Origin of the sequence: Streptomyces kurssanovii, from assembly GCF_040677245.1 — a bacterium.
In the GTDB taxonomy this organism is placed as follows: domain Bacteria; phylum Actinomycetota; class Actinomycetes; order Streptomycetales; family Streptomycetaceae; genus Streptomyces; species Streptomyces kurssanovii.
Genome location: NZ_JBFAQK010000048.1, coordinates 1 through 53,238 on the forward strand (window position 1 = coordinate 1; position 53,238 = coordinate 53,238).

The following is a 53,238-nucleotide window of genomic DNA, read 5'->3' on the forward strand; positions in this document are numbered from 1 at the left end:
CATCGCCTACGCGGAGAACCCGCCGAAGAAGTACCAGGACATCTACCCCATCGCGTTCGACGCGGACATGAAGGGCCTGGTCCGCGAGACGGTCCGGGTGCTGCGCTTCTGGATGGACCACGGGGTGCGGATCTTCCGTGTCGACAACCCGCACACCAAGCCGGTCGTCTTCTGGGAGAAGGTGATCGGGGAGATCAACGGCAAGGACCCGGACGTCATCTTCCTGGCGGAGGCGTTCACCAGGCCCGCGATGATGCGCACCCTGGGCGCGATCGGCTTCCAGCAGTCGTACACGTACTTCACCTGGCGCAACACCAAGCATGAGCTCACCGAGTACGTCACCGAGCTGGCCGGCGACTCGGCCGCCTTCATGCGGCCGAACTTCTTCGTGAACACCCCCGACATCCTGCACGCCTACCTTCAGGAGGGCGGCCGGCCCGCCTACGAGGTGCGTGCGGTGCTGGCCGCGACGATGTCCCCCTCCTGGGGTCTCTACGCGGGCTACGAGCTCTGCGAGAACGTCCCGCTCAAGGTCGGCAGCGAGGAGTACCGGCATTCGGAGAAGTACCAACTGCGCCCGCGGGACTGGGAGACGGCCGAGCGGGAGGGCCGCACGATCTCACCGCTGATCACCACGCTCAACCGGATCAGGCGCCGCCATCCGGCGCTCCAGCAGCTGCGTGACGTCCACTTCCACCACGTCGACAACGACCGGATGATCGCCTACTCCAAACGGTCCGGTTCCGATGTCGTCCTGGTCGTGGCGAACCTCGACCCCCACCACACCCAGGAGGCCACGGTCTCGTTGGACATGCCGCAACTCGGTCTCGAAGGGGACGAGACCGTACCGGTGCGCGACGAGCTCACCGGCGAGACCTATCACTGGGGCAGGGCCAACTATGTGCGCCTCGAGCCGGGTACCGCGCCCGCGCACATCCTCACCCTGCGACCGTCCCAGCAGACCGGAGGGTCACCCACATCATGATCGTGAATGAGCCCGTCCACGACACGTTCGAGGACACCCCCGCACGCGACCGCGACCCCGACTGGTTCAAGCGGGCCGTCTTCTACGAGGTCCTGGTCCGCTCCTTCCAGGACAGCAACGGCGACGGTGTCGGCGACCTCAAGGGCATCACCGCCAAACTGGACTATCTGCAGTGGCTGGGCGTGGACTGCCTGTGGCTGCCGCCGTTCTTCAAGTCCCCCTTGCGGGACGGCGGTTACGACGTCGCCGACTACACCTCGGTGCTCCCCGAGTTCGGTGACCTGGCCGACTTCGTGGAGTTCGTCGACGCCGCCCACCAGCGCGGAATGCGCGTCATCATCGACTTCGTCATGAACCACACCAGCGACCAGCACCCGTGGTTCCTCCAGTCGCGCAGCGACCCGGACGGCCCGTACGGCGACTACTACGTCTGGGCCGACGACGACAAGCAGTACCAGGACGCGCGGATCATCTTCGTCGACACCGAGTCGTCGAACTGGACCTTCGACCCGGTGCGCAAGCAGTACTACTGGCACCGGTTCTTCTCCCACCAGCCGGACCTCAACTACGAGAACCCGGCCGTGCAGGAGGAGATCATCTCCGCGCTGCGGTTCTGGCTCGACCTCGGCATCGACGGGTTCCGGCTGGACGCGGTGCCGTACCTCTACCAGGAGGAGGGCACCAACTGCGAGAACCTGCCGCGCACCCACTCCTTCCTCAAGCGGGTGCGCAAGGAGATCGACGCGCACTACCCGGACACGGTGCTGCTGGCGGAGGCCAACCAGTGGCCGGAGGACGTCGTCGACTACTTCGGCGACTACACGGCCGGCGGCGACGAGTGCCACATGGCGTTCCACTTCCCCGTGATGCCGCGGATCTTCATGGCGGTGCGGCGCGAGTCCCGCTACCCGGTCTCGGAAATCCTCGCCAAGACGCCGGCCATCCCGAAGAACTGCCAGTGGGGCATCTTCCTGCGCAACCACGACGAGCTCACGCTCGAGATGGTCACGGACGAAGAACGCGACTACATGTACGCCGAGTACGCCAAGGACCCGCGGATGCGGGCCAACATCGGCATCCGCCGGCGGCTCGCGCCCCTGCTCGACAACGACCGCAACCAGATCGAGCTGTTCACCGCGCTGCTGCTGTCGCTGCCCGGCTCACCGATCCTCTACTACGGGGACGAGATCGGGATGGGCGACAACATCTGGCTCGGCGACCGGGACGCCGTGCGCACCCCGATGCAGTGGACCCCGGACCGCAACGCGGGCTTCTCGTCCTGCGACCCGGGACGGCTCTACCTGCCGACCATCATGGACCCGGTCTACGGCTACCAGGTCACCAACGTCGAGGCGTCGATGTCGTCGCCCTCCTCGCTGCTGCACTGGACCCGGCGGATGATCGAGATCCGTAAGCAGAACCCGGCCTTCGGGCTCGGTTCGTATACGGAACTCCCCTCCTCCAACCCGGCCGTACTCGCCTTCCTGAGGGAGGCGCCCTCCAAGGAAGAAGGGGGAGACGACCTGGTCCTGTGCGTCCACAACTTCTCGCGGTTCGCGCAGCCCACGGAGCTCGATCTGCGGACCTTCAGTGGACGCCATCCGGTGGAACTCATCGGCGGAGTGCGGTTCCCGCCGATCGGCCAGTGGCCGTACCTGCTGACGCTGGCAGGCCACGGCTTCTACTGGTTCCGCCTCCGCAAGGACGCGAAGAGCGCAGCCGTCACAGCCTGACGTGTCCACGAGGGGGACAGAACCGGTCCGAAAGGCGCCCCCTACTCCGGCGGGGCGGTTTCCACCGCCCCGCTTCGGGCACTCCCCCCTCATCCCCGCGCGCCGCCGGACAGCCACCGTTGCAATCCGGGACACTTTGCGCATTCGTGGTGTACCCGGGGAAAGGACGCGATGCCCATGTCGGAGGCTGCATCCACCCGGACTCCGCTCGGTCTGCTTCCCTCGCTCGCCCCACTGCTGCGCCAATGGCTGCCCGAACAGCGCTGGTTCGCGGGCAAGGGGTACGCGGTCGGAGGCTTCTCACTCGTCTCCGCGACGGAGCTGCTGCCCCTGAACGGGCCCGGCCCCGGGCTGCTGCACCTGCTCGTGCGGGTCACGCAGCGGGACGTGCCCGTGCGGTCGTCCGCAGACTGCTACCAACTGCTCATCGGCGTGCGCGAGACGCTGCCGCCGCCGATGGCACCCGCGTTGATCGGCCATCTCTCCGACGGACCGCTCGCCGGACGGACCGTGTACGAGGGGACCCGCGACCCGCGGCTCGCCGCGCTCCTGCTGGAACGGCTGCGCACACCGGGCCTGCTGGGGCCGCTGCGCTTCGAGCGGTTCGACGGCGCGCCCGCTCTGCCGGCCCGGCTGCCCGCACGGCCGCTGGACGCGGAGCAGTCCAACTCGTCGCTCGTCTACGGCGACGCGTACATCCTCAAGCTGTTCCGGCGTATCCACCCGGGGCCCAACCCCGACCTCGAACTGCCGCTCGCCCTCGCCCGGGCCGGGTGCGCACGGGTGCCCGCACCGGTCGCCTGGTACGGGACGAGCGCGCCGGAACCTTTCACCCTCGGCGTTCTCCAGCCGTTCCTGCCGGGCTCCCGCGACGGCTGGGTGCTCGCGCTCGAGGCGCTGGCCGCCGACCGCTCCTTCCAGGGCGAGGCCCGTGAGCTGGGCCGGGTGACCGCCGAGGTGCACACGGTGCTCGCCGACACCCTGCCGACGGTGAAACTCGGCGGGCCGCAGACCGAGCGGCTGGCGGCGGCGATGGTCCGGCGGCTGGAGACGGCCGCTCAGTCCGTGCCCGCGCTGGTTCCGTACGTGCCCCGGCTGCGCGCCGCCTTCGACGCGGTGGCCACCCTCGGCGGACGCGGTCGCACCTGGGCGGCCCAGCGGGTGCACGGGGACCTGCATCTCGGCCAGATACTGCGAGGCCCGAAGGACACCCCCTGGTCCGTCATCGACTTCGAGGGCGAACCGGCCAGGCCGCTCACCGAACGGTGCCGTCCGCAGCCCGCCGTGCGCGATGTGGCGGGCATGCTCCGCTCCTTCGACTACGCGGCCCGTACGCACCGCCCCTGGAACCCGGGGTGGGCGGAGCGGTGCCGTGCGGCGTACTGCGACGGCTACGCCGAGGCCGGCGGCGACGACCCGCGCGAGGAACCCGAACTGCTCCGCGCCTACGAGACCGACAAGGCCGTCTACGAAGTCCTCTACGAGGCCAGACACCGGCCGGACTGGCTGCCCGTGCCGATGGCCGCGATCGAACGCCTCGCCGCACTCGACTGACCTGACCGCTTCCCCCACCGACGCATCCGCCGCCCTAGGAGGCCGAATCCGTGACCGCCCGACCGTCGTCCCGCAAGCCCTCGGGACCGGAAGTCCCGCACCAGCCGACCGAGACGCACAGCGCAGAGACCGGACCCGCCGGGCCGGCCGAGCCGGGCGCGGTGCGCGGCACGGAGAGGACGAGGTCCGGCTCCGGCCGTGCCCCCGGTTCCAAGCCCGCCCCCGGCACGTCGCCCGCCGGTGACGAGCCGTCCGTGACCGGGACCCCGCAGCCGGCCGAGGCCGGCTCCACCGCCCCGGAGGGCTCCGTGCCCGCCGGGGACGAGGCGGCCGGCACGGCCGACGCCGGAGCCGGTCCCGTGCCGCCGCGGCCCGGGGCCCGCCCGGCTCGCTCCGGCGGGAGGAAGGCCGCACGCGCGAACACCGCCGAAGCGGCGGAGCCGGAGGCGGCGGCCGGGTCCGTGACCGTCACCGCCGAGGCGGACGCGGCCGTACCCCAGCCGGCCGGCTCGAGCGACACCGCGGCCCGGCCCGCGCGTGCGGCGCGTGCCCGGGCGGGCGCCACCAAGGCCGCCGGAGCGGGGACCGCGCCGGCCGGGTCCGCCCGCGCCAGGGCGGGCGCCACCCGCACGAAGAGCACCCGGACCGGCGGCACGGGCACGGACGTTCCCGCCGCCGACGCCCCCACGGCGAGCCCGGCGGCCGGGACCGCCGCGGCCAGGTCTGCGGCGACCGGCGGCAGCGCGGCCGGGACGACAGCGGGGGCCACCACCAGGACCGCCGGCACCCGGTCGGCGGCCGCCGGTTCCGGCGACCCGGCCGGTCAGGGCGGGACCGGCACCGCGTCCGCCGGACAGGGCGGGTCCGCGTCCGGCCCCGGCAAGGCGCCCCGTGCCAAGCCGGCCGGCGCTCCCCGGCCGCGCGACGGACGGGGTGTCCGCGCGGCGAAGCCGCTCGGCGACGACGACCGGGGCCGGCTGCTGAGCGGCGGCCACCACGACCCGCACGCCCTGCTCGGTGCCCACTCGGTGCGCGGCGGCGTCGAGCTGCGCGTGCTGCGTCCGCACGCCCTGTCCGTGACCGTCCTCGCCAAGGGCCTGCGCACCGAGCTGAACGACGACGGCGACGGCCTCTTCTCCGGCGTCCTCCCTCTGCGGACGACCCCCGACTACCGTCTCCTCGTCACCTACGAAGGCCACGAGGACGGTTTCGAGGTCGAGGACCCGTACCGCTTCCTTCCCGCCCTCGGTGAGCTGGACCTGCATCTGATCGGCGAGGGCAGGCACGAGGAGCTGTGGCGGGCGCTGGGCGCGCATCCGATGACGCATCAGGGCGTCACCGGCACCCGGTTCACCGTCTGGGCGCCGAACGCGCGCGGCGTCCGTGTGGTCGGCGACTTCAACTTCTGGGACGGTTCCGGCTTCCCCATGCGCTCGCTCGGCGCGACGGGCGTGTGGGAGCTGTTCCTGCCCGGCATCGGCGACGGCGCGCTCTACAAGTTCGAGATCATGCGCCCGGACGGCTCGTACACGCAGCGGGCCGACCCGATGGCCCGGCGCACGGAAGTGCCGCCCGCCAACGCGTCGATCGTGACCGAGTCGCACCACGAGTGGGGCGACCAGGAATGGATGGCGCGCCGCGGCGAGCTGCCCGTCCACGAGGCGCCGCTGTCCGTCTACGAGGTGCACCTCCCCTCCTGGCGCCCGGGACTGACCTACCGCCAGCTCGCGGTGCAGCTCCCGAAGTACGTGAAGGACCTCGGCTTCACCCATGTGGAGTTCATGCCGGTCGCCGAACATCCCTTCGGCGGTTCCTGGGGCTACCAGGTCACCGGCTTCTACGCGCCGACGTCGCGCATGGGCACCCCGGACGACTTCCGGCACCTGGTGGACAGCCTGCACCGGGCGGGCATCGGCGTGCTGGTGGACTGGGTGCCCGCGCACTTCCCCCGGGACGACTGGGCGCTGGCCGAGTTCGACGGACGCCCCTTGTACGAGCACAGCGACCCGGCACGGGCGGCGCACCCCGACTGGGGCACCCTCGAGTTCGACTACGGGCGCAAGGAGGTCCGCAACTTCCTGGTGGCCAACGCGACCTACTGGTGCGAGGAGTTCCACATCGACGGCCTGCGGGTCGACGCGGTCGCCTCGATGCTCTACCTCGACTACTCCCGCGAGGACGGCGAATGGTCGCCGAACGTGCACGGCGGCAGGGAGAACCTGGACGCGGTCGCCTTCCTCCAGGAGATGAACGCGACCGTGTACCGGCGCTGCCCCGGCGTGGTCACCGTCGCGGAGGAGTCCACCGCCTGGAACGGCGTCACCCGGGCCACCCACCACGTGGGCGACGACGGCTTCGGCGGGCTCGGCTTCGGCCTGAAGTGGAACATGGGCTGGATGCACGACTCGCTGGGCTACGTCGAGCACGAACCGGTGCACCGCAAGTTCCACCACAACGAGATGACGTTCTCGATGGTGTACGCCTACAGCGAGAACTACGTCCTGCCGATCTCGCACGACGAGGTCGTGCACGGCAAGCGGGCGCTGGTCAGCAAGATGCCCGGCGACTGGTGGCAGCAGCGGGCCAACCACCGCGCCTATCTCGGCTTCATGTGGGCCCACCCCGGCAAGCAGCTCCTGTTCATGGGGCAGGAGTTCGCCCAGGGCGCCGAGTGGTCCGAGGGTCACGGCCCCGACTGGTGGCTGCTCGACCCCTCGTACGCGGCGGAGCCCGACCACCGCGGTGTGCGTGACCTCGTGCGCGAGCTGAACACCGTGTACGGCAAGGCTCCGGCGCTGTGGCAGCGGGACACCGTGCCGGAGGGCTTCGCATGGGTGGACGGCGGGGCGTGGGAGGACAACGTCTTCGCCTTCCTGCGCTTCGACAAGCACGGTTCGCCGCTGCTGGCGGTGAGCAACTTCTCGCCGGTCGTGCGGCACGGCTACCGGCTGGGCGTCCCGGAGACGGTCACCGCCTGGGCGGAGGTCCTCAACACCGACGAGGAGCGCTTCGGCGGATCCGGCGTCCTCAACCCGGACCCGATGAAGGCGGAGCAGGTGGAGTCCCACGGCCGCCGTACGTCGATCGCCCCGACCCTGCCGCCGCTGGCGACGGTCTGGTTCCGGCCGGCCTGATCCCCGCCGGAGCCGATGCGCGACGGCCGCGGCCACCTCCACGGTGGCCGCGGCCGTCGCGCGTTCCCGGCGAAGCTCCCGCTCGTCCGCGAACGTCGGCGGCGGCTCAGGCTCCGGTTCCGCGCCGGCCGCCGGTGCGCACCACTCCCAGGCGCTGCGTCGCCCTGGTGTACGCCACGTAGAGGTCGTTCACACCCTGCGGGGAAGCGGAACGGATCAGGTCCGGTTCCGCCACGATCACGGTGTCGAACTCCAGTCCCTTGGCGGCCCTCGGGTCGAGCAGGACCACGGGCCGCGTCAGATCGGGCTCGCCCGTGGCGGACACGTCCGGAACCACGTCCGCGATCGCGGCGTGCAGGGCGGTGGGGGCGATCACGGCGATGCGGCCCTCGCGCGGCGCGTCGGCCACCCGGGCGGCGACGGTGGCGGCGAGCTCCGCCGGGTCCACCGTCACCTCCCACGGCTCGACCCCGGTCGCGCGCACCGAACGCGGCGGTTCGAACGCCGGGTCCTTGCCGCGCCGCACCTCGGCGGCCAGGGCCATGATCTCCGCGGGCGTCCGGTAGTTGACGCCCAGCCGGGTGTGCTCGAAGCGGTCGCCGACGTACGGCTCGAGCATCTCCTGCCACGACTCGCAGCCGGCCGCGTCGCCGGTCTGGGCGGGGTCGCCGACCAGCGTCATCGACCGGGTCGGGCAGCGGCGCATCAGCAGCCGCCACGCCATCTGCGAGAGCTCCTGCGCCTCGTCGACGATGATGTGCCCGAACGCCCAGGTCCGGTCGGCGGCGGCCCGTTCCGCGGCGCTGCGGTGGTCCGCCTCCTCCTGGCGTTCGGCCATCCGCTCGGCGTCGATGATGTCGTGCGCTGCGAGGACCTCCGAGTCCTCGTCCTCCTTGTCCTCGAACTCGTACGTCCGTGAGGCGTAGGAGACTTCGAGCACGCCTTGGGCGTAGGCGATCTGCCGCGCGCGCTCGGCCTCGGCACGGGCGAGGGCCGCGGAGTCGTCCTCGCCGAGGAGTTCGGCGGCCTCGTCGAGCAGCGGCACGTCGGCCGGGGTCCACGGGCCCGTGGCACGTCTGAGGAGTGCGGACTCCTCCGCCGGCAGATGGACCGGCTCCGCGAGGAAGTCCGCCAGGAACTCCTGCGGCGTGAGCGGCGGCCACAGCGTGGCGATCGCGGCGTGGACGTCGGAGCTGGCGGCGATGGCCTTGCCGAGCTGCGCGATGTCGTCGGGGCCGAGGAAGTTGGGGCCTCCGTACGGGTCGGCGCCGATGCGGTCCGCGAGCTGGGTCGTCAGGTCGTCGATGATCCGGAACACGAAGTGGGGGCGGGCGAGATTGTGCGGCAGCCCCGTCTCGCGGGCCTTGTGCCGTGCCTCGACGGCCATGCCCCAGTCGATGACGAGGTCTCCGTCGTCGTGCGGCACGACGAGCGGCTCGTCCTTGTCGGGGACCCGCTGCCGGTCGCGTACCGCCTCTGCCAGGACGTCGGCCATGTCCGCCCGGCCCTTGACGGCCGCGGCGGCGGGGCTGTCGGTGCCCGTGGCGTGCACACCGGGGAAGAGCTCGTCGACCGTCGACAGCAGAACACCTGTCTCGCCGAGCGAGGGCAGCACCTCCCCGATGTAGCCGAGGAAGGCCGGATTCGGTCCGACGATCAGCACCGCGCGCTTGGAGAGCTGTTCCCGGTGCGCGTACAGCAGATAGGCGGCCCTGTGGAGGGCGACCGCGGTCTTGCCCGTTCCCGGTCCGCCCTCCACGACGAGGACACCGCGCTGCGGAGCGCGGATGATCCGGTCCTGCTCGGCCTGGATGGTCGACACGATGTCGCCCATCCGCCCGGTGCGGGCGCTGCCCAGCGCGGCGAGCAGCACCTCGTCGGCGTCGTGGGACTCGTAGCCGGTGCGGGTGGTGTCGGCCAGATCCATGATCTCGTCGTGCAGCGCGGTGACCGTCCGCCCCTGCGTGGTGATGTGCCGCCGACGGCGCAGTCCCATCGGCTCGTGACCGGTGGCGAGATAGAACGGGCGCGCGACGGGGGCCCGCCAGTCGATCAGCAGAGGAGTGCGTTCCGCGTCGTCACGGCGGATTCCGGTGCGCCCGATGTGATGGGTGACTCCGTCACGCCGGTCGATGCGGCCGAATACAAGACCGGTGTCGGCGGCATTCAGGGCCGCCAGCGACGCCGAATGCTCCACGACACCGACGTCCCGCTCGACCCGCGCCTGCCTGCCCGTCCCCACCTGCGCGATCGTGGCGTTCAGGGCGGCTTCGGCCTCGTCGCGGAGCTGGTCGAGCCGCTCGTGCACGAGAGAGACGAATTGCTGTTCCCGCCGCAATTCCTCGGTTGACAATTCAGCTCCTGACGCGGTAAGGTACGTTTATTGAACTTCTCCGTCCGGTGATGAATCCCTTGGACGGAAACAATAAATATACCCAGGAAAATGCCCCGGCCGTCAATTCGGTCGGTTTTTTGTTGCTGTCGGCGGAGCGGCCGCGCTCTCCTGCGGGGCGGGCTCGGGACCGTGTGACGGCGCAGGACCCCGGGCCCCGCGCCGTCACAGGGGTCACCTCGGGTCCACCGGTGCCCCAGCCCGATCGCCGCTGTGCGGCAGGCGGCTCAGAGCAAGCCCCAGCGACAACACCGCGTACGCACCCAGGACAGCGATCCCGGCCCACCACGGAAGCGGGAAGTATCCGGCGGAGGGCGCGTAGTGGGCGACGACCTGCGGATATTCGACGAGGGTCTGTTGGACGGCGAAACCTGCGGCCGGAGTGACCCGCAGCAGCCACTGGGACAGGCCGTCGGGCAGCAGCGGGAAGGAGGTCGCGGCGTACGGGACCGCGATCGCCAGGACGGCGACGAGGATCGCGGGCCACGCACGCCTCATCAGGGCGCCGAGCGCGAGCGCGAGCACCGCGGTGAGGGCGAGCGCGGCGGCCGTACCGACGACGTGCTCACCGCGGCCGGAGCGCCCGGCGACCGGGTCAGCGGTCTCACCCTCGGCGCCGACGACTACCTCGCCAAGCCCTTCCACTTCCCCGAGTTGATCCTGCGCATCCGTGCCCTGGCCCGCCGCAGGCCCGCGGCCCGGGCCCGCACGCTGCGCGCCGCCGGTCTCGAACTCGACCCGGTACGCCGGACCGCCCTCCGCGACGGCCGTCCGCTGGAGCTGTCCGTCAAGGAGTTCGCCGTCCTGGAGGCGCTGCTGCGCGCCGCTCCGGGCTTCCTGAGTGCCGAGGACCTCCTGGAACAGGTGTGGGACGAGAACGCCGACCCGTTCACCAACACGGTGACCGTCACCGTCGGACGGTTGCGCCGCAAGCTGGGCGCTCCGCCGGTCGTCCTGACGACGCCCGGGGTGGGCTACCGCATCGCCGACGCTCCGACCGTCCCGTAGGAACCGTCGGGACGTGTCCCGTCACGTGGTCGCGGCGGAGGGGCCGGACGAGCGCAGCGGAGACGAGACGCGTGGGGCGGACGGCGAGCCCGATACGGCTCGCCGTCCGGCCCGGAGGCGGTCTGGCGTTCTCGCGTGGGACTCAGTATCCGATGGCCTCGCGCAGCAGCAGGACGGTGGCGCGCCCGGGCTGCGGTTCGGCGTTGAGGACGAGCAGACGGTTGACCGCGCTCGGGTGCCCGTAGACGGCCAGGGCGCGAGCGGTCTCCAGCGGAAGGGCGTGCTCCTCGACGCGGCGCAGTGCGGTGTTCAGATCGGGCACCACCTTCTGCGCCCCGACGACCCAGATCGCCCTCGCGGCGCCACCGGCGGAGGCGGGCAGCTGACTGCCGCTGCCCGAGGCGATGACGAGCGAGCCGGTCTCGGTAACGGCCGCGGCACTGGCGACGAGGACGTCGGGGGTGGCCGTCAGCCGCCGGATCCGGTCGGACTCGGTGGCGCGGTCCATCGTCAGCACGCGCGGCCGGACGGCCCGGTAGCGGTCGCCCGCCTCGATGTCCTGCGCGATGCCGGAGAGCCGGAGCGTCTCACTGGCCCCGGTGAACACGCCCGCCCCCTCCGGTATCAGGTCCTTGATGCGGGCGCGGGCCGCCGCGGCGTCGTCGAGCAGTTCGGCGGTGAAGCCGTTCGCCCGCAGCGCCGCGATCGCCCGGTCCAGCCGTTCGGCCGACGCCGGCGCACCGAAGTCGTCGGGCGTCCCCATGGCCGACGCCTCCGCCTCACCGGCACCCGATGCCCGGCCGGCGTCCCCGGCCTCACCGGCAGCCGCTGCCCGTCCGACGCCCCCGGCATCATCGGAGCCGTGCGCCTGAGCGTCGGGGCCGGGCGCCGAGCCCTCCAGCGGGGTGGTGTCGACGTACCTCACCTCGTAGACCCGCTCGGCGAACCTCCAGCCTTCCGGCGTACGCCGGTAGGTGTCGTGGTAGACGGCGAAGTTCACGCACGAGCGGCCGTCCAGCAGACGCGCGATCTCCTGCATGTAGGTACGGCCGACGGCGGTGTCGCCGTCGATCCGGATCGTGCCCGGGTGGCTGTTCTGCACGAAGAAGTCCCACTGACTCTGGAGGCGTTCCCCTCCGGCCCGGATCTCCTCGCGGCCGATGAACTCGACCGGGACGTTGGGCATGCGCAGAACGCCATCGGGGGTGAACAGCGCGGCGAGGCGGGCGCGGTCGCGCATCATCGCCGCGTCGGTGAACTCACCGCGCAGCGCCTCGATCTCGACGCGGTCGGCGATCTCCTGGAAGTCGTTCATGCTCGGCGTCCTGTCCCATGGGTGGCGTGCTCCTCTTCACCGGTCCGACAACGCAGCCCCGCCGATTGTGAGGCGAGCCGCCGACGTCACATTCCGCCGCTCCGATCCGTCGTACGGAAGAGGGAACGTGAACGAGGGAGCCGGAGAGCGTATGACCATCCCTGCGGGAAGAGCACAGCGGCGGGCGGACGAACAGCGGGACCCGGGGCTGAGCACGATCGTGAGCGAGCGGCGACAGCTCCTCAATCTCGCCTACCGGCTGCTCGGGTCCCTGGCCGACGCGGAGGACGTCGTCCAGGAGACGTGCGCCCGCTGGTACGCGATGTCCCGGGCGCAGCAGGAGGCCGTCGAGTCCCCGGGCGCCTGGCTGACGAAGGTGGCCGGGCGTATCTGCCTGAACCTGCTCGGCTCCGCGCGCAACCGGCGGGAGATCTACGTCGGGGAATGGGTCCCGGAGCCACTGCCCGACCCGGCCGAGTGGATCGCCGGGGCGGCGGGCGGCCTCGGCGTGGATCCGGCCGACCGGATCACCCTCGACGAGTCGGTGACCATGGCCCTGCTCGTCGTGTGCGAGTCGATGACCCCGGCCGAGCGCGTCGCGTTCGTGCTGCACGACGTCTTCCGGTACCCGTTCGCCGAGGTGGCCGGGATCGTCGGCCGCAGCCCGGCGGCGTGCCGGCAGCTGGCGTCCTCGGCCCGCCGTCGCGTCGCCGCCGCCCGGGCAGGGGCGAGCCCGGACGCGGCCCGGCAGGCGGGCGTCGTCCGGCGGTTCAAGGCGGCCTGGGAGGCGCAGGACATCGAGGCGCTGCTCGGTCTGCTCGACCCGGCCGCCACCGCGATCTCCGACGGCGGTGGCCGCGCCGTCGCCCACCTGCTGCCGATCGAGGGCGCGGAGCCGATCGCCCGCCTCTACCTCAGGATCGCCCGGCTCTCGCCGCCCCGCACGATCCTCGAGCGCACGGTCAACGGGCTGCCGGGCCTGGTGGTCGAGTCCGGGGGCCGGATCGAGACGGTGTTCGCGTTCGAGGTCGCCGACGACGGCCGGATCACGCACATCTGGGCGGTGCGCAACCCGGACAAGCTCCACCCGTGGCAGTTGTCCTGACCGTCCTCACGGGCCGGCGGCGGCCGTGGAGCGCGAAGCGCCCCGGCCGAGTGGGCTCCGGGGCGAAACGGCCCTGTGCTCGGTCGGCGGCCGCCGATCGCGGGGAGGTGCTTCGGGCGGCCGCGCGGCCGGGCATCCACGGGCGCCGCGGTGCGAAGGTCTCTTGCCGCGCGGCCGCCGCCGTCGCGTCCCCCGTCAGCCGAGGACGTCCTCCAGCTCCTGGAGAAGCCGGCGCTTGGGGCGCGCTCCGACCATGGACTTCACGGGCTCACCCCCGTCGAAGACCATGAGCGTCGGCATCGACAGCACGCCGTAGCGGACGACCGTCTCCGGATTGGTGTCGGCGTCGATCTGCAGCACCTTCAGCCGCCCGGCCTCCTCGCGGGCGACCGCGCTCAGCACCGGTGCGAGCTGACGGCACGGACCGCACCAGTCCGCGGTGAACTCCACGAGAACCGGACGGTCCGCGCCGAGCACCTCGGCGTCGAAATCCGTGTCCGTCACCGCGGCCACGCCCTCTGCCTGGATCATTCGTCAGCCTCCGAATTCGCATTGTGGGTCCGGGCCTTCGGGCAACTGCGCCTCTGCCCGCAACAACTGCTCACCGACCTGTGCCCGCACGGACCGCAATTGCTCGATCAGCGTGTCCAGTTCGGCGAGCTTGGCCCGGTAGACGGCGAGCGAGGCGGGGCAGGAGTCACCGGCCGGATGCCCGGCGCGCAGGCACTCGACGAACGGCCTCGTCTCCTCGAGGCCGAACCCGAAGTCCTGAAGGGTCCGGATCTGCCGGACCATCCGCAGGTCGCCCTCGTCGTACGTGCGGTAGCCGTTCACCGCGCGCCGTGCGGGGAGCAGCCCGCGGGACTCGTAGTAGCGCAGGGTCCGGGTGGTGGTGCCGGCCCGCTCCGCAAGCTCGCCGATTCGCATGTCGAAGACCGTAATCCTTGACGCCGACGTCAATGCAACGCCTGTCGTACGACGACTGCCGACGACCCCCGACGACCCCCGACGACTCCCGACGGCTGCCGACGACTCCCGACGGCTGCCGACACCGCCGGAAACGGAAAGCGGCGTGTGCCGGACCAAGGGGGGAAGAGGTCCGGCACACGCCTGGGAGGAAGGTCCGCGGGTGGTCAGACCTTCACAGGCTCACGCTCGTCGTCCCGCGGGGCCGGGACGTCCGAGTGGCCGCTGTCGCCGTGCGGCGCGTGGTCGTCGACGAGGGTCTTCTCGTCGAAGGGGATCTTGCCGGCGAGGACCTGCGAGGCCCGCTCCTTGTCGATCTCCTTCGTCCACGTGCCGACCAGGACCGTCGCCACCGCGTTGCCCGCGAAGTTCGTCAGGGCGCGCGCCTCGCTCATGAAGCGGTCGATGCCGACGATCAGGCCGACACCGTCGACCAGCTCGGGCCGGTGCGACTGCAGACCGCCGGCCAGCGTCGCGAGACCCGCTCCGGTAACGCCCGCGGCGCCCTTCGAAGCGATGATCATGAAGACCAGCAGCGAGATCTGCTCGGACGCGCTCAGCGGCGCACCCGTGGCGTTCGCGATGAACAACGAGGCCATCGTCAGGTAGATCGCGGTGCCGTCGAGGTTGAAGGAGTAGCCGGTCGGGACGGTGATGCCGACCACGGGCTTGCTGACGCCCATGTGCTCCATCTTCGCGATGAGCCGCGGCAGCGCGGACTCGGAGGAGGAGGTGGAGAGGATCAGCAGGAACTCACGGCCCAGGTACTTGAGCAGCGTGAAGATGTTCACCCCGGCGACCAGGCGCAGCAGGAGTCCCAGCACCACGAAGACGAACAGGGCACAGGTGATGTAGAAGCCGATCATGATGACGGCCAGCGACTTCAGCGCGTCGAAACCCGTCTCGCCGACCACCGCGGCGATGGCGCCGAAGGCACCGATGGGCGCGGCCCACATGATCATGGCCAGGATGCGGAACACCAGACGCTGGATGTGTCCCATGCCGCGCAGCACCGGCTCGCCCGCCGAACCCATGGCCTGCAGCGCGAAGCCCGCCAGCAGCGCGACCAGCAGCGTCTGCAGCACCTCGCCCTCGGTGAAGGCGGAGACCAGCGTCGTCGGAATGATGCCCAGCAGGAAGTCCGCGGTGCTCTCCCCGCCGCCGGACGCCTGCTCCGCGCCGGCCTCGCGTGCCGCGTCGGTCAGGTGGAGTCCGGAGCCCGGCTCCAGCAGATTGCCGACCACCAGGCCGATGGCGAGGGCGACGGTCGACATGACCAGGAAGTAGCCGAGGGCCAGACCGCCGACGGCGCCGACCTTGGCGGCCTTGCGGACCGAGCCGATGCCCAGCACGATCGTGCAGAAGATCACCGGCGAGATCATCATCTTGATGAGGTTCACGAACCCGGTGCCGATGGGCTTGAGCTCGACGGCTACCCCCGGGGCGGCGAAACCGACGATGATGCCGAGCACCACCGCGCCGATGACTGCCAGATACAGATAGTGGGTACGGTCCCGCTTGCCTGCGGCTGTAGTGGCCACGGGGGTGCCTCCTCGTTCGAATGTTCGTCCACGTCCCGATGGATCTCAGCGACTATCCATCAGGCTGTGAGACCGGTCACCCTTGCGTTCGTTTCGTTCACACAAATCCGGCCAGGCAGACTGGCGGCATGCGCATCCCCCGTCCCCGCAGCCTGGCGGCCCAGCTCTTCGCGATGCAGGTCGTGCTGGTCGCCGCGATCGTGGCCGGCTGCGCGCTCTTCGCCTACCTCACCGACCGGTCGCAGGCAGAGGAGAGCGCGCGCCTGCAGTCCCGGGCCACCGCGGCCGCCGCCGCGCGCTCCCCCTCGGTGTCCGAGGCCGTGCGGTCGAAGGACCCGTCGGCGTTCCTCCAGCCGTACGCGGAGGGCCTGCGCAAGGACGCCGGCATGGACTTCGTCGTGATCATGGATCCCCAGGGGCGGCGCTGGACGCATCCCGAGCCGGACCGGATCGGACGTACGTATCTCGGCCACATCGAGCCGGCACTGGACGGTCGGGTCTACAGCGAGCAGTACGTCGGGACGCTCGGACTGTCGGTGCGCACGGTGGCGCCGGTGTACGACGGCGGGCGGGTCGTCGCCATCGTCAGCGCGGGCATCACCGTCGAGGAGATCACCGAGCAGGTGCGCGACCAGGTCACGGCGCTGCTCGCCATGGCCGGTGCGGCGCTGGTGCTCGGCGGGGCCGGTACGTATGTCATCAACGCCCGGCTGCGGCGGCACACCCACGGGATGAACGCGGCGGAGCTCGGCCGCATGCACGACTACCACGAGGCCGCGCTGCACGCCGTGCGCGAAGGCCTCGTCATGCTCGACGGCGGCCGCCGGATCGCGCTCGCCAACGACGGGGCGCGTGAGCTGCTCGGGCTCGGCGAGGACGCCGTGGGCCGCCATGTCGCGGACCTCGGGCTCCCGCGGCCGCTCACCGGGGCGCTCCTGGCCTCCGAGCCGCGCGTGGACGAGCTCCATCTCTCGGCGGACCGGGTCGTCGTCGTCAACAGCCGGCCGGTGGTCGGCGGGGAGCAGCGCGGCACCGTCGTGACCCTGCGCGACCACACCGAGCTCCAGGCCCTCTCGGGTGAACTGGACTCCGAGCGGGGCTTCACTCAGGCCCTGCGGTCCCAGGCCCACGAGGCCGCCAACCGGCTCCACACGGTCGTGTCACTGATCGAACTCGGCCGGGCGGACGAGGCGATCGTCTTCGCCACGGCCGAGCTGGAACTGGCCCAGGCCCTCACCGACCGCGTCGTCGACGCGGTCGGTGAACCGGTGCTGGCGGCGCTGCTGCTCGGCAAGGCGGCACAGGCCAACGAGCGCGGCGTGGAACTGGTCCTCGCGGAGGACAGCCGCATCGACGACGGCGTCATCCCGCGCTCGCTCCCGTCCCGCGACCTGGTGACGATCCTGGGCAACCTGATCGACAACGCCGTCGACGCGGCGTCGGAGACGGGCACGGGCCCCCGCCCCCTCTCCGGCACGCCGGCGGCGGCCCCTCCCTCGGCTCCCGCGCCCCGCTCGCCCGGAGCGCAGGCCGAGGCACCGGACGAGGTGTCGGAGTCCCTGCTCGCGGCCCCGGCCACAGCGGCCACGCCCCCGCCCGCGGCTGCCCTGCCGGCCCCGTCCGCGGCAGTCGCCGGCGCGGCCGTACCGGGCCCGGCGGTGGCACTGCCCGCCTCCCGCACGGCCGGCGAGCCGCCCGCGCACGGCGCGGACACCCATGACCCGCACCCGCACGGCACGCCGTCGCACCCCGGTGCCGCGTCGCCCGTCGGCGGTCCCTCCGTCGACACCGCGGGCGCACCGCCGGCCCGCGCCGCACGCGCGCGGGTCACCGTGACCGCCCGGGTCGAGGACGGTGAGCTGCTGCTGCGCGTCGGTGACACCGGCGCCGGTGTCGACCCGGACGACGCCGCCGAGGTGTTCCGGCGCGGCTGGTCCACCCATGGCGCGGGCCGCGGCCTCGGTCTGGCGCTCGTGCAGCAGGCGGTGCACCGCGGCCGTGGCACCATCGTGCTGGCCCAAGGTCCGGACGGCGGCGCGGAGTTCACCGTGCGGCTGCCGCTGCATCCCGCGGAGGTGCCTGCGTGACGATCAGAGTTCTGGTGGTCGAGGACGACCCCGTCGCCGCCGACGCGCACGCCCTGTACGTAGGACGGGTCGCCGGGTTCAAGGTCGCCGGGATCGCCCACTCCCGGGCCGGGGCCGTACGCGCCCTGGAGCGCACCGACGTGGACCTGCTGCTGCTCGATCTGTACCTGCCCGACGGGCACGGCCTGGCGCTCGTACGGTCGCTGCGCGCGGCCGGTCACTCCGCCGACGTCATCGCCGTCACCTCCGCCCGCGATCTGGCGATCGTCCGCGAGGGAGTGTCGCTCGGGGTCGTGCAGTACGTCCTCAAGCCGTTCACGTTCGCCACCCTCCGCGACCGGCTCACCCGCTACGCGGAGTTCCGTGCCTCCGCCGGCGAGGCGAGCGGCCAGGACGAGGTGGACCGGGCGCTCGCGACCCTGCGCACTCCCCGTGTCACCACATCCCTCCCCAAGGGCCTCAGCGGTCCCACGCTGGAGGCGGTCACCCGGACCCTGCGCGAGTCGGCGGAAGGGCTCACCGCCACGGAGGCGGCCGCGGCCGTCGGCATCTCGCGGATCACCGCGCGCCGCTATCTGGAGCACCTCGTCACCGCCGGCCGGGCCGCCCGCGCCCCCCAGTACGGCCAGATCGGCCGCCCGGAGCTCCAGTACCGCTGGATCAGCACCGTCCGCTGAGCCGTCAAGTCCCGTGTCCTGCACAGGGATTGCTTTTGTCAACTGACCGGTCATACGGTCACCGGGCAGCAGCCCACGCGCCCCGCAGCACGCTCGCGGCAGCAAGCGGACCGCAGTCCTGCCCGGCGCCCCCGGCTCCGAGGAGGTCGTGCCCGTGCGCCCCACCGCCCCACTGGCCCTCACCATCGCTGTCACCGCCCTCGCGGCGACCCTCACCGCCTGCGGCAGCGGGTCCGGCGGCGACCCGGACACCGTGGAGGTCGTCTACAACCGTTCCACGGACAACAAGATCCGCTTCAAGGACGCCTATCTGGAGGCGGTGAAGCGGCAGTTCGAGAAGGAGAATCCGGGCAAGAAGGTCAAGCTCGTCCCGATCCAGGCACCCGACAACGACTACGCCACCAAGGCCCAGCAGATGATGCGTTCCCCGAAGACCGCGCCGGACCTGGTCTACGAGGACACCTTCCGCATCAACTCCGACATCAAGGCCGGGTACTTGAAGCCGCTCGACGACCAGCTCGCCGGCTGGGACCAGTGGGACCGGTTCGTCGACACGGCGAAGGCCGCCGCCAAGGCCGAGGACGGCAAGACGTACGGCATTCCGGACGGCACGGACACCCGTGGCCTGTGGTTCAACAAGGAGATCTTCGCGAAGGCGGGCCTCCCGGCCGACTGGGCGCCGAAGAACTGGGCGGAGATCCTCGACGCCGCCCGCACCGTCAAGGAGAAGGTCCCCGGCGTCGTCCCGCTCAACGTCTACACCGGCAAGGGCCCCGGCGAGGCGGCCGTCATGCAGGGCTTCGAGATGCTGCTGTACGGCACGGGCGAGGACCCGCTCTACGATCCCTCCGCCAGGAAGTGGGTGACCGGAGCGCGGGGCTTCGAGGACGCCCTCGATTTCGTCGGCACGGTCTACAAGGAGAAGCTGGGGCCGGACGTCTCCGACGCGCTCGACCCCAATGTGGGCACCCGCGTCGCCACCGAGTGGTTCCCGGAGGGCAAGCTCGCGATCTCGCTCGACGGATCATGGATGGGCCAGAACTGGATCAACAAGGGCCCCAAGGAGTGGCCCGAGTGGAGCGAGAAGCTCGGTCAGGCGCCGATGCCCACCCAGCACGGCCAGGCGCCGGGCAAGGTGTCGATGTCGGGCGGCTGGGCGTGGTCGATCCCGGCGAAGGCCGAGAACCCCGACCTCGCCTTCGAGTTCGTGAAGACGCTCCAGACCAGGCAGAACGCCACAGAGTGGTGCGTCGTCGGCGCGCAGATCGCCGTGCGCGAGGACGTGGCGGCCGATCCGCGTTATCTGAGCTCCATGCCGGGCATCGAGTTCTTCACCGGCCTCGTCCGGTACACGCACTACCGGCCGGCGCTGCCCGTGTATCCGCAGGTCTCGACGGCGATCGGCGAGGCGATGGAGCAGGTGACCACCCAGGACGCCTCGGCGGCGGACGCGGCGAAGGCGTACGACGAACAACTGAGGACCATCACCGACGGCGCCGTCGTCGCCAAGTGAGCGACCGGTGAGCGCCCCCCGAACGGGATGGTGGCGGTGGGTACCGCTCGCCCCCGCCACCATCCTGCTGCTTCTGTTCCTCGCCGGCCCGATCGGCTACTGCGTGTGGATCGCCTTCACCGACACCCAGCTCACGGGCCAGGCGGGGTCCGAGTTCGTCGGATGGGACAACTTCCGCCGCGCCTTCGCCGACGACGACTTCCGCAACGCCGTCGGGCTGACCCTCGTCTTCACCTTCGTGTCCGCGATCGTCGGCCAGAACACCCTGGGCCTGGCCCTCGCCGGTCTGATGCGTGCCGCGTCCCGGCCCGTGCGTACCCTCACGGGAACCCTGGTGATCACCGCGTGGGTGCTGCCGGAGATCGTGGCGGCGTTCCTGCTCTACACCTTCTTCCGGCGCGAGGGCACGCTGAACGCGATCCTCGACTGGCTGCATCTTCCGTCGCAGAACTGGCTGTTCACCCTGCCGATCCTGGCGGTGTCCTTCGCCAATGTGTGGCGCGGCACCGCGTTCTCGATGCTCATCTACTCCGCGGCGCTGTCGGAGATCCCGCGTGAGGTGACGGAGGCCGCCGAGGTCGACGGGGCGTCCGGCCCGCGCCGCGTCCTGTACATCACCCTGCCGATGATCCGGCGCTCCATCGGCACGAACCTGATGCTGAACACCCTCTCGACCCTCTCGGTCTTCGGCCTGATCTGGGCGATGACCCGCGGCGGGCCGGGCAACCGCAGCCAGACCCTGCCGGTGTTCATGTACGACCAGGCGTTCCTCAAGTCCTTGATCGGCTACGGCACGGCGGTGGCGCTGCTGCTGTTGCTGGTGGGGTCGCTGTTCTCGGTCGTCTATCTGCGGCTGATGAAGGTGGAGCTGTGATGCGCCGCGCGGCCCGGGCGCGCCTCGCCGCCGACACGGCGCTGCTGGTGACCGCGGCGGCGTTCGCGGTGCCGCTGCTGTGGCTGGTCCTCGCCTCCGTGGACGCGGAGGCGGATCTACGGCTGCGGGTCCCCTCGTCGGTCACGGCCGACAACTTCGACGCGGTGCTCACCGACGAGATCACGTTCACGCCGATGCTCAACAGCCTGCTGCTGTGCGGCGGCGCGACGGTGGTCTCCGTGGTGTGCGCGGCGCTGGCCGCCTATCCGCTCTCGCGCCACCGGTCGCGCTGGGGCCGCTCGTACCTGCTGGCCATCCTGTTCACGACCTGTCTGCCGATCACCGCGATCATGGTCCCGGTGTACGGCCTGTTCGTGCAAGTCGATCTGATCGACACGATGTACGGCACGGCGCTGTTCCTGGCCACCGCCCAACTTCCCTTCGCCGTCTGGCTGATGAAGAATTTCATGGACGGCGTCCCGGTGGTTCTGGAGGAGGCCGCGTGGACGGACGGGGCGTCGAACCTGCAGACACTGACGCGGGTGGTACTGCCCCTGATGGGCCCCGGCGTGACGGTGGTGACGATCTACACGTTCATCATGCTCTGGGGGAACTTCTTCGTCCCCTTCATGCTGCTGCTGAGCCCTGAGCAACTGCCGGCGTCCGTCTCGATCTTCACGTTCTTCGGCAACTACGGCTCGGTCGTCTACGGACAGCTCGCGGCGTTCTCGATGCTGTACTCGGCGCCGGTGCTGGTGCTGTACATCCTGATCTCCCGCAGGCTGGGCGGCGGCTTCGCGCTGGGCGGGGCGGTGAAGGGGTGACGGACGCGCCCGTGACGCCACGGCCCGCCCGCTCGGCGGCGGGGTACGCTCCCGGCGTCGCGGAACCGCCCGGTAACCGCGGTGACCCACTCCCCACCGGCCCGGACATGGCCGTCCAGACGGTGCGGGCGCCTGATCAGGTCGGAGCTTTCGACAAGCCGTGTCTTTGGGTGTACGCACCGTAGTCAGGGGGCCACTGCCGCCCCTAGGTTGTGCGCGTGCAGCACAACCCCTCCCCTCCGTTCAACGCCCCCGCCGCGCGCCGACTGCGCGAGGCCCTGGGTATGGCTCCAGGTCATGTGGCGTACGGGCTGCGGGCCCAGTACGGGCTGCCGGTCACCCCCGAAACCGTGACGGCATGGGAGCGGGGACTCGCCGTCCCCGGCACCCGGGAGCTGACCGCGCTGGCCGGCGTGCTGTGGTGCTCACCGGGCGAGCTTCTCTCCACCGCGACGAGCCTGCGCGAACACCGGATCGCCCGCGGTCTCGCGCCCGACGAGCTGGCCCGGCGGCTCGGCATGGACGCCTCCGCCTATCTGCGGATGGAGGAGTCGGGCAGATGGCGGGGCAACGAGCGGCAGACCGCGGCACTCGCCGGGGCGCTCGGCCTGGCGCCCCGGGAACTGCTCGCCGCGACCGGCCGCGACAAGGACCTGGCCGAACTGCTGCGGGACGCGGTGACCTCACGCTGGCAGGCGTACGTGCGCCCGGTGGGCAAGATGCTGCCGCTGGAACGCGGCCATCTCCAGGACGTCCTCCAGCAACTGCACGCCGACTACCAGTCCCGGATGGTGGCCACGCTGAGCTGGGGCGCGGCCTCCGACGACACGGGCGAGCCGGGACGCGAGTTCCTCGACCGGATCGTGGACCACTTCTGGGAGCTGGCCCGCGGCCCTCAGCATTAGGGCCTCTCGTTCGGATCACGCCGGATCCGAACGAAGGACCCTAGGATCGCCCGGGCCTCGGGTCGAACGAGAACAGCTGGCCCGTGCCGTCGTCGGTGCAGGCGAGCTGACGGATGTCGGCGCCCTTCTTCTCGCTGTCGGCGGCGTCCACCCCGGCACACAGGCCGCTGTGGACGGGGCGAAGCCGGTAGCCGCGTACGGGCTTGCCCACCGGTTCCACGCGGAAGGCCTCCGCCGGGCCGCGTTTGCCGCACTCCTGGTCCTCCACCGGCGCGCCGGCCTCGGTGGACTTCTCCTGGACGCCGGTGCAGCCCCAGCCGAAGGTGGTGTGGAAGGTCTCGAGCCGCCAGTCCGTCCCGAGCCGTTTCAGGGAGAACCTGGGGACGGAGTCCGGCGAGCACGGCTGCTGGTAGAGCTGGCCGTTCTGCCCGCCCTGCTCCGCGAGGCACAGCCCGGAGTCCACGGCCCGTATCCGCACCGGTCCGGGAGCGGGCCCGCTCACCCCGGGCGGCTCGGCGTCCGCCTCCGAGCCGCCGCCGAAGTACGGCACGGCCGCGGTGACCGCCGCGGCGATCACGACGGCCGCCACCGCCGCCGGCAGCGCCCGGGGCCGTCGCCGTGGGCCGGACGGCGCGGGCCACCCCGCGTCCGGACGCGGGGTGGCGCCCGGCCGGGATGACACCCGCTCCGCCGCGGAAGGCGCCGCTTCGGTGCCGGAACGTGGTTCGCTTCCGGACTCCGTGAGGGCCGGCGCCGGTCCACCCTGTCCCGTGCCCGTCGCTTCCGGGGCCGCCACCGCCGGCCGCTCGCGGCGGGTCAGCTCCTTGCGTACCCGCAGCCACGCGTCGAGTTCGCCCGGTCCCGCCCCGCAGGCCCGCACGAACGCAGCGACGAGTTCCTCGCGCGGGAGCGTGGTGCGGCCGAGCATGTTGGCGACGGTGGAACGCGGCAGCACGTCCCCGACCGCTTCCGCACGGGACGTCAACTCCCGGTAGGTCAGGCCCGACCGGTCCTTGAGCGCCTGCATCGCGGCGACGAACTCGGCAGGGTCGCGCACCCGCTCCGGATCCGGAGCACCGCTCCCGGCGACGTCCATTCGCTGCTCCCCCTCTGCCGCCCACCTGCTGGGACAAGGTGGGACACGTCCCGGACAGGGAACAGCCTTGCGAGCGGCGGCGGGTAACTCAAGAGTGGTCTTCGCCAACCACCGGCGGGGGAAACGCCGAACGGCCTTGATCGCCACGGGGGGACGATCAAGGCCGCTCGGCCGGGGCGAATCCTCAGAAGACGGACTCCGCCTCGAACATCCGGTCCGCCGGGACGGTCTTCAGCCGGGTGACCGCGTGCGCCAGTGGCACCATCTTCACGTCCGTACCACGCAAAGCGGTCATCATGCCGAACTCGCCCCGGTGCGCGGCCTCCACCGCGTGCCACCCGAAGCGGGTCGCGAGCACCCTGTCGTACGCCGTGGGCGTGCCGCCTCGCTGGACGTGGCCGAGAATGACCGGCTTGGCCTCCTTGCCGAGCCGGCGCTCCAGCTCGGCGGCGAGCCGGTTGCCGATGCCCTGGAAGCGCTCGTGGCCGAACTGGTCGATCTCACCCTTCGCGTACTCCATGGAGCCCTCGGCGGGGTGCGCGCCCTCCGCGACGCAGATCACCGCGAACTTCTTGCCGCGGGCGAAGCGCTCCTCGACCATCTTGACGAGGTCGTCCACCTCGAAGGGCCGCTCGGGCAGGCAGATGCCGTGCGCGCCGCCGGCCATGCCCGATTCCAGGGCGATCCACCCGGCGTGCCGGCCCATGACCTCGACGACCATGACCCGCTGGTGCGACTCGGCGGTGGTCTTCAGCCGGTCGATGGCCTCCGTGGCGACCATGACGGCGGTGTCGAAACCGAAGGTGCGGTCGGTGGAGGAGATGTCGTTGTCGATGGTCTTCGGCACGCCGACGACGGGCATCCCCGCCTCCGACAGCATCCGGGACGCGGTGAGCGTGCCCTCGCCGCCGATCGGGATGAGGGCGTCGATGCCGTACTGCTTCGCCAACTCCGCCGCGTTCTCCGCCGCTTCGCGCAGCCGGCCGCGCTCGAGGCGGGCGGAGCCGAGGATCGTGCCGCCGCGGGCGAGGATGCCACTGACGGCGTTGAGGTCGAGCGGACGGTAGTGGCCGTCGAGGAGGCCCTTGAAACCGTCCTCGAAACCGATGACTTCGTCGCCGTGACCCGTCATGGCACGGTGCACGACCGACCGGATCACTGCGTTCAGACCCGGGCAGTCTCCGCCTGCGGTGAGCACTCCGATGCGCATCGTGCTGTGTCTCCTGCTCGTCAGTGGTCCTTGTGAGCCCACATCCGATTGTCCCACGGGCGGGGGAACGCCCGCGCTCCCTGCTACTCCGCGCCGCTCGCGGCCGTCGGCGCCGCCGTTCTCGCCCGGCGGGCGCCCTAGCCACCCGCGGAGGTATTGTCAAGAGGGCATTGCCGCCCCGAGCGGCCTTTCGGCGCGCCCGGTTCCGCCGTCCGTACGGCGGAGCCCCGGGCGGGCCGGCGAAGCGGCGGGGGGCCGGGGTACGCCCCGGATCGCACCCATGGACTTGGACGGGAGAGTACGCGTGGCGCGCAGCGTTTACGTGACCGGGATCGACCGCGGAGACGGCCGGCAGGTGGTCGAGCTGGGGGTCATGGAGCTCCTGACCCGCCAGGTGGACCGGGTGGGCGTCTTCCGCCCCCTCGTCCACGACGGCCCCGACCGGCTCTTCGAGCTGCTGCGGGCGCGCTACCGCCTCTCCCAGGACCCCGCCTCCGTCTACGGCATGGACTACGACGAGGCTGCCGCGCTCCAGGCGGAGCGGGGCACCGACGAACTGGTCTCCCGTCTGGTCGAGCGCTTTCTGGCGGTGGCCAGGGAGTACGAGGTGGTCCTGGTCCTCGGCACCGACTACGCGGGCACCCAGCTCCCGGACGAGCTGGCGCTCAACGCCCGGCTCGCCAACGAGTTCGGCGCCTCCGTGATCGCGGTGGTGGGCGGCAAGGGCCAGACCCCGGAGTCCGTACGGGCGGAGACGCGCAACGCCTTCCGCGCCTACGAGGCCCTCGGCTGCAACGTCCTCGCCATGGTCGCCAACCGGGTCGCCCCCGACGAGCGGGCCGGCATAGCCGAGCGGCTCGCGGCCCGCCTCCCCGTCCCCTGCTACGTGCTCCCCGACGAGCCCGCGCTCGCCGCCCCCACGGTCGCCCAGATCACGCACGCCCTGGGCGGCACGGTCCTCCTCGGCGACGACTCGGGGCTCGCCCGGGACGCCCTCGACTTCGTCTTCGGCGGCGCGATGCTCCCGAGCTTCCTGCCCGCCCTGACCCCCGGCTGCCTCGTCGTCACCCCGGGCGACCGTGCCGACCTGGTCGTGGGCGCGCTCGCCGCGCACTCCGCGGGCACGCCGCCCATCGCGGGCGTACTGCTGACGCTGAACGAGCGCCCCAGCGAGGGGATCCTCACCCTCGCGGCCCGCCTCGCGCCCGGCACCCCGGTCGTCTCCGTGACGGGGACCAGCTTCCCGACCGCGGCGGAACTGTTCGCGATGGAAGGCAAGTTGAACGCCTCCACGCCGCGCAAGGCGGAGACCGCGATCGGCCTCTTCGAGCGTCATGTGGACACCGGGGACCTGCTGGCCAGGCTCGCGGTGGCCCGCAGCGGCCGGGTCACCCCGATGATGTTCGAGCACGAACTGCTGGAGCAGGCCCGAGCGCAGCGCCGCCGGGTGGTTCTGCCGGAGGGCACGGAGGAGCGGGTGCTGCGCGCGGCCGACGTGCTCGTCCGCCGCGACGTGTGCGACCTGACGCTCCTCGGCGACACCGAGGTCATCCGCAAGAAGGCCGCCGACCTCGGCATCGACCTGTCGGCCGCCCAGCTGATCGACCCCCACACGTCCGAACTGCGTCAGCCCTTCGCCGAGCGGTACGCGCAGTTGCGCGCCCACAAGGGCGTGACGGTCGAGCTGGCGTACGACGTGGTGGCGGACGTGAACTACTTCGGCACGCTGATGGTGGACAAGGGCCTGGCCGACGGCATGGTGTCAGGCTCGGTGCACTCCACGGCGGCCACGATCCGCCCGGCCTTCGAAATCATCAAGACAAAGCCGGAGGCGTCGATCGTCTCGTCGGTGTTCTTCATGTGCCTGGCCGACGAGGTCCTCGTCTACGGCGACTGCGCGATCAACCCGGACCCGGACGCGGAACAGCTCGCCGACATCGCGGTGCAGTCCGCCGTGACGGCCGCCCGCTTCGGCGTGGAGCCGCGGATCGCGATGCTGTCGTACTCCACCGGCACGTCGGGCTCCGGTGCCGACGTGGACAAGGTGCGCGAGGCGACGAAGCTGGTGCGCGCGTCACGCCCGGACCTGCACGTCGAGGGACCCATCCAGTACGACGCCGCCGTCGAGCCCTCCGTCGCCGCCACCAAGCTGCCGGACTCCGAGGTCGCCGGCCGGGCCACGGTCCTGATCTTCCCGGACCTGAATACCGGCAACAACACCTACAAGGCCGTGCAGCGCTCGGCCGGCGCCGTCGCGGTCGGTCCGGTGCTCCAGGGCCTGCGCAAGCCGGTCAACGACCTGTCGCGCGGCGCCCTGGTCAGCGACATCGTCAACACGGTCGCGATCACCGCGATCCAGTCCCAGGCCCAGGAGCTCCCCGCATGACCGCCCCGCAGTCCCCCACGCGCGTCCTCGTCCTCAACTCCGGCTCGTCGTCGCTGAAGTACCAGCTGCTCGACATGCGCGACTCGTCCCGGCTGGCGGTCGGTCTGGTGGAGAGGATCGGCGAGGCGACCTCGCGGCTGGTGCACACGCCCCTCGAGGGCGGCGGCGAGCGGCGCGAGCGCACGGGCCCGATCGCGGACCACGACGCGGCGCTCAAGGCGGTGTCCGAGGAGCTCACGCAGGACGGGCTCGGACTGGACTCCCCCGCGCTCGCCGCGATCGGCCACAGGGTGGTGCACGGCGGTCTGAAGTTCCACGCCCCGACCGTGATCACCGAGGAGGTGATCGCGGAGGTGGAGCGCCTCGTCCCGGTCGCGCCGCTGCACAACCCCGCGAACATCACCGGCATCCGCACGGCCCGGGCGCTGCGCCCGGACCTCCCCCAGGTCGCCGTCTTCGACACCGCCTTCCACACGACGATGCCGGAGGCGGCCGCCCGGTACGCCATCGACGTCGAGACCGCGGACGCGCACCGTATCCGCCGCTACGGCTTCCACGGCACCTCGCACGCCTACGTCTCGCGGGCCACCGCGGCGCTGCTCGGCAAGGACCCGTCGGAGGTGAACGTCATCGTGCTGCACCTGGGCAACGGCGCCTCCGCGTCCGCGGTGGCCGGTGGCCGGTGTGTGGAGACCTCGATGGGGCTGACCCCCTTGGAAGGTCTCGTGATGGGTACGCGCTCCGGTGACATCGACCCGGCGGTGACCTTCCACCTGAAGCGCGTCGCCGGCATGAGCACCGACGAGATCGACGCACTGCTCAACAAGAAGAGCGGTCTGGTGGGCCTGTGCGGGGACAACGACATGAGGGAGATCCGCCGGCGGATCGACGAGGGCGACGAGCGGGCGCGGCTGGCGTTCGACATCTACGTCCACCGGCTGAAGAAGTACATCGGCGCGTACTACGCGGTGCTCGGGCGGGTGGACGCGGTGGCGTTCACGGCGGGTGTCGGCGAGAACGCCGCCCCGGTGCGAGAGGCTGCTCTCGCGGGTCTGGAGGAGATGGGCCTCGTGGTGGACGCCGGGCTGAACGCCGCCCGGTCGGACGCGGCGCGGCTGATCTCGCCGGAGTACGCACGGGTGGCGGTCGCCGTCGTGCCGACGGACGAGGAGCTCGAGATCGCGCGACAGACCTTCGAGCTGGTGACGGGAGACGTGAAGAAGGGGGTGCCCGACAGCCCGACAGCCTGAAGCGCTGGAAGGCCGGAAGGCTGAACGCCTGAGCGGGCCGGCGCCCATTTGTACATTCCACCAGACGGAATATTCCGCAGGGAAACAAACCGATAGGATCCGCCTTATGCGCCGTTCCAAAATCGTCTGCACACTGGGCCCCGCCGTCGACTCATACGAGCAGCTGAAAGCGCTCATCGAGGCCGGTATGAACGTGGCCCGCTTCAACTTCAGCCACGGGACCCACGCCGACCACGAGGAGCGGTACCACCGCGTCCGCCAGGTGTGCGAGGACACCGGCCACGCCGTTGGCGTGCTGGCCGACCTTCAGGGCCCCAAGATCCGCCTGGAGACCTTCGCCGAGGGACCGGTCGAACTGGTCCGCGGCGACGAGTTCACCATCACCACCGAGGACGTCCCCGGCGACAAGTCGATCTGCGGGACGACCTACAAGGGCCTGCCCGGTGACGTCTCCAAGGGCGACCAGGTCCTGATCAACGACGGCAACGTCGAACTGCGGGTCGTCGAGGTCGACGGGTCGCGGGTCAAGACGATCGTCGTCGAGGGCGGCGTGATCTCCGACCACAAGGGCATCAACCTGCCCGGCGCGGCCGTCAACGTCCCGGCCCTTTCCGAGAAGGACGTCGAGGACCTGCGCTTCGCACTGCGCATGGGCTGCGACATGGTCGCCCTCTCCTTCGTCCGTGACGCGAGCGACGTCAAGGACGTCCACAAGGTCATGGACGAGGAGGGCCGCCGCGTCCCCGTCATCGCCAAGGTGGAGAAGCCGCAGGCGGTCGAGAACATGCAAGACGTCGTCATGGCCTTCGACGGCGTGATGGTGGCCCGCGGCGACCTCGCGGTGGAGTACCCGCTCGAGCGCGTGCCGATGGTGCAGAAGCGCCTCATCGAACTGTGCCGCCGCAACGCGAAGCCGGTGATCGTGGCGACCCAGATGATGGAGTCGATGATCACCAACTCCCGCCCCACCCGCGCCGAGGCGTCCGACGTCGCGAACGCGATCCTGGACGGCGCGGACGCGGTCATGCTCTCCGCGGAGTCGTCGGTCGGCGCGTACCCGATCGAGACGGTCAAGACGATGTCGAAGATCGTCACCGCCGCAGAGGAGGAGCTCCTCTCCAAGGGCCTCCAGCCCCTGGTCCCCGGCAAGAAGCCCCGCACCCAGGGCGGTTCGGTCGCCCGCGCGGCCGCCGAGATCGCGGACTTCCTGGGCGGCAAGGCGCTGATCGCGTTCACCAAGTCCGGTGACACGGCCCGCCGCCTGTCCCGCTACCGCGCGGAGCAGCCCATCCTCGCCTTCACGACGGACCAGTCCACCCGTAACCAGCTGACGCTGAGCTGGGGCGTGGAGTCCTTCCTCGCGCCCTTCGTGGAGACGACGGACGCGATGGTCGAACTCGTCGACGCGGAGCTGCTCAAGCTCCAGCGCTACAACGCGGGTGACGTCATGGTGATCACGGCCGGCTCGCCTCCGGGCGTCCCGGGCACGACGAACATGGTGCGGGTGCACCACCTCGGCGGCGAGGCCCGCGGCTGACCCCACTCCCCTGCCCACAGGCGGCCCCCCGACCTCACGGCCGGGGGGCCGCCGTCGTGCGTCCGGGCGCCGCCACCCTCCCCGGACCCCGGACCGGGCGTATCAACTCCTTGACACAGTCCGGGAGCTGGGCAATTGTGTCACCACCTTGATACACCCGACGGACGGAGAAAGGTGGTCGGCATGTCTGCTGCCTCGACGGCGGAAGGCACCTGGCGCACGTGGATCGACACCCCCGTCCGATGGGCGGGCGCGGGCGCCGGCGTCGCGGTCGGCGTACTCGTCGACTTCAGTCCGGAGCCGGACGTCCAACTCCTCTACGCCTTCCCCGCGTTCGGCCTGTGCGTCATGGCCGGAGTACTGGCGGCCGATCTGATCGCCCGCCCGCGGCACAGCTGGATACGGGTGGCCGAAGTGACACCCCGCCGCGTCCGCGACCACGTGCCCCGCGCTCTGGCCGCGTTCCTCGCCGCGCAGGCGGCGATCCTCACGGTGCTCGTCGTCATTGCCGCGAGTACGGCCTCGGCGGACTCCAAGGGACGCCCGGGACGGGCGCTCGCCGTCGAGTGCACGGCCGGATCCCAACTGCTCGGCCCCTGGCCCGGCCTCTACTACGCCTGGCCGGCGCTGGGCGGCATGGCCCTCGGCACCGTCGCCTGCGCACTGCTGCTGCGCCGCGTGACCTTGCGCTCCCAGACGGACGACCAGCGCCGGACCCAGGCACGAGCGGCGGTCGGCGCATGGGGAGTGCTCGTCACGGCCCCGCTCTTCGCCGTCTCGTTCACGATGGCGGTCGTCGTGCTGAGCCTGTCCTGCGCGGGCGCCGCGAAGGTCTTCGCCCTGACGGCGCTGGCCCTCACCGCCTTCACCTCCGCTCTGAGCGGCTGCCACTGCCTGGGCGTGCTCCTGCTCCCCCAGGCCTACACGGAGGCGAGGTCATGACCGCGCACAGCGTCCGCATCACCGTCAACCACGCGGCACCTGTCCCGCCCTACGAGCAGGTCCGGGCCCAGCTCGCCGACCTCATCTCCGTCGGCCGGCTCCGCCACGGCGACCGGCTGCCCTCCGTCCGCCAGCTCGCCTCCGACCTCGGCCTCGCCAACAACACCGTGGTCCGCGCGTATCGCGAACTGGAGAGCGCGGGCCTCGTCAGAACCCGCCGCGGCTCCGGCACCCAGGTCATCGCGCCCCCGTCGATCGCCGACTCCAAGGAGAAACTCGCGGAACAGGCCCGCCTCTTCGCGATCACGGCACGTCAGCTCAACGCGACGGACGAGGAGGCTCTGGCGGCGATCCGGCACGCACTGGCGTCGACGGACAGCGTCTGAGACGGCGGCGAGCTCTGCCCGGCACGGGCCGGCGTACGTCTGGGTGAACGCACCGCCGGCTCCCGCAGCGTCAGGTCGTGACTTCCACACCCTTCGCGTCCCACGCCCGGGCGAACCCGCTGCCGCGAGCCGAAACGGTCACCGTCCCGGCCCCGTGGTCGATGTCGCCCGCGATCTCGCCCGGCGCGATCCGCCGCCCGACGGAGTCGCTCCGGTAAAAAGCCTCTCTCCAGCCACTGTCGCCCCAAAAGCTTCTTCCGACAGGGGAATCGCCGTGCAATGATCGAGCCGCCTTCGGGGGGAAGGCGGGGGGACGCGCGCTTGACCTGCGCGCCACAGAATCCACTTCATCGCAGACCAGTTGACGCTTCGTCACATATGACAGCCACCCTGGCACTGCCATGCGTACTTCCCTCCTGGGCCGACCTTTTGCCGAGAAGACAGGCTGAGAAGTGCGAAGAAGACTGCTGGCGAGACGCGGGCGTGCGCGGCACGCAGCATGGGCACGGGGAGTCGCCGGTACGGCGCTGCTCACCGCGTCATCAATCCTGGCGGGCCTGATGTACGCGGTGCCCGCCCAGGCCGACGAACCGGGTGACGATCCGACCGATCCGTGGAAGCGGACACTGAGGATCAGTCTGGGCGCCGACGCCCGCCACGACCGCTGCCGAGTGGGACGCGTCGTGCACTACGGTGGCCCCGAAATGAAGGCGGCTGCCAACACTGCCCTGTCGGGCACGGACGCGGACGTGAAGGCCGCATGGAACAACTGGTACTGGATCTCCGGACCTCTGGGTGAGGCCCGGGAACGCGACGAGGCGGCGGCCGGCGCCTACGGTGACGCCTTCCAGGCCCGCCAGAGCAAGCTGAACGAGACCAACAAGCCGTACGCGTCCACGAACAGCTCCGGCGGCCGAGAATTCCACGCCCCTGAATTCGGCGAGGAGATCCTCACCTTCGCCCGAAGGGCGCGCGAGCTCTCCCACAAGATCGGGGACGACCCGACGCCCAGGCCGGGCAAGTCGTCCCTCGACAAGGCCAAGGAGGTCATAGCTGCCTTCAACACCGAGGGCGATGACTGGGGCACGGCCTACAAGCCGTTCGCCAGGGACGAGGTCGTGGGCCTGCACAACGGCGAGAACGGCTCGCCGGGGTCGGCCAACGACGTCGCCACGGTGCTCCGCTTCGGTGGCTTCCTGAAGGAGGCCCCGGAACCCGGTTCCCCGGAGTACCGGGCCGAGGTCGAATCGCTCAAGATCGCCTGGGCGGGCTGTGACAGTAATAACCCGGTCGACCACTACCGGGCGCTCACCGGTGTCGTCGTCGAGGCCCACACCGAGTGGGAGGCGGAGTACGCCGGCCAGAGCAAGCAGCGCGGCGAGATCATCACCGCCGAAAGCGCGGTCAACAAGCAACTCCGGGTCGCCACCGACGCCATGGTGGAGGCCATCCGGCAGGCCTGGCAGGCCGACCAGATCCTGTTCTTCCAGAAGTACTGGTCAGCCCGGCCGAACAGCATCCTCAAGCCGAAGCCGGCCGTGTTCACCCAGGCCGCCAAGGACCTCACGGCCGCGCGCAACGCTGCCGCCGCGCAGGTGACGATCGCCGACAAGGCCGTAGCCGCGGCCAAGACCGCCTCGGACAAAGCGTCCGCGTCGCAGAGCGCGGCGTGGGCGATCTCCGATGCGGCCAAGCTCCCGCGCGGCCGCGGTCTGATGTACGCGCAGCAGTCGGTACAGGTGGCGAAGGCCTCGTACGCCGCTGCTCAGGCGGCCGCGAAGACCACACTGACCGCGTCCAACGCGGCGAAGGCCACAGCCGCTGACAGCCAGGCCCTGCTGGCGCTGGCAAAGACCCAGTCGCACGCCCTGCAGACGGAGTTCCGCAAGGCTGCCGCGCAGGAGGCCGCTGCCCAGGCGAAGGCTGCCGCTGCCGCCGCCGACGCCCAGGCCAAGGAAGCCGCCGCCAACGCCACCAAGGCGAAGAACGCACAGGCGACGGCTGAGGCGGCGGAGAAGACCGCGCAGGCGGGCGCCGCCGAGGCGAAGAAGCAGCGCCAGATCGCGGAGAAGGAGAAGGCGAACGCGGCTGCCGAACGCGCCAACGCGGCGCGCGAGCGGGAGAAGGCGGCCGCGGCTGAGCTGCGGGCACAGTCGGAGCGCGACGCGGCGGGCCGTGCCCGGGGCACAGCCGAGACCGCGGGTGCACTGGCCGCCCAGAAGCGCGAGGAGGCCGAGGACGCCGAGGCAGAGGCGTATCTGGCCCGCGACCTGGCTGCCGAGGCTGAGCGCGAGAAGAACGCCACGGCGTCGCGTGCGGCGGCACTTGAGGCTGCCGCCGCAGCGGCCAAGGGGACCGGTGCCGCGGCCGAGACCCGCGAGGCGGCGAACGATGCCCGCAGTGCGGCCAATGACGCCTCCGCCGCTGCCACTCGGGCGCGAACCGCGGCCAACGACGCGTCCGATGCCGCGGTCAACGCGCGCGCCGCGGCGACCCGTGCCGAGGGCGCTGCCTCACGCTCGCGTGCGGCAGCGGACAATGCGTGGTCGGCCTACATGACGACCCACTCCGCCGCAGCGACTGCGCATGCGGCTGCGGCCGAGGCCATCGATGCCGCTGCCGCGGCCAGGCAGAACGCAAAGAACGCCGAGGCCGAAGCGAAGAAGGCTCAGGCCGCAGCGGTCAAGGCACGCCAGGAGGCGACAGCCGCGCGGTCGGAAGCCGTGAAGACGGCCGCGTGGGCGGCGAAGACCGCTGGTTTCGCCTTTGCCGCGGCCCAGGCCGCCACGGCCGCGCGCGACGCGGCGAACGCGGTGACCAAGGCGGCCGACCAGGCGATCGCGATCGGAGCGCCGTACCAGGAGACCGATGTGTCGGCCGCGTTCGCCGTACTGGTCGGCCAGAGCGCGAAGACCCATGCCGAGCAACAGGCGGCAGCGGCCAAGGCCAAGGCCGACGAGGCCGCGAAGGCCGCGGCAGCAGCGAAGGTGCTGGCCGACAAGGCCGCGGGTGACGCCAAGATCGCGGCGCAGGCTGCGGCGGCGGCAGCGGCGGACGCGGCGAAGGCACTGCAGGCGGTTGCGGCGGCGCGGGCATCCGCGGCCGAGGCGGCGAAGGCGGCAGCCGCCGCCAAGAAGGCCGACGCCAACGCCCAGAAGTACGACCAGCAGGCGGGCGTCGACGCGATGAATGCGGGCTTCGCGGCGAACGACGCGGCGGCGGAGGCTGCCGCGGCCGACCTCGACGCCACGGAGGCCGAGCGGGATGCGTCCAGCGCCCGCGGCGCGGCAAGCGCCGCGGAGAAGGACGCGTCGAGTGCCCGGAACACCGCGACGCAGGCGGAGAAGGACGCCGACGCCGCCGAGACCGCGGCGAAGAATGCCGACGGAGCGGCCAAAGACGCGGATGCCAGCGCCGACCGCGCCGAGGCCGCGGAGCGCAAGCGGCTCGAAGAGGCCCGCAAGGCCGCGATGGAGAACGGTGACACGGGTGCCGAAGGCCCGCGCGAGCCGGGCCTGAGCGCCGACGACGAGGCGATCCTGCTCTCCCAGTGCGGTCAGAAGTGCGTGGACGACTACCGCGAAGCGCTGGCTGCAGTGAACAAGTCCGTCATCGACTGGGTGAAGGAGAACGGCGGAGAGATCCTGCTCGAGGTGCTCGGCGTGAACAACGTCAAGCGCTGCTTCGGGCAGGGCGACATCGAGAGCTGCCTGTGGTCACTGGTGGACGTTGCGAGCCTCGCGGTCATCGTGGGGAAGATCCCCGCGATCGGCAAGGCGATCGTGACGGTGGTGAGCGGTATCGCCAAGTTCTTCGAGAAGGCCCAGTGGGGCAAGAAGATCCTCAAGAACCTCAAAACCGTCATCGAGAAGTACCGCAAGGGCGAGGAAATCGCCGAGTGTGTAACGGACGCCGCGGAGTTGTACCCGGGTACCGCGCAGAGCCCGGGTGCCCAGAGCATGAAGGCCGCATCCGGCGCCAAGGGGGCCCTGTCGGCGAAGGCCGCAGGCGGCAAGAAGAGGTTCTGCGGTATCAAGCATGTCTCTCCCGTCAGCGGGGACTGGTGCACCAAGAGGGGCGCGCACATCAACCTGCTCAACGGTGCGGAGGTCGGGCTCCAGACCACGCACGAGCGGGGTGGCATTATGGGCGTCCCGCTCCGAATGAGTAACGGCAAGGTCCCGACCGAGGCCGAGGTCAAGGCCACCATTCAAACCATCATCGATGACGACGCCATGCGCGAGGATCTGATCGCGAAGACCAGAGATGCGATGACGATCTTCAACCAGGACGCCAATAACAAGAAGTACAACGAGAACCTCAAGCCGGGTGAGAAGCGGCGGCCGCTGAAGTTCGGGTGCGCGACGAACTTCGCGCCCAAGCTGAAGCGCCTGATCGACGCACTGAACATCATCACCGAGCAGAAGGCCGGTCGCGGCTGACCCTCTGTGGTTTGCCGAGGGGGCCGGTCCGCGCCAACGCGGAACCGGCCCTCGTCCGTTCTAAGAGTCCGCGAGGCAGGTGTGTTCGACGTCCTTCGAGATCACGCTGTGCAGCGTGGCGCGGGCGGGTGCGTCGGGGTCCGGGACGTGGAAGGTGAAGTGGACGTCCTGCGGGTACTCGCCGACGATGACGGTGAACTGATCTCTCACCGCGGGGAGCTCCCACAGTTCCCAGTCGGTCCCGGCCGACGCGAGTACCTCTTTGAGGTCCGCGAACGTGATGGTCGCCGCGATGGTCCGCGTCTCTCCCTGCCCGCTCGGCACGTCCACGGTGTCGGTCCAGGTGCTGAGCGCCACCTGCTTGATCCTTCGGCAGCGGCAGACCTCCAGGCGCACGTCCCCGTAAGCGAAGGTCCGGGGCCAGGATTTCTTCGGGTTCGGGAAGTAGTCGGCATCGACGGGCGGACCGAGTACGCCGGCGATGTCGTCGAGCGCGGCTCCCGGCCTGAGAATGCCCACCCCGCCGACCTTCGCGTAGTCGGTCAACACATCCCTGATGTCCATGCATGCATGATCTCAGAGAGCGTCGGTCCCCCGCCGCGCGCCGCCCGCACGACTGTGGGCCGCACCCCCCTGAACGGGTGCGGCCCACAGCCTTTTTCGCGGCTCCCGGTGGTTCGGGGGTTCAGCTCTTCGCGCCGGTGAAGTAGTTGTGCAGGCCGGGGACCGTCAGCGTCCCGCCGAACTGGCCGGCCTGGGTGACCTTCACGTCGGTGAACATGGCGAAGGGGACGTTCAGCGGCGGCGGGGTCTCCGGGCTGAAGGTGATCGGGATGATGCCGAAGAGGTTGCCCTTCAGCTCCTCCGTGTACATGGTCACTTCACCGTCGCGGATGGTCGAGGTGGAGCCCTTGGCGGCCTCGACGTGCGCGGTCGTGCCGTTCGGGCCGACCACGAGCTGGTGCAGGTCCTTGATGTCCACGCCCGTCGCGGTGAACTTCAGAACCTTCTTGATCTTGCCGCTGCCGGTCTTGACCTCCACGATGCCGTGGTAGTCGAGACCCGTCAGCGTGAGCATCGAGCTCTCGAGGATCCACGGGTCGTCCGGGAGCAGCGGCCGGCCGGGCTCGAGTTGGGCGTCGGCCAGGGCCTCCGGGTCCGGGGTGGGGCACGGGAAGCGCGGCTTGGCGCCGTCCGGGATGGCCTCGTCCTGCTTGGGGTCGAGTCCCTTGACGTCCTCGTCCAGCTCTTCGACCTCGGCGCCGGCCTTGTCCGCCGCGTCCTTGATCGCTTCCTTGGTCTTGTCGACCGTGTCGTCCACCGTGTCGCCCACCGCGTCGGCGGGCTTCTCCGCGGGCTCCTCGGCCGGTGCCTCCGACGGCGCATCCGAAGGTTCCTCGGCCGGCTGCGTCGCGGTCTCGCTCGGCGACGGCGTCTCGGACGGCTCGCCCTTCAGCGTGTCGCCGATCCCGTCGATGAGGTCCTTGACCTTGTCGCCCACACCCAGCGGGTCGAGCGGGTTGGTCGACTGGCTCGGGGACGGCTCGGGCGCGGGCGCCGCCTGCTCGGATCCGGCCGCGGAGGCGGACGGGCTCTCGGCGGGCTTCGGCTCCTGTGCCCCGTCGCCCGTTCCGGACGTGGCGCTGGGCGTCGGCTCCGGATCGGCCGTGTCCGACGGGGACGGTGACTCGGACGGCTTCGCCGACTCCGACGCCGATGGTGACGGTGACTCCGACGGCTCGTCGGAGCGGGTCACGCACGGGCCGGGAGCGAAGGGGATGTCCTTGTCGTCGGCCAGGGCCAGCTTCGGAGTGAGCCCCATGCCGACGAACACGGCGGTGGGCATCGCGGCCAAGGCTATCGCCTTGCTCGCGGGCATCTGGAACTTGTGGAACAGGGACTTCCTGGGCGCGGCGTGGCGCGGCCCCTTTCTCTCCCGCGAGCCGTCGCCGCCCGCGTCCGCGGTCAGCGGTGGTGTCACGTCACCCGGCACTGTTCCTCCCGCCGTTGCCTTCGATGGATGTCTCGTGCGTGTCCGCGCCGAAGCCGTCACGCTGCTCCGGAACGGCGGGACTGTCGGGCGCGGCCTGCTGGACGGCGGGCGTCTCGTCGGCGTTCGCGGGCCTGCCGGGCACCCAAGACAGCGAGAGCGCGCCGCCCGTGAGGGACAGGACGAAGCCGATGACGAAGCCGCCCAGGTTGGCGATCGGAAGGGAGACCAGCGCCAGGAGAATCGTGGCGACGCCCGCGAACACCCGTACGATGTGCTGGAACCACATCGTGAGACCCAGCGTGACCAGCAGGACGCCGATGATCAGCGAGCCGGCCCCCGCCGTCGTCTGCATCGCGAGGTTCATGTGGCCGATTTTGAAGGTCGCATACGGGAAGTAGGCGATGGGGATCCCGCCGAGCAGGGTCAGCAGCCCCGCCCAGAAGGGCCGCTGTCCCCGCCAGGTACGGAAGTTCCGCCGAAGGACGCGGATGTAGTGCTCGTCCCGCCCCTGTGACACTGCAGTCTCGGCGCTCATGGAAAACAGCTCCCTGGTACTGGCGTTGCTGTGTGAAGAGAGTGGCGGGCGGGCGAAGCTGCCAGAGTCTCACCCGCCCGCCCGGACGGGGCTACCGTCAGTAGCACTCGACCTTGGGGCCGTCGCCCTTGTGCAGGCGCATGCTCAGACCGCTGAGCTCGAAGGTGCCGGCGGTCGTCGCCCACGCCTTCTGCTCGACGTCGGTCAGGACCGCCCGGTCGGCCTGCTGCGCGAACCCGTTGGGCAGGATCGAGGTGTCCTTGACCGCCGGGCCCTTGCCCGCGGGGCCGGGGCCACCTTCCGGGTTGTCCGTGTCCTTGGCCGCGACGCCGATGTCGATGTTCTCGAACCTGGCGTTCGCGTCCAGCTCGGACACGTCCAGGTAGAGCTTCTCGGCCTTGACGTCCGTGCCCTTGTCGCCGGCCGTCAGCTTCAGCGTGATCTTGCCGACGAACGGGACGTCGGTGACGACCGACTGGCACATCTTGGTGATCGACGCGTTCTTGAACGTCGAGATCGCGACGGGGTGCGCGACCTTCTCGTCACCCTTGAGGTCCTTGTACCCCATGTCGACGCCGCCGTACTGGGAGAACCCGGTTCCGACGAGCTTTCCGGCCGTGACCTTGAACTCCTGGCCGGACACCGCGAAGGACGCGGCGAGCGCCCCCTGTGCCAGGCCGACGCCTATCGCAGCCGTCGCGGCCACGCTCGGCACCATGACCAGGGCGAACCGCTTCCATCTGGTTCCACCGCGAGCCATAGACTCCATGACTTTCCTCCTTCTCGGACGTACATCTCCGGTCCGGACCCGCGGGCCCGTCCTGGGATGGGAGAAGTGCTACGTCCTCGGGAAGGAGAGCGCCTGGTCTCCAGGCGCGACGTGCGTCCGAAGAACACCGGCGATCACCCCCGAGCGACAACCACTGGTCGCGCCTGACTCGTCACGCACAACCTGCCGGACAGGCCCTGCCGTTCTGTGGCAGGAACCCCCCTGTCCGCGACCGGCGCCACTGACGCCGATCGGCCCGGTGGGGACCCAATGGGCCGCGGCACGACTGGAAGCCGGGCTGGTGCGGTATTGGACCGAGCGTCGCCGATCGTGGTCCATTCCACGCCAGGGCACAAGGGGGTTCGTTACTGGCTAGTAACGGCCTGATAACCACGCCACGACCGCGCGATGTCGCGCGAGCACGCTGGGTGCCGTCCGGACCGCCGACACAGAGGGCGATAGCCATCGATAACCGGACAGAACAAGGGCGTTGCTGTACTCGGAGTAACCCGGGGACCCGATTGCCAAGTTTTGGCAAAGCCGAGCCGCGTTTTGTCACTGTGTCGCCAAAACGGCGGTGACGCCGTGTCAGCGCCACCGCCGCAAATCCGTCAGAACGCCATCCTCAGGACACCCTTGTCATAACGGCTGTCAATGAACGTCCGGCGGGGGCCCGGTGAGAAGCCGCCGAAACATCAGCGACATCACAGGAGTCGTCAGAAGAGCACCCGCGCGAGCGCCTGCCGGGCCGCCGTCACCCGCGGGTCGTCCTGACCGACCACCTCGAAGAGTTCCAGCAGCCGCACCCGCGCCGCGTCGCGCTCGTCCCCGGCGGTGCGCCGCACCGTCTCCACGAGCCGGCCGAAGGCGTCCTCGACGTGACCGCCGACGAGATCCAGGTCCGCGGCGGCGATCTGCGCCGAGGCGTCGGCCGGGTCGGCGGCAGCGGCGTCGCGGACCTTCTGGGGGTCCATGTCCTTTACCCGGCCGAGGAGTTCGGCCTGCGCGAGACCGAGCTTCGCCTCCGTGTTGCCCGGGTCGTCGGACAGCACGTTCTTGTACGCCTGGACCGCGCCACCGAAGTCGCCCGCGTCCAGGGCCTGCACGGCCGCTTCCAGCAGTGCGTCGTAAGGGCCGGCCGGGACGGGGGCCTGAGCGGTCTCGCCCGAGGCGTCCGGGTCGACCGCGATGCCGGTGAGGCCGAAGCGCTCCTCGGCCACCTGCACCAGCTGGTCCAGCGTCTGGCGGATCTGCGCCTCCGGCGCGGCGCCCTGGAAGAGGGGCAGCGCCTGGCCGGCCACCACCGCGAACACCGCGGGGATGCCCTGGATCCCGAACTGCTGCATCAGCATCTGGTTGGCGTCGACGTCGACCTTGGCGAGAACGAACCGGCCGTTGTACTCCGTGGCGAGGCGCTCCAGCAGCGGGCCGAGCTGCTTGCACGGCTCGCACCACTCGGCCCAGAAGTCGATGACGACCGGGACCTCGGTGGAGCGCTGGAGGACGTCGCGCTCGAAGCTCGCCTCGTCGGTGTCGATCACCAGGCCGGCAGGGGACACGGCTTGGCCGCCGCCCTGACGGGCGGCCTCGGCCCGCGCCTGCTCCGCCTTCGCCTTGGCCTCGTTGGCCGCCTTCACCGCGGCGAGGTCGACGACGCCGCTCATGGACATGTTCCTAGGCTGCATGAGTACATCCTCCCCCTTCCGCGCGCACAAATGAAAAGCCGCCCGCCGCTGCCGCCGGCAGACGGCCCGAGGGTGCGACCCCTCCGTCGACCGTGTTCGACTCCGCGGCCGGTCCTGCGATTCCGAGATGTCGGCGCCGGGTCCCCACCAAGGCGCCTGTGGTTGTCGCGACGAGCCGGTCATGGCTTTCGCTACGGGTCGTAGCGTATCTGCGTGGGTCCGGCGGTGTGAAGCATTTTCCGGTGAGCTGCCTCACAGCCGCCTTTCTCCTTACCGGCGGGTATGGTCGCGGGCATGTCCAGCAGCACCTACCCCGAAGCACCACGTACGGGTCGTACGGGACGGCCTCGCAGCATCGAGGCCGATACGGCGATCCTGGAGGCGACCCGCGCCTCCCTCGTCGAGCTGGGGTGGTCGAAACTGACCATGGGGGACGTCGCCACGCGGGCGGGGGTCGCCAAGACCACGCTGTACCGCCGTTGGGCGAACAAGAACGAGCTGGTCGTCGACGCGGTGGCCGTCCTCTTCGACGAGCTCGAGCTCGCCGACCGCGGCAGCCTGGTCGCGGACGTGGAGGGTGTGGTGCTCCAGTTCGCCGAACTGCTCGGGCAGCCCGAGACCAAGACGGCCCTGATGGGCGTCGTCGCGGAGTCCACCTGCGACGAGGCGCTGCGGGCACGCATACGGTCGGCGATCGTCGAGCGGCAGAAGCGGCTCGTCGTCGAGGGCCGGGAACGCGCTCAGGCCCGCGGCGAGCTTCCGTACGAGGACGACCCCGAGGCGGAAGCCCGCAACACGGACCTGATCTTCGACGTGGTCGCCGGCGCGGTGGTCCACCGGGCGCTGGTGAGCGCGCAGCCGGTGGACGCCGAGTGGGCGCGGCGGTTCACGTCCCTGCTGGTGTCGGGTCTCGCCGCCCTGCCCCGGTGAGCCGGGCGGCGAGGGGCCCGCGACGGGCTCAGAAGCCGGGCGGCTCCGTGTAGATGCCCCACTCGTCGCGCAGGGCGTCGCAGATCTCGCCCAGCGTGGCCTCCGCCCGTACGGCGTCGAGCATCGGCGCGATCATGTTGGAACCGTCGCGGGCGGCGGTCAGCATCGCCTCCAGCGAGGACCGCACGAGCGCCTCGTCGCGGCCGGCCTTGCGGTCGGCCAGCACCCGCACCTGCTCGCGTTCGACCTCGTGGCTGACCCGCAGGATCTCCAGGTCGCCGGTGACGGAGCCGGTCGCGGTGTTGACGCCGACGACCTTCTTGTCGCCCTTCTCCAGGGACTGCTGGTAGCGGAAGGCGGACTCGGCGATCTCGCCGGTGAACCAGCCGTCCTCGATGCCGCGCAGGATGCCCGAGGTGATCGGGCCGATCGGGTGCTGCCCGTCGGGGTGGGCCCGGCGGCCGCGTTCCCTGATCTGCTCGAAGATCTTCTCCGCGTCGGCCTCGATGCGGTCGGTGAGCTGCTCGACGTACCAGGAACCGCCCAGCGGGTCGGCGACGTTGGCGACGCCGGTCTCCTCCATGAGCACCTGCTGCGTGCGCAGCGCGATCTCGGCGGCCTGCTCGCTCGGGAGGGCGAGGGTCTCGTCGAGGGCGTTGGTGTGCAGGGAGTTGGTACCGCCGAGGACCGCGGACAGCGCCTCGACCGCGGTGCGCACCACGTTGTTGTACGGCTGCTGGGCGGTGAGCGAGACACCGGCCGTCTGGGTGTGGAAGCGCAGCCACTGGGCCTTGTCGGTCTTCGCCCCGTAGACCTCCTTCATCCAGCGCGCCCAGATCCGGCGGGCGGCGCGGAACTTGGCGATCTCCTCGAAGAAGTCGAGGTGCGCGTCGAAGAAGAAGGACAGGCCGGGCGCGAAGGTGTCGACGTCGAGACCGCGGGAGAGCCCGAGCTCGACGTAGCCGAAGCCGTCGGCGAGCGTGTAGGCGAGCTCCTGCGCGGCCGTCGCTCCGGCCTCGCGGATGTGGTAGCCGGAGACCGACAGCGGCTTGTACGCGGGAATGCCCTGCGCACAGTGCTCCATCAGGTCGCCGATCAGTCGCAGATGCGGCTCGGGCTGGAAGAGCCACTCCTTCTGCGCGATGTACTCCTTGAAGATGTCGGTCTGCAGCGTGCCGTTGAGCACGGCCGGGTCGACGCCCTGGCGCTCGGCGGCGACCAGGTACATGCAGAAGACGGGGACCGCGGGACCGGAGATGGTCATCGACGTCGTCACGTCGCCGAGCGGGATGTCCTTGAAGAGGACCTCCATGTCGGCGGCGGAGTCGATGGCGACACCGCAGTGGCCGACCTCGCCGAGCGAGCGCGGGTCGTCGGAGTCGCGGCCCATGAGGGTCGGCATGTCGAAGGCGACGGAGAGCCCGCCGCCGCCGGCGGCCAGGATCATCTTGTAGCGCTCGTTGGTCTGCTCGGCGTTGCCGAACCCGGCGAACTGGCGGATGGTCCAGGTGCGGCCCCGGTAGCCGGTGGGATGCAGTCCGCGGGTGAAGGGGTACTCACCGGGCCAGCCGATGCGTTCGAAGCCCTCGTAGTGGTCCCCGGGACGGGGGCCGTACACGGGCTCGACCGGGTCCCCGGAGAGCGTGGTGAAGTCGGCGTCCCGCTTGCGGGCCTTGTCGTAACGGGCCTGCCAGCGTCGGCGGCCTTCCTCGATCGCGTCAGCGTCCATACCTCGAATTTACTAGGACGTCCTAGTAAATGTCGATGGCAAAGCGCCGCGAGCCCGCTCGCGGCGCTTTGCGGGTGCTACGCGTCGGCCGTCGCCGGGGTGGCGTCGCCCGCGATCAGGGCGCGCGCCTCACGCGTGATCTTCGGCTCGACGAAGAACGAGGCGAAGGGGATGCAGCCCGCGGCCAGCACCCACAGCAGCTTGCCGAACGGCCACTTCGCCTTGGAGCCCAGGTCGAAGGCGAAGACGACGTAGACGATGAAGAGCACGCCGTGGACCTGCGAGATCAGCATGGTGTCGCCGGTGTCGAAGCCGTACTTGGCGACGATCGCCACGGTGAAGACCAGCAGCCATACGGCGGTGACGTACGCCATCACCCGGTAACGGAAAAGCACATTCGCCTTCATGGCATCGAGCGTAACCGGGCGGCCGCGGCGATCGTCCCGCGGGGCGCGTGACCTACTTCTCGTCGAAGTCGCCGGCCGCGACCCGCAGCGGGCGCAGCAGCGCGAAGATCTCCGCACACTCCTCCGCGTCGTACGTGCCCAGGCCGAAGTCCATCGCCATCAGGTCGCGGGTGGCGGCCTCCACCACCTCACGGCCCTTGTCGGTGATGGACGCGAGCGTGCCGCGGCCGTCGTTGGGGTTGGGCCGCTTGTCGACCAGGCCGGACCTGACCAGCCGGTCCACGGTGTTCGTCACCGACGTCGGGTGCACCATCAACCGCTCGCCGATCTTGGACATCGGCAGCTCGCCCGCCCGGGAGAAGGTGAGCAGCACCAGCGCCTCGTAGCGGGCGAAGGTCAGGCCGTACGGCTTGACGACGGCGTCGACCTCGGCGAGCAGGATCTGGTGCGCGCGCATGATCGAGGTGATCGCTGCCATCGAGGGCACGGGTCCCCAGCGCTGCTGCCAGAGTTCGTCGGCGCGGGCGATGGGGTCGAAGGGAAGGCTGAGCGGCTTCGGCACGGCACCGACCTTACCGACTGGTCACATGCTGGTCAGCCCTGTCTCGCTCTTCGGTCGATTCAGTCTTTCGGCCCAGCGCTCCTCCCGCTCCGGCCGCCCGGCGGTGCGGTCGGGAATCCTCCCCTGGGCGCGGAGCGCCCGAGGCGGTGCCGGACCGCGCGCCGCGCCACGGGTCCGAGGTCGTCGAGGGCGGCGACCAGGGCCGCGAGCTGCCCAAGCGCCTCCAGGGCGCGCTCCGCGCCGCCGGGGTCGACGCCCTCGTAGAGCTCCAGACCGACGAACGCGGCGGCGACGGCACGGGCGAGTCCCGCGGGATCGGTGAACTCGGCGATCGGGGTCCCGGCGAGGACCCTGGCGAGCACCTCCTCGATCTCGGCGATCCACAGATCCAGGCCGGCGGCGGTGGCGGGCGCGAGCCGGGGCTGGGTCTGGGCGCCCGCCAACAGCTGGGAGAGGACGGCGACATGCCCGCCGGCCCGCTCCTCCTCGTGCATCCGGCGGCCGAAATCCAGCAGCTCCGCCAGGGTGGTGACCGCGGCGAGACGCTCGCGGTAGCGGGCGACGCGCTGCTCCGCGCCGTGGCGGCAGGCGGCGGCGAGCAGTTCGTCGACGGAGCCGAAGTGGTAGAAGACGAGCGCCTGGTTCACGCCCGCCGCGGCGGCGACCGCGCGTGCGGAGGTCTTGGCGAAGCCCTGTTCCGTCAGGGTCCGCAGAGCCCCTTCCAGCAGCTTCTGCCTGGTCTCCTGGCTCACGCCCGTATCTCCTCGCGTACCGGGCGCAGCCCCGCGCGCACCCCGTGGGAGCGTACGTCGCTGTAGTGGGCTGTGAATGAGCCCTCGTAGCCGAAGAGCGGCCCGAAGCGGCGGTTGGTCACCCGCACCCGGATACGGAAGCGGCCCGTGGCGTCGTCGTACGACTCGCGGACCTCGGCGTCGCCTCCGATCAGGCCGGGCACCCGGACGTCGACGGGCCCTTCGCGGAAGCGGTGCTCGCCGGAGCGGATGAGCAGCGAACCGTCCGGCTCCGCGGACAGGTGGAGATCGCTGGCCAGGTGCTGATGCGTTCCGAGGTAGTCGAGCACGCGGTCGCCCTCGGGGGCGAGGACCATGGTGGCGTCGAACCGGCGCGGCCCGCCGGGAAGGGCGAAGGTGCGGACGAAGGTGACGGTCTCGCGCCCGTGGGAGTCCGCGTAGGGGATGTTCTCGATGGTGAAGGGGACGTCGCGGCCGGTGCCGGGGACGAGGATGTTGCGGCTGCCGCCGAGCGCGAGGAACGGTTTGACGAAGGCGGGACCGTGCCAGATGCGGTCCATGACCCCGTGCCCCGTGCACGCCTCGCCGCTGTCGAGCCCGACGGAGAAACGCCGCCGGAGCTGGGGGTGGAGCCGTTCGAAGGCCTCTCCCATGGCGGTGCGGAAGATCGACGTCATGAGTGCTCCAGCGTGCCGAGGAGGGCGGGTTCCGAGGTGCGCGCCGGCGGGGTGCGCAGACAGCGCCGGGCTGCGGGGGTGACGGGCGAAGGCGGCAGGAACAGCGCGGCGGCGGCCGTCACGACCGCGACGGCCGGGGGCGTGTACGCGACGGCGAGGACGACGGCGAGCAGCCGTACGGCCGACTCCGCCAGGGCGTGCGCCAGCAGCCGCTCGGGGCGGATGCCCTTCTCGCACCAGAGCCGCAGCCGGTCGAAGGACCATGCGGTCGCCCAGCCCATCAGCGGCCGGAAGAGCAGCCGGTCGGCCGCCCTGCCGAAGCGTCCCCACCGCGGCCGGTAGTCGTATCCGGTCAGGAAGCGGATGCCGTCGGCGGTCGGGACGTAGCGCCAGCAGCCGCTGCCCTCCTTGAGCAGTGAGAGCGGGTGCGGCGAGGCGAAGCGCAGTGCGGAGACCCGGTCGCCGTCCCGGCTCCTTTCGCCGGCGCTCACGCCGGTGCCGGCGACGGTCAGAAAGGGCAGGACACGGGTCGCGTAGCGGAAGTGCTGCGGTTCACCGTCGGCGCGCGGCAGGTAGGTGATCTCGGTGAAGCGCAGATCCCACCGCTGATGCCGGGACGGCTCCTGCGTGCGGTCCCAGAGCGTCTCCATGCCGGCGCGGACACGCGTCTCGATGTACAGCCTCATCCCGGCCCCCTGCTCCCATTTTGAGCGACTGCTCAAAACTCAGGTTAGCCGGGGGCGGACGGTCGCCGGCCCCGGGGTACGGCAAAGCCCCCGGCCTCTGTGCGACCGGGGGCTTCGGAGTGCGCGGCGGCGTCAGTCCGCCAGGTGGCGTTCCACCGTCTCGACCTTGGAGGTGAGGCCGTCGGTGACGCCCGGCCGGATGTCGGCCTTGAGGACGAGCGAGACGCGCGGGGCGCGGGCCTCGACGGCGGCGACCGCGCGCTTCACCACGTCCATGACCTCGTCCCAGTCCCCCTCCACGGAGGTGAACATCGCGTCCGTGCGGTTCGGCAGCCCCGACTCCCGCACGACCCGGACCGCGTCGGCGACGTACTCGCCGACGTCCTCGCCCACCCCCAGGGGCGTGACGGAGAAGGCGACGATCACGCGTCGACCACCTTCTCGCGGCGGGCGCGGGAGGCGATGACGGCGGCGTCGGCCTCGCGCTTGAGCTTGCGCTCGGCGAAGAAGCCGCCGAAGGGCAGCACGGAGAGGACGAAGTAGAGCGCCGCGGTCTTCAGGTCCCACTTGGTGCGGTTCCACGCGTCCAGCCAGAAGAGTACGTAGAGCACGAAGAGCAGACCGTGGATCGCACCCATGACCGGGACCGCGTTGAACTCCGTCGTGCGCTTGAGGACCGAGCAGACGAGCAGCAGGAGGAACGAGACGGCCTCCGGCGCGGAGACGAGACGGAGGCGGTGGAGGGAGGAGGCGGTCTTGATGTCCACGGGTCACCTTCGGTGGCGAGGGGATGGGCGGGGGGCATGGATCTTGTGAACACATGCACAAGCTCGCGGACCATTGTGGCAGGCCACTTTGCGAAGTCTTTGTCAGGGTCCGGATCCTCCCCGAGGACGCTGTTCGGGGCAGGTTTCACCGGATAACGTCGGCCCGTGGCAACGTTTCGGCTCCAGGGGAGCAAGGTGCTCGCGGTCGAGATGACCGGTGACGCCGTCAGAGCGAAGAACGGGTCGATGGTCGCGTACGACGGCCAGATGGCCTTCAAGAAGATGTCCGGCGGCGGTGAGGGCATCCGGGGGATGGTCACCCGCCGGCTCACCGGCGAGCAGATGACCATGATGGAGGTCAAGGGGCAGGGCACCTGTTACTTCGCCGACCGGGCGAGCGAGATCAACCTCGTGCAACTGCACGGCGACAAGCTCTACGTCGAGTCGAGCAATCTGCTGTGCACCGACGGCGGACTGCGCACCGGCACGACCTTCACCGGGCTGCGCGGGGGCGCGAGCGGCAACGGCCTCTTCACGACCACCGTCGAGGGCACCGGCCAGGCGGCCATCATGTCGGACGGCACCGCCGTGGTGCTGCGCGTGACGCCCCAGTACCCGCTCTCGGTCGATCCGGGGGCCTACATCGCCCACCAGGGAAATCTGCGCCAGGACTTCCAGTCCGGGGTGACGTTCCGGACCTTCCTCGGCGAGGGCGGCGGCGAGGCGTTCCAGATCCGCTTCGAGGGTGACGGGCTGGTCTACGTGCAGCCGAGCGAGCGCAACACCGTCGGAGGGGACGTCTGATGCCGTTCCGTGAGATCAACTCCAAGATGGTCGAGGCGACCGTGACGCCCGGCCAGAAGATGTTCAGCCAGCGCGGCGCGATGCTCGCCTACCGCGGCGATGTCAGCTTCACGCCGAACATCACCGGCGGCCAGGGCGGGCTCGCGTCCATGATCGGCCGCCGCGTGGCGAACGAGGCGACACCGCTGATGACCGTCGAGGGCAACGGCACGGTGATGTTCGGCCACGGCGGGCACCACATCCAGGTCGTCCAGCTGACCGGCGACACCCTCTATGTGGAGGCCGACCGGCTGCTCGCCTTCGACGGCACGCTCCACCAGGGCACGATGTTCATGGGCTCGCAGGGCGGGGTCATGGGCATGGTCCGCGGCCAGGTGACGGGCCAGGGCCTGTTCACCACGACCCTCAAGGGCCACGGCGCGGTCGCGGTGATGGCGCACGGCGGTGTGATCGAGCTGCCGATCACCCCCGGCCGGCCGGTCCATGTGGACCCGCAGGCGTACGTCGCCCACCACGGCGACGTACGGAACAAGCTCTCCACGGCGCTCGGCTGGCGCGACATGGTGGGGCGCGGTTCCGGTGAGGCGTTCCAGCTGGAGCTCAGCGGCAGTGGTGCGGTGTACGTCCAGGCGTCGGAGGAGAAGCTGTGAGCACGCCCCTGGTTTTCGACCCGACGACGCTGCCGAGCGACGACAACGTCAACGCGTACACCTTCTGCGTGGAGCTCAAGGGCTCCCAGTGGTTCCTCCAGAAGGGCAAGATGATCGCCTACTACGGGCGCATCGACTTCAACGGAATCGGCCACGGCCGCCTCGACCGGCTGCTGCGGACCTCGTTCCACTCCCCGCTGCACGCGAGCGACTGGGTGGTGGCGGAGGGCAGCGGCAAGATGCTGCTCGCCGACCGCGCCTTCGACGTGAACTCCTTCGACCTCGACGACGGCAACCTCACGATCCGCGCGGGCAATCTGCTGGCGTACCAGCCCACGCTGGCGCTGAAGCAGTCGATCGTGCCGGGCTTCCTGACCCTGATCGGCACCGGGAAGTTCGTGGCGGCGTCGAACGGGCCCGTGGTGTTCATGGAACCGCCGGTCCGGGTGGATCCGCAGGCACTGGTGGGGTGGGCGGACTGCCCGTCGCCCTGCCACCACTACGACCACGGCTACATGACCGGCGTCATGGGCGGCGTCCGGGCACTGACGGGCATCGGCGGCGCGTCGGGCGAGGAGCACCAGTTCGAGTTCGTCGGGGCGGGCACGGTGCTGTTGCAGTCGAGCGAGGCTCTGATGCCCGAGCAGGCGACCGGGGTCGTCGGTGCGGAGCCCGGCGTTCCGGGCGGTCACGCGCCGGCCGGGGGCCCGGGCCAGCACGGTTCCGCACCGCGCCTTCCCGGCCAGCTGGGGGACCTCCAGCGTCGCTTCGGGCTGTGAGCGGTAGTCTGCGGAGTGTGACGTCGAACGTCTGCGCCCCTGTGCACCCGCAGGTGCGCGGGGTGCCAGGCGTCACACCCCCCGACTTCGTCCGCTTTTCAACTTCTTAGGTAGAATCCATATATGGAGACCGAGACGGCCACTCGCTGGCTGACCGATGACGAGCAGTGCACCTGGCGCACGCATCTGGAAGTCAACAAGCTGCTGATGCACCAGCTCGAGAAGGACCTCCAGCCGTTCGGCCTGACCAACAACGACTACGAGATCCTGGTGAACCTCTCGGAGTCGCCGGACCGGCGGATGCGGATGAGCGACCTGGCGGCGGCGACGCTGCAGTCCAAAAGCCGCTTGTCGCACCAGGTCACCCGTATGGAGAGCGCCGGCCTGGTCCGGCGGGAGAACTGCGAGTCGGACCGGCGCGGACTGTACGCCGTGCTCACCGACGAGGGCGTCGCGACCATGCAGAAGGTGGCGCCGCACCACGTCGCGTCCGTCCGCAAACACTTCATCGACCTGCTGTCGCCGGAGGCACTCGCCGAACTGCGGGAGTCCCTGACCCCGGTCGCCGAGCACCTGCGCGGACGGCGCGGCAAGCTCTAGCGGCAACGTCCGGCGGCAGAGCCCCGCGCGTCCTCGCGCCGGGCCGGCCACGGGCCGGTGACGGCGCCGCTAACCGCGGGCCGCGTCCGGCAGGGCAAGTTCGAACACCGCCCCGCCGGCCGGCGAACGGCCGACCGTGAGGGTCCCGCCGTGGCGGTGTGCCACATCGCGGGCGATGGCCAGGCCGAGGCCGGCACCGCCCTCGTCCCTGGTGCGCGCGTCGTCGAGCCGTACGAACCGTTCGAAGATCCGCTCACGCTGCTCCTCCGGGACGCCCGCGCCGTCGTCGGCGACGGCCAGCACGATCCGGCCACCCTCCCGGCGGACGGAAGCGGTGACCGAGGCGACGGCGTGACGCTGGGCGTTGTCGAGCAGATTGCCGATCACCCGCCCCAGCTGGGCGCGGGAACCGGCCACCTGCAGCCCCTGTGTCACGGCCTGCTCGACCGGTACGCGGTCGCCGGCCCTGCGTGCCACCTCCTCCGTCAGCAACTGCGCCGGATCCAGAAGCGACGATCCTGGCCGCTCCCCCGCGTCCAGCCGCGCCAGCAGCAGCAGGTCCGCCGCCAGCTGCTGGAGCCGCACGGTGTCCTCCACCGCGCCGGGCACATTCAGCAACTCCGGGTGCGCCGCGCCCACTTCGAGCTGCGTGCGCAGCGAGGCGATGGGGCTGCGCAGCTCGTGCGAGGCGTCCGCGACGAAACGGCGCTGCCGCTCCACGGACGCCTCCAGGGCGGCCAGCGTCTCGTTCGTCGTACGGGCGAGCCTCGCGACCTCGTCCCCCGAGCCCGGCTCCGGCACGCGCCGCGAAAGATCCTCGGAGCGGGTGATGGCGGCCATCTCGCGCCTGATGCCCTCGACGGGCCCCAGCGCACGGCGGGTCACCAGCCAGGTCACCGAACCGACCACGGCGAGCAGCAACGGCAGGCCGATGAGCATCGCGTCGCGCACGGTGGTGACCGCGTCCTGCTCGGTGGTCAGCGGCGCACCCGCGTAGACGGTCGCCGTCCGGTCGTCGTCGAGGCGGACCTCCACGGCGGCGAAACGGTAGTCGGCGCTCTCCCCGTCCACGGTGGCGGTGCCGGATGCGAACCCAGGATCGTCGGAGGAGACCTCTCCCCTGACGGGGTCGTCGTCATCGTCGCCGTCGCCGTCACGCGGCTGCGCCCGGGGCCGGACGTCCGCGCTGCCGGTCCCGGAGACGGCCTCGAGATGCTCGCTGACGGCGAGCACCCTGCCGTCGTCGCCGACGACCTGGACGGGGCGTTCGTCGTCCTCGTCGGGCAGTTCCAGCTTTCCGTAGGGCACACCGAGCGCGATCTGGGACGCCACGTCCCGGGCGGAGACCTCGGCCTGCAGATCGGTGCGGTCGATCAGGTTCGCCCGCAGGGAGAGCAGCACGGCGGTCCCGGCGGCGATCAGCGCCACGGCGACCACGAGGGTGGCGCCGAGCGCCGCCCTGGCCCGGACCGACCTCATGACGACTCCACCGCCACCAACCGGTATCCGGCGCCGCGCACGGTCAGGATGCGGTCCGCGCCGAGCTTGCGGCGCAGGGCGCTGATGTAGACCTCGACGATGTTCGGATCACCCTCGTAGGCGAAGTCCCAGACGTGCTCGAGGATCCCGGGCTTGCCGACGACTTCGCCGGTGCGCGTGGCGAGGTGCTCCAGCACCGCGAACTCCTTGGCGGTCAGGACGACTTCCTCACCGCCCGCGTGGACACGGCGGGTGGCGGTGTCCACGCGCAGGTCGCCCGCCGTCAGCACGGGCGAGCCGCCCGCCCTGCCGCGCCGCCGCAGCAGCGCCTTGATCCGGGCGACGAGGACGACGTACGAGAAGGGCTTGGTCAGGTAGTCGTCCGCGCCGGTGTCGAGGCCCTCCGCCTCGTCGTACTCCCCGTCCTTGGCCGTCAGCATCAGGATCGGCACGTCGTGGCCGGCGGCGCGCAGAGCGGCGCAGACGCGGTAGCCGTTCATGCCCGGCAGCATGATGTCCAGCACGACCAGGTCATGGACACCCTCGCCGGCGCGGTGCAGTCCCTCGAGTCCGTCGTGGACGACGTCCACGGCATAGCCCTCGGCGGTCAGGCCCGCGGCGAGGGAGAGCGCGAGCCGCCTCTCGTCCTCCACGATCAGCAACCTCATGCGCCCAGGGTCCCAAACGGAAGCTGAAGATCTCTTCAGGCGGCTTCAGGCTGCGTTCAGCATGGCGCGGCAAGAGTGGATCCCGTTGCTGACGCAGCAGCACGACTCGGCACAACGACTCGGGAGAACCACATGAAGCGCAAGCTTGTCATCGCGACCGTGGCGGCGGCGGTGCTGATCGGCGGCGGTACGTACACGGCCGCGGCGGTGTCGGACGACGACAACGCGTCGGCCGGCGCGGCGGGCTCGGCGCGCGTCACGGTCGCGGACCGCGACGACCACGACGACCGCGACGACGACGCGTCCGAGGGCAGGTCCGCGGCCCCCGCCGGGTCCGTCACCGCGGCGCAGGCCGTGGCCGCGGCCCTCGAACACACGCAGGGCACGGTGAGCTCCGTCGACCTCGACGACGACGGGGACCGCCACTGGGAGGTCGACGTCCTCGGCAAGGACGACCGCGAGCACGAACTGCACGTCGACGTGCGGACCGGCGCGGTCCGTGAGGACAAGGCCGAGGCGGAGCACGACGACCGGGACGACGTGCGCGCCGCGTCGGTGGACGCCCGCGAGGCGATGGAGGCGGCGCTCAGGTCCCACCCGGGCGCGGTGGTGACGTCGGTCGACTTCGAGGACGACGGGGCGGGCCGGTGGGAGGTCGAACTCGGCGAGGACGACGCAGACGAGGTCGAGCTGACGGTCGACACGAAGACGGCGTCGGTCACGCCCGCCGCCGCGGACGACTGACCTTCCCCCACCCCGCCCCTTCCCGAACCGGGCTCCGCCCGGCCCCGCTGCGGGGGCTCCGCCCCCGGACCCCCGCGCCTCAATCGCCGGCGGGGCTGATTTCGCGCAGCGAAATCCAGCCCGCCCGGCGATTGAGGGCACCGCGCGAAGCGCGGTACGC

The 53,238-nt window shown here is 71.0% G+C and carries 46 protein-coding genes and 1 pseudogene; 24 read left to right on the top strand and 23 right to left on the bottom strand.

The window, feature by feature from the left end; genetic code table 11:
- From AB0K36_RS26125 to glgB, 4 genes are all read left to right on the top strand, one after another.
- Positions 1-985: alpha-amylase family protein (locus AB0K36_RS26125; RefSeq protein WP_494517681.1), on the top strand; the 985-nt coding region annotated here is incomplete at its 5' end.
- Complete coding sequence (gene treS, locus AB0K36_RS26130) at positions 982-2,718, top strand: maltose alpha-D-glucosyltransferase (protein ID WP_005311705.1); 1,737 nt, start codon at positions 982-984, stop codon at positions 2,716-2,718. The genes AB0K36_RS26125 and treS, both read left to right, overlap by 4 nt.
- Positions 2,719-2,895: 177 nt before the next feature.
- Positions 2,896-4,272: a maltokinase N-terminal cap-like domain-containing protein gene (locus AB0K36_RS26135; protein WP_364598887.1), complete on the top strand. Its 1,377-nt coding sequence runs from the start codon at positions 2,896-2,898 to the stop codon at positions 4,270-4,272.
- 977 nt (positions 4,273-5,249) lie between these two features.
- A complete protein-coding gene (gene glgB / locus AB0K36_RS26140) occupies positions 5,250-7,406 on the top strand; it encodes a 1,4-alpha-glucan branching enzyme (RefSeq protein WP_435877935.1) in 2,157 nt (718 codons plus the stop codon).
- 106 nt (positions 7,407-7,512) lie between these two features.
- Here glgB and AB0K36_RS26145 read toward each other — a convergent pair whose 3' ends face one another.
- Positions 7,513-9,759 (bottom strand): HelD family protein, encoded by a 2,247-nt coding sequence (locus AB0K36_RS26145; RefSeq protein WP_364598893.1) that lies wholly within the window; start codon positions 9,757-9,759, stop codon positions 7,513-7,515.
- A gap of 213 nt (positions 9,760-9,972) precedes the next feature.
- The gene (locus AB0K36_RS26150; protein WP_364598896.1) at positions 9,973-10,323 is read right to left on the bottom strand and encodes a hypothetical protein; all 351 of its coding nucleotides are present in this window, start codon (positions 10,321-10,323) and stop codon (positions 9,973-9,975) included.
- A gap of 36 nt (positions 10,324-10,359) precedes the next feature.
- Between AB0K36_RS26150 and AB0K36_RS26155 the strand changes: the two are divergent.
- Positions 10,360-10,806: pseudogene (locus AB0K36_RS26155) on the top strand (winged helix-turn-helix domain-containing protein); the annotation flags it as partial.
- 142 nt (positions 10,807-10,948) lie between these two features.
- Here AB0K36_RS26155 and AB0K36_RS26160 read toward each other — a convergent pair.
- Complete coding sequence (locus AB0K36_RS26160; RefSeq protein ID WP_364598899.1) at positions 10,949-12,121, bottom strand: LUD domain-containing protein; 1,173 nt, start codon at positions 12,119-12,121, stop codon at positions 10,949-10,951.
- 151 nt (positions 12,122-12,272) lie between these two features.
- Here AB0K36_RS26160 and sigJ point away from each other — a divergent pair, with 151 nt between their 5' ends.
- The gene (gene sigJ, locus AB0K36_RS26165; protein WP_364598902.1) at positions 12,273-13,226 is read left to right on the top strand and encodes an RNA polymerase sigma factor SigJ; all 954 of its coding nucleotides are present in this window, start codon (positions 12,273-12,275) and stop codon (positions 13,224-13,226) included.
- A gap of 195 nt (positions 13,227-13,421) precedes the next feature.
- Here the strand turns inward: sigJ and trxA are convergent, their stop codons facing one another.
- The 3 genes from trxA to AB0K36_RS26180 form a co-directional block, all read right to left on the bottom strand.
- Positions 13,422-13,757, bottom strand: coding sequence for a thioredoxin (trxA, locus tag AB0K36_RS26170; protein WP_364598904.1), 336 nt, complete (start codon positions 13,755-13,757; stop codon positions 13,422-13,424).
- Between the two features lie 3 nt (positions 13,758-13,760).
- Positions 13,761-14,153, bottom strand: a complete 393-nt coding sequence (locus tag AB0K36_RS26175; RefSeq protein WP_364598907.1) for a MerR family transcriptional regulator — start codon at positions 14,151-14,153, stop codon at positions 13,761-13,763.
- 206 nt (positions 14,154-14,359) lie between these two features.
- The gene (locus AB0K36_RS26180; protein ID WP_364598910.1) at positions 14,360-15,733 is read right to left on the bottom strand and encodes a cation:dicarboxylate symporter family transporter; all 1,374 of its coding nucleotides are present in this window, start codon (positions 15,731-15,733) and stop codon (positions 14,360-14,362) included.
- A 128-nt stretch (positions 15,734-15,861) separates the two neighbouring features.
- On the opposite strand from AB0K36_RS26180, the gene AB0K36_RS26185 reads away from it, so the two are divergent.
- From AB0K36_RS26185 to AB0K36_RS26210, 6 genes are all read left to right on the top strand, one after another.
- Positions 15,862-17,820 carry a sensor histidine kinase gene (locus tag AB0K36_RS26185; RefSeq protein WP_364598913.1) on the top strand — a complete coding sequence of 653 codons (1,959 nt, stop codon included), beginning with the start codon at positions 15,862-15,864 and terminating at the stop codon, positions 17,818-17,820.
- Positions 17,817-18,497 carry a response regulator gene (locus tag AB0K36_RS26190; RefSeq protein ID WP_364598916.1) on the top strand — a complete coding sequence of 227 codons (681 nt, stop codon included), beginning with the start codon at positions 17,817-17,819 and terminating at the stop codon, positions 18,495-18,497. The genes AB0K36_RS26185 and AB0K36_RS26190 overlap by 4 nt, the downstream gene beginning before the upstream one ends.
- A gap of 154 nt (positions 18,498-18,651) precedes the next feature.
- Complete coding sequence (locus AB0K36_RS26195; RefSeq protein WP_364598919.1) at positions 18,652-20,010, top strand: extracellular solute-binding protein; 1,359 nt, start codon at positions 18,652-18,654, stop codon at positions 20,008-20,010.
- Between the two features lie 7 nt (positions 20,011-20,017).
- On the top strand, positions 20,018-20,884 hold the full coding sequence (locus AB0K36_RS26200) for a carbohydrate ABC transporter permease (RefSeq protein ID WP_189471183.1): 867 nt from the start codon (positions 20,018-20,020) through the stop codon (positions 20,882-20,884).
- Positions 20,884-21,708 (top strand): carbohydrate ABC transporter permease, encoded by an 825-nt coding sequence (locus AB0K36_RS26205; protein ID WP_364598923.1) that lies wholly within the window; start codon positions 20,884-20,886, stop codon positions 21,706-21,708. The genes AB0K36_RS26200 and AB0K36_RS26205 overlap by 1 nt, the downstream gene beginning before the upstream one ends.
- Before the next feature lie 284 nt (positions 21,709-21,992).
- Entirely contained in the window at positions 21,993-22,613 is a 621-nt protein-coding gene (locus AB0K36_RS26210) for a helix-turn-helix domain-containing protein (protein WP_364599003.1), read from the top strand.
- 40 nt (positions 22,614-22,653) lie between these two features.
- On the opposite strand, the gene AB0K36_RS26215 is transcribed toward AB0K36_RS26210, so the two are convergent.
- Positions 22,654-23,709, bottom strand: a complete 1,056-nt coding sequence (locus AB0K36_RS26215; RefSeq protein WP_364598926.1) for a helix-turn-helix domain-containing protein — start codon at positions 23,707-23,709, stop codon at positions 22,654-22,656.
- A 184-nt stretch (positions 23,710-23,893) separates the two neighbouring features.
- Complete coding sequence (locus AB0K36_RS26220; RefSeq protein ID WP_364598929.1) at positions 23,894-24,919, bottom strand: ATP-dependent 6-phosphofructokinase; 1,026 nt, start codon at positions 24,917-24,919, stop codon at positions 23,894-23,896.
- Between the two features lie 304 nt (positions 24,920-25,223).
- On the opposite strand from AB0K36_RS26220, the gene pta reads away from it, so the two are divergent.
- The 6 genes from pta to AB0K36_RS26250 all read left to right on the top strand — a co-directional run bounded on the left by pta (position 25,224) and on the right by AB0K36_RS26250 (position 35,862).
- Positions 25,224-27,305, top strand: coding sequence for a phosphate acetyltransferase (gene pta, locus AB0K36_RS26225; protein WP_364598932.1), 2,082 nt, complete (start codon positions 25,224-25,226; stop codon positions 27,303-27,305).
- Positions 27,302-28,555: an acetate kinase gene (locus tag AB0K36_RS26230; protein WP_364598935.1), complete on the top strand. Its 1,254-nt coding sequence runs from the start codon at positions 27,302-27,304 to the stop codon at positions 28,553-28,555. Before pta ends, AB0K36_RS26230 begins: the two co-directional genes overlap by 4 nt.
- A 106-nt stretch (positions 28,556-28,661) precedes the next feature.
- Positions 28,662-30,092 carry a pyruvate kinase gene (pyk, locus tag AB0K36_RS26235; RefSeq protein ID WP_364598938.1) on the top strand — a complete coding sequence of 477 codons (1,431 nt, stop codon included), beginning with the start codon at positions 28,662-28,664 and terminating at the stop codon, positions 30,090-30,092.
- A 183-nt stretch (positions 30,093-30,275) separates the two neighbouring features.
- On the top strand, positions 30,276-31,034 hold the full coding sequence (locus tag AB0K36_RS26240; protein WP_364598941.1) for a hypothetical protein: 759 nt from the start codon (positions 30,276-30,278) through the stop codon (positions 31,032-31,034).
- Positions 31,031-31,420 (top strand): GntR family transcriptional regulator, encoded by a 390-nt coding sequence (locus AB0K36_RS26245; RefSeq protein ID WP_364598944.1) that lies wholly within the window; start codon positions 31,031-31,033, stop codon positions 31,418-31,420. The genes AB0K36_RS26240 and AB0K36_RS26245 overlap by 4 nt, the downstream gene beginning before the upstream one ends.
- Before the next feature lie 560 nt (positions 31,421-31,980).
- Positions 31,981-35,862 (top strand): ALF repeat-containing protein, encoded by a 3,882-nt coding sequence (locus AB0K36_RS26250; protein ID WP_364598947.1) that lies wholly within the window; start codon positions 31,981-31,983, stop codon positions 35,860-35,862.
- A gap of 60 nt (positions 35,863-35,922) precedes the next feature.
- On the opposite strand, the gene AB0K36_RS26255 is transcribed toward AB0K36_RS26250, so the two are convergent.
- From AB0K36_RS26255 to AB0K36_RS26275, 5 genes are all read right to left on the bottom strand, one after another.
- The gene (locus AB0K36_RS26255; protein WP_364598950.1) at positions 35,923-36,426 is read right to left on the bottom strand and encodes a hypothetical protein; all 504 of its coding nucleotides are present in this window, start codon (positions 36,424-36,426) and stop codon (positions 35,923-35,925) included.
- Positions 36,427-36,547: 121 nt separating this feature from the next.
- Positions 36,548-37,855 (bottom strand): hypothetical protein, encoded by a 1,308-nt coding sequence (locus AB0K36_RS26260; protein WP_435877934.1) that lies wholly within the window; start codon positions 37,853-37,855, stop codon positions 36,548-36,550.
- Positions 37,845-38,390 (bottom strand): DUF6114 domain-containing protein, encoded by a 546-nt coding sequence (locus AB0K36_RS26265; protein ID WP_364598955.1) that lies wholly within the window; start codon positions 38,388-38,390, stop codon positions 37,845-37,847. The genes AB0K36_RS26260 and AB0K36_RS26265 overlap by 11 nt, the downstream gene beginning before the upstream one ends.
- Before the next feature lie 97 nt (positions 38,391-38,487).
- A complete protein-coding gene (locus tag AB0K36_RS26270; protein WP_364598958.1) occupies positions 38,488-39,159 on the bottom strand; it encodes a DUF6230 family protein in 672 nt (223 codons plus the stop codon).
- Between the two features lie 716 nt (positions 39,160-39,875).
- Positions 39,876-40,844, bottom strand: a complete 969-nt coding sequence (locus AB0K36_RS26275; RefSeq protein WP_364598961.1) for a tetratricopeptide repeat protein — start codon at positions 40,842-40,844, stop codon at positions 39,876-39,878.
- A gap of 282 nt (positions 40,845-41,126) precedes the next feature.
- Here AB0K36_RS26275 and AB0K36_RS26280 point away from each other — a divergent pair, with 282 nt between their 5' ends.
- Positions 41,127-41,774, top strand: a complete 648-nt coding sequence (locus AB0K36_RS26280) for a TetR/AcrR family transcriptional regulator (protein ID WP_364598964.1) — start codon at positions 41,127-41,129, stop codon at positions 41,772-41,774.
- A gap of 28 nt (positions 41,775-41,802) precedes the next feature.
- Here the strand turns inward: AB0K36_RS26280 and icmA are convergent, their stop codons facing one another.
- The 8 genes from icmA to AB0K36_RS26320 all read right to left on the bottom strand — a co-directional run bounded on the left by icmA (position 41,803) and on the right by AB0K36_RS26320 (position 47,354).
- Entirely contained in the window at positions 41,803-43,503 is a 1,701-nt protein-coding gene (icmA, locus tag AB0K36_RS26285) for a coenzyme B12-dependent isobutyryl-CoA mutase large subunit (RefSeq protein WP_364598967.1), read from the bottom strand.
- Between the two features lie 77 nt (positions 43,504-43,580).
- Positions 43,581-43,910, bottom strand: coding sequence for a DUF3817 domain-containing protein (locus tag AB0K36_RS26290; RefSeq protein WP_364598970.1), 330 nt, complete (start codon positions 43,908-43,910; stop codon positions 43,581-43,583).
- 52 nt (positions 43,911-43,962) lie between these two features.
- Entirely contained in the window at positions 43,963-44,472 is a 510-nt protein-coding gene (locus tag AB0K36_RS26295; protein ID WP_189471146.1) for a MarR family winged helix-turn-helix transcriptional regulator, read from the bottom strand.
- A 59-nt stretch (positions 44,473-44,531) separates the two neighbouring features.
- Positions 44,532-45,224 (bottom strand): TetR/AcrR family transcriptional regulator, encoded by a 693-nt coding sequence (locus AB0K36_RS26300; protein ID WP_364598973.1) that lies wholly within the window; start codon positions 45,222-45,224, stop codon positions 44,532-44,534.
- The gene (locus tag AB0K36_RS26305; RefSeq protein ID WP_364598976.1) at positions 45,221-45,901 is read right to left on the bottom strand and encodes a DUF4166 domain-containing protein; all 681 of its coding nucleotides are present in this window, start codon (positions 45,899-45,901) and stop codon (positions 45,221-45,223) included. Before AB0K36_RS26305 ends, AB0K36_RS26300 begins: the two co-directional genes overlap by 4 nt.
- Positions 45,898-46,587: a hypothetical protein gene (locus AB0K36_RS26310; protein WP_364598979.1), complete on the bottom strand. Its 690-nt coding sequence runs from the start codon at positions 46,585-46,587 to the stop codon at positions 45,898-45,900. Before AB0K36_RS26310 ends, AB0K36_RS26305 begins: the two co-directional genes overlap by 4 nt.
- 132 nt (positions 46,588-46,719) lie before the next feature.
- A complete protein-coding gene (locus tag AB0K36_RS26315) occupies positions 46,720-47,013 on the bottom strand; it encodes an MTH1187 family thiamine-binding protein (protein ID WP_364598982.1) in 294 nt (97 codons plus the stop codon).
- The gene (locus AB0K36_RS26320; RefSeq protein WP_189471136.1) at positions 47,010-47,354 is read right to left on the bottom strand and encodes a DUF3817 domain-containing protein; all 345 of its coding nucleotides are present in this window, start codon (positions 47,352-47,354) and stop codon (positions 47,010-47,012) included. The genes AB0K36_RS26315 and AB0K36_RS26320 overlap by 4 nt, the downstream gene beginning before the upstream one ends.
- A 165-nt stretch (positions 47,355-47,519) precedes the next feature.
- Between AB0K36_RS26320 and AB0K36_RS26325 the strand changes: the two genes are divergently transcribed.
- From AB0K36_RS26325 to AB0K36_RS26340, 4 genes are all read left to right on the top strand, one after another.
- Positions 47,520-48,158, top strand: a complete 639-nt coding sequence (locus AB0K36_RS26325; protein WP_005311786.1) for an AIM24 family protein — start codon at positions 47,520-47,522, stop codon at positions 48,156-48,158.
- The gene (locus tag AB0K36_RS26330) at positions 48,158-48,808 is read left to right on the top strand and encodes an AIM24 family protein (RefSeq protein ID WP_364598987.1); all 651 of its coding nucleotides are present in this window, start codon (positions 48,158-48,160) and stop codon (positions 48,806-48,808) included. Before AB0K36_RS26325 ends, AB0K36_RS26330 begins: the two co-directional genes overlap by 1 nt.
- Positions 48,805-49,587 carry an AIM24 family protein gene (locus AB0K36_RS26335; RefSeq protein ID WP_364598990.1) on the top strand — a complete coding sequence of 261 codons (783 nt, stop codon included), beginning with the start codon at positions 48,805-48,807 and terminating at the stop codon, positions 49,585-49,587. Before AB0K36_RS26330 ends, AB0K36_RS26335 begins: the two co-directional genes overlap by 4 nt.
- A 123-nt stretch (positions 49,588-49,710) precedes the next feature.
- Entirely contained in the window at positions 49,711-50,187 is a 477-nt protein-coding gene (locus tag AB0K36_RS26340) for a MarR family winged helix-turn-helix transcriptional regulator (RefSeq protein WP_159687071.1), read from the top strand.
- Between the two features lie 69 nt (positions 50,188-50,256).
- Here the strand turns inward: AB0K36_RS26340 and AB0K36_RS26345 are convergent, their stop codons facing one another.
- Together AB0K36_RS26345 and AB0K36_RS26350 are read right to left on the bottom strand one after the other, a co-directional pair.
- Positions 50,257-51,666, bottom strand: coding sequence for a sensor histidine kinase (locus AB0K36_RS26345; RefSeq protein WP_364598994.1), 1,410 nt, complete (start codon positions 51,664-51,666; stop codon positions 50,257-50,259).
- Positions 51,663-52,334: a response regulator transcription factor gene (locus AB0K36_RS26350; protein WP_364598997.1), complete on the bottom strand. Its 672-nt coding sequence runs from the start codon at positions 52,332-52,334 to the stop codon at positions 51,663-51,665. Before AB0K36_RS26350 ends, AB0K36_RS26345 begins: the two co-directional genes overlap by 4 nt.
- Before the next feature lie 132 nt (positions 52,335-52,466).
- Between AB0K36_RS26350 and AB0K36_RS26355 the strand changes: the two genes are divergently transcribed.
- On the top strand, positions 52,467-53,078 hold the full coding sequence (locus tag AB0K36_RS26355) for a PepSY domain-containing protein (RefSeq protein ID WP_364599000.1): 612 nt from the start codon (positions 52,467-52,469) through the stop codon (positions 53,076-53,078).
- The last annotated feature ends 160 nt before the right edge of the window (positions 53,079-53,238 follow it).

Excerpts from the sequence above, each read along its gene's own strand:
- AB0K36_RS26175 (WP_364598907.1), bottom strand. The coding sequence starts at position 14,153 with ATGCGAATCGGCGAGCTTGCGGAGCGGGCCGGCACCACCACCCGGACC.
- AB0K36_RS26355 (WP_364599000.1), top strand. The coding sequence starts at position 52,467 with ATGAAGCGCAAGCTTGTCATCGCGACCGTGGCGGCGGCGGTGCTGATC.
- AB0K36_RS26240 (WP_364598941.1), top strand. The coding sequence starts at position 30,276 with ATGTCTGCTGCCTCGACGGCGGAAGGCACCTGGCGCACGTGGATCGAC.
- AB0K36_RS26270 (WP_364598958.1), bottom strand. The coding sequence starts at position 39,159 with ATGGAGTCTATGGCTCGCGGTGGAACCAGATGGAAGCGGTTCGCCCTG.
- AB0K36_RS26265 (WP_364598955.1), bottom strand. The coding sequence starts at position 38,390 with ATGAGCGCCGAGACTGCAGTGTCACAGGGGCGGGACGAGCACTACATC.
- AB0K36_RS26275 (WP_364598961.1), bottom strand. The coding sequence starts at position 40,844 with ATGCAGCCTAGGAACATGTCCATGAGCGGCGTCGTCGACCTCGCCGCG.
- AB0K36_RS26245 (WP_364598944.1), top strand. The coding sequence starts at position 31,031 with ATGACCGCGCACAGCGTCCGCATCACCGTCAACCACGCGGCACCTGTC.
- AB0K36_RS26210 (WP_364599003.1), top strand. The coding sequence starts at position 21,993 with ATGGCTCCAGGTCATGTGGCGTACGGGCTGCGGGCCCAGTACGGGCTG.
- icmA (WP_364598967.1), bottom strand. The coding sequence starts at position 43,503 with ATGGACGCTGACGCGATCGAGGAAGGCCGCCGACGCTGGCAGGCCCGT.
- AB0K36_RS26345 (WP_364598994.1), bottom strand. The coding sequence starts at position 51,666 with ATGAGGTCGGTCCGGGCCAGGGCGGCGCTCGGCGCCACCCTCGTGGTC.
- AB0K36_RS26340 (WP_159687071.1), top strand. The coding sequence starts at position 49,711 with ATGGAGACCGAGACGGCCACTCGCTGGCTGACCGATGACGAGCAGTGC.
- AB0K36_RS26135 (WP_364598887.1), top strand. The coding sequence starts at position 2,896 with ATGTCGGAGGCTGCATCCACCCGGACTCCGCTCGGTCTGCTTCCCTCG.
- AB0K36_RS26310 (WP_364598979.1), bottom strand. The coding sequence starts at position 46,587 with ATGAGGCTGTACATCGAGACGCGTGTCCGCGCCGGCATGGAGACGCTC.
- AB0K36_RS26250 (WP_364598947.1), top strand. The coding sequence starts at position 31,981 with ATGTACGCGGTGCCCGCCCAGGCCGACGAACCGGGTGACGATCCGACC.
- AB0K36_RS26160 (WP_364598899.1), bottom strand. The coding sequence starts at position 12,121 with ATGAACGACTTCCAGGAGATCGCCGACCGCGTCGAGATCGAGGCGCTG.
- AB0K36_RS26215 (WP_364598926.1), bottom strand. The coding sequence starts at position 23,709 with ATGGACGTCGCCGGGAGCGGTGCTCCGGATCCGGAGCGGGTGCGCGAC.
- AB0K36_RS26290 (WP_364598970.1), bottom strand. The coding sequence starts at position 43,910 with ATGAAGGCGAATGTGCTTTTCCGTTACCGGGTGATGGCGTACGTCACC.
- AB0K36_RS26330 (WP_364598987.1), top strand. The coding sequence starts at position 48,158 with ATGCCGTTCCGTGAGATCAACTCCAAGATGGTCGAGGCGACCGTGACG.
- AB0K36_RS26205 (WP_364598923.1), top strand. The coding sequence starts at position 20,884 with ATGCGCCGCGCGGCCCGGGCGCGCCTCGCCGCCGACACGGCGCTGCTG.
- AB0K36_RS26185 (WP_364598913.1), top strand. The coding sequence starts at position 15,862 with ATGCGCATCCCCCGTCCCCGCAGCCTGGCGGCCCAGCTCTTCGCGATG.
- sigJ (WP_364598902.1), top strand. The coding sequence starts at position 12,273 with ATGACCATCCCTGCGGGAAGAGCACAGCGGCGGGCGGACGAACAGCGG.
- AB0K36_RS26305 (WP_364598976.1), bottom strand. The coding sequence starts at position 45,901 with ATGACGTCGATCTTCCGCACCGCCATGGGAGAGGCCTTCGAACGGCTC.
- AB0K36_RS26280 (WP_364598964.1), top strand. The coding sequence starts at position 41,127 with ATGGTCGCGGGCATGTCCAGCAGCACCTACCCCGAAGCACCACGTACG.
- trxA (WP_364598904.1), bottom strand. The coding sequence starts at position 13,757 with ATGATCCAGGCAGAGGGCGTGGCCGCGGTGACGGACACGGATTTCGAC.
- AB0K36_RS26220 (WP_364598929.1), bottom strand. The coding sequence starts at position 24,919 with ATGCGCATCGGAGTGCTCACCGCAGGCGGAGACTGCCCGGGTCTGAAC.
- treS (WP_005311705.1), top strand. The coding sequence starts at position 982 with ATGATCGTGAATGAGCCCGTCCACGACACGTTCGAGGACACCCCCGCA.
- AB0K36_RS26230 (WP_364598935.1), top strand. The coding sequence starts at position 27,302 with ATGACCGCCCCGCAGTCCCCCACGCGCGTCCTCGTCCTCAACTCCGGC.
- AB0K36_RS26255 (WP_364598950.1), bottom strand. The coding sequence starts at position 36,426 with ATGGACATCAGGGATGTGTTGACCGACTACGCGAAGGTCGGCGGGGTG.
- AB0K36_RS26350 (WP_364598997.1), bottom strand. The coding sequence starts at position 52,334 with ATGAGGTTGCTGATCGTGGAGGACGAGAGGCGGCTCGCGCTCTCCCTC.
- pyk (WP_364598938.1), top strand. The coding sequence starts at position 28,662 with ATGCGCCGTTCCAAAATCGTCTGCACACTGGGCCCCGCCGTCGACTCA.